Source organism: Enterobacter soli (genome assembly GCF_964208575.1).
Lineage (GTDB): Bacteria > Pseudomonadota > Gammaproteobacteria > Enterobacterales > Enterobacteriaceae > Enterobacter > Enterobacter soli_A.
On the sequence record NZ_CAXOFU010000010.1, the window covers coordinates 57672 to 114644 of the forward strand.

Annotated in this window: 55 protein-coding genes and 1 tRNA gene (1 of these 56 cut by a window edge); 19 read left to right on the forward strand and 37 right to left on the reverse strand. The window is 55.9% G+C overall.

Features of this window, described 5'->3' with window-relative positions:
• The first annotated feature begins 20 nt into the window (after positions 1 to 20).
• From AB6V08_RS12165 to AB6V08_RS12185, 5 genes are all read left to right on the forward strand, one after another.
• Entirely contained in the window at positions 21 to 1658 is a 1638-nt protein-coding gene (locus AB6V08_RS12165; protein ID WP_368542884.1) for an ATP-binding protein, read from the forward strand.
• Between the two features lie 3 nt (positions 1659 to 1661).
• Positions 1662 to 2363, forward strand: coding sequence for a response regulator (locus tag AB6V08_RS12170; RefSeq protein WP_368542885.1), 702 nt, complete (start codon positions 1662 to 1664; stop codon positions 2361 to 2363).
• Positions 2364 to 2530: 167 nt separating this feature from the next.
• Positions 2531 to 3619, forward strand: a complete 1089-nt coding sequence (locus AB6V08_RS12175) for an ABC transporter substrate-binding protein (RefSeq protein ID WP_368542886.1) — start codon at positions 2531 to 2533, stop codon at positions 3617 to 3619.
• Between the two features lie 86 nt (positions 3620 to 3705).
• Positions 3706 to 5475 (forward strand): ABC transporter permease, encoded by a 1770-nt coding sequence (locus AB6V08_RS12180; RefSeq protein ID WP_368542887.1) that lies wholly within the window; start codon positions 3706 to 3708, stop codon positions 5473 to 5475.
• A complete protein-coding gene (locus AB6V08_RS12185) occupies positions 5468 to 6541 on the forward strand; it encodes an ABC transporter ATP-binding protein (protein ID WP_368542888.1) in 1074 nt (357 codons plus the stop codon). Before AB6V08_RS12180 ends, AB6V08_RS12185 begins: the two co-directional genes overlap by 8 nt.
• Positions 6542 to 6620: 79 nt before the next feature.
• Here the strand turns inward: AB6V08_RS12185 and AB6V08_RS12190 are convergent, their stop codons facing one another.
• From AB6V08_RS12190 to AB6V08_RS12200, 3 genes are all read right to left on the reverse strand, one after another.
• Positions 6621 to 8591: an alkyl/aryl-sulfatase gene (locus AB6V08_RS12190; RefSeq protein ID WP_368542889.1), complete on the reverse strand. Its 1971-nt coding sequence runs from the start codon at positions 8589 to 8591 to the stop codon at positions 6621 to 6623.
• 187 nt (positions 8592 to 8778) lie between these two features.
• Entirely contained in the window at positions 8779 to 9393 is a 615-nt protein-coding gene (locus tag AB6V08_RS12195; RefSeq protein ID WP_368542890.1) for an outer membrane beta-barrel protein, read from the reverse strand.
• A 99-nt stretch (positions 9394 to 9492) separates the two neighbouring features.
• Positions 9493 to 10122 carry a helix-turn-helix domain-containing protein gene (locus AB6V08_RS12200; RefSeq protein WP_368542891.1) on the reverse strand — a complete coding sequence of 210 codons (630 nt, stop codon included), beginning with the start codon at positions 10120 to 10122 and terminating at the stop codon, positions 9493 to 9495.
• Between the two features lie 375 nt (positions 10123 to 10497).
• Between AB6V08_RS12200 and AB6V08_RS12205 the strand changes: the two genes are divergently transcribed.
• Positions 10498 to 12372 (forward strand): flagellin N-terminal helical domain-containing protein, encoded by a 1875-nt coding sequence (locus tag AB6V08_RS12205; RefSeq protein WP_368542892.1) that lies wholly within the window; start codon positions 10498 to 10500, stop codon positions 12370 to 12372.
• A gap of 51 nt (positions 12373 to 12423) precedes the next feature.
• On the opposite strand, the gene AB6V08_RS12210 is transcribed toward AB6V08_RS12205, so the two are convergent.
• The 4 genes from AB6V08_RS12210 to AB6V08_RS12225 all read right to left on the reverse strand — a co-directional run bounded on the left by AB6V08_RS12210 (position 12424) and on the right by AB6V08_RS12225 (position 15589).
• Complete coding sequence (locus AB6V08_RS12210; protein ID WP_368542893.1) at positions 12424 to 13050, reverse strand: LuxR C-terminal-related transcriptional regulator; 627 nt, start codon at positions 13048 to 13050, stop codon at positions 12424 to 12426.
• Positions 13051 to 13154: 104 nt separating this feature from the next.
• The gene (locus AB6V08_RS12215; RefSeq protein WP_368542894.1) at positions 13155 to 14405 is read right to left on the reverse strand and encodes an FKBP-type peptidyl-prolyl cis-trans isomerase; all 1251 of its coding nucleotides are present in this window, start codon (positions 14403 to 14405) and stop codon (positions 13155 to 13157) included.
• An 18-nt stretch (positions 14406 to 14423) separates the two neighbouring features.
• Positions 14424 to 15212 (reverse strand): hypothetical protein, encoded by a 789-nt coding sequence (locus AB6V08_RS12220; protein ID WP_368542895.1) that lies wholly within the window; start codon positions 15210 to 15212, stop codon positions 14424 to 14426.
• Positions 15209 to 15589 (reverse strand): hypothetical protein, encoded by a 381-nt coding sequence (locus AB6V08_RS12225; RefSeq protein ID WP_368542896.1) that lies wholly within the window; start codon positions 15587 to 15589, stop codon positions 15209 to 15211. Before AB6V08_RS12225 ends, AB6V08_RS12220 begins: the two co-directional genes overlap by 4 nt.
• Positions 15590 to 16029: 440 nt before the next feature.
• Between AB6V08_RS12225 and AB6V08_RS12230 the strand changes: the two genes are divergently transcribed.
• Positions 16030 to 16731 carry a response regulator gene (locus AB6V08_RS12230; protein ID WP_368542897.1) on the forward strand — a complete coding sequence of 234 codons (702 nt, stop codon included), beginning with the start codon at positions 16030 to 16032 and terminating at the stop codon, positions 16729 to 16731.
• On the opposite strand, the gene AB6V08_RS12235 is transcribed toward AB6V08_RS12230, so the two are convergent.
• The 6 genes from AB6V08_RS12235 to AB6V08_RS12260 form a co-directional block, all read right to left on the reverse strand.
• Positions 16700 to 19006: an ATP-binding protein gene (locus AB6V08_RS12235; protein WP_368542898.1), complete on the reverse strand. Its 2307-nt coding sequence runs from the start codon at positions 19004 to 19006 to the stop codon at positions 16700 to 16702. The genes AB6V08_RS12230 and AB6V08_RS12235 overlap by 32 nt on opposite strands.
• Positions 19007 to 19104: 98 nt before the next feature.
• Positions 19105 to 21399, reverse strand: a complete 2295-nt coding sequence (locus AB6V08_RS12240) for an ATP-binding protein (protein WP_368542899.1) — start codon at positions 21397 to 21399, stop codon at positions 19105 to 19107.
• Positions 21400 to 21568: 169 nt separating this feature from the next.
• Positions 21569 to 22279, reverse strand: coding sequence for a response regulator (locus AB6V08_RS12245; protein ID WP_368542900.1), 711 nt, complete (start codon positions 22277 to 22279; stop codon positions 21569 to 21571).
• Between the two features lie 67 nt (positions 22280 to 22346).
• Complete coding sequence (locus tag AB6V08_RS12250) at positions 22347 to 24647, reverse strand: CS1-pili formation C-terminal domain-containing protein (RefSeq protein WP_368542901.1); 2301 nt, start codon at positions 24645 to 24647, stop codon at positions 22347 to 22349.
• A 211-nt stretch (positions 24648 to 24858) separates the two neighbouring features.
• Positions 24859 to 25341 carry a CS1 type fimbrial major subunit gene (locus tag AB6V08_RS12255; RefSeq protein ID WP_368542902.1) on the reverse strand — a complete coding sequence of 161 codons (483 nt, stop codon included), beginning with the start codon at positions 25339 to 25341 and terminating at the stop codon, positions 24859 to 24861.
• Positions 25342 to 25367: 26 nt separating this feature from the next.
• A complete protein-coding gene (locus tag AB6V08_RS12260) occupies positions 25368 to 26096 on the reverse strand; it encodes a hypothetical protein (RefSeq protein ID WP_368542903.1) in 729 nt (242 codons plus the stop codon).
• A gap of 328 nt (positions 26097 to 26424) precedes the next feature.
• On the opposite strand from AB6V08_RS12260, the gene AB6V08_RS12265 reads away from it, so the two are divergent.
• Positions 26425 to 27657 (forward strand): hypothetical protein, encoded by a 1233-nt coding sequence (locus tag AB6V08_RS12265; RefSeq protein WP_368542904.1) that lies wholly within the window; start codon positions 26425 to 26427, stop codon positions 27655 to 27657.
• Between the two features lie 11 nt (positions 27658 to 27668).
• A complete protein-coding gene (locus tag AB6V08_RS12270; protein WP_368542905.1) occupies positions 27669 to 28688 on the forward strand; it encodes a hypothetical protein in 1020 nt (339 codons plus the stop codon).
• 108 nt (positions 28689 to 28796) lie between these two features.
• Here the strand turns inward: AB6V08_RS12270 and AB6V08_RS12275 are convergent, their stop codons facing one another.
• The 11 genes from AB6V08_RS12275 to AB6V08_RS12325 form a co-directional block, all read right to left on the reverse strand.
• Positions 28797 to 29303 carry a fimbrial protein gene (locus tag AB6V08_RS12275; RefSeq protein ID WP_368542906.1) on the reverse strand — a complete coding sequence of 169 codons (507 nt, stop codon included), beginning with the start codon at positions 29301 to 29303 and terminating at the stop codon, positions 28797 to 28799.
• A gap of 8 nt (positions 29304 to 29311) precedes the next feature.
• A complete protein-coding gene (locus AB6V08_RS12280; RefSeq protein WP_368542907.1) occupies positions 29312 to 29821 on the reverse strand; it encodes a fimbrial protein in 510 nt (169 codons plus the stop codon).
• Positions 29814 to 30317, reverse strand: a complete 504-nt coding sequence (locus AB6V08_RS12285; RefSeq protein WP_368542908.1) for a fimbrial protein — start codon at positions 30315 to 30317, stop codon at positions 29814 to 29816. The genes AB6V08_RS12280 and AB6V08_RS12285 overlap by 8 nt, the downstream gene beginning before the upstream one ends.
• A 92-nt stretch (positions 30318 to 30409) precedes the next feature.
• Positions 30410 to 30856: a fimbrial protein gene (locus AB6V08_RS12290; protein ID WP_368542909.1), complete on the reverse strand. Its 447-nt coding sequence runs from the start codon at positions 30854 to 30856 to the stop codon at positions 30410 to 30412.
• 69 nt (positions 30857 to 30925) lie between these two features.
• Entirely contained in the window at positions 30926 to 31456 is a 531-nt protein-coding gene (locus tag AB6V08_RS12295; RefSeq protein ID WP_368542910.1) for a fimbrial protein, read from the reverse strand.
• A gap of 16 nt (positions 31457 to 31472) precedes the next feature.
• Positions 31473 to 31973 carry a fimbrial protein gene (locus tag AB6V08_RS12300; RefSeq protein ID WP_368542911.1) on the reverse strand — a complete coding sequence of 167 codons (501 nt, stop codon included), beginning with the start codon at positions 31971 to 31973 and terminating at the stop codon, positions 31473 to 31475.
• A gap of 20 nt (positions 31974 to 31993) precedes the next feature.
• On the reverse strand, positions 31994 to 32506 hold the full coding sequence (locus AB6V08_RS12305; protein ID WP_368542912.1) for a fimbrial protein: 513 nt from the start codon (positions 32504 to 32506) through the stop codon (positions 31994 to 31996).
• Between the two features lie 26 nt (positions 32507 to 32532).
• On the reverse strand, positions 32533 to 33291 hold the full coding sequence (locus tag AB6V08_RS12310; protein WP_368542913.1) for a fimbria/pilus periplasmic chaperone: 759 nt from the start codon (positions 33289 to 33291) through the stop codon (positions 32533 to 32535).
• 41 nt (positions 33292 to 33332) lie between these two features.
• A complete protein-coding gene (locus AB6V08_RS12315) occupies positions 33333 to 35852 on the reverse strand; it encodes an outer membrane usher protein (protein WP_368542914.1) in 2520 nt (839 codons plus the stop codon).
• A gap of 8 nt (positions 35853 to 35860) precedes the next feature.
• On the reverse strand, positions 35861 to 36379 hold the full coding sequence (locus tag AB6V08_RS12320; RefSeq protein ID WP_368542915.1) for a hypothetical protein: 519 nt from the start codon (positions 36377 to 36379) through the stop codon (positions 35861 to 35863).
• A 67-nt stretch (positions 36380 to 36446) separates the two neighbouring features.
• Positions 36447 to 37001 carry a fimbrial protein gene (locus AB6V08_RS12325; protein ID WP_368542917.1) on the reverse strand — a complete coding sequence of 185 codons (555 nt, stop codon included), beginning with the start codon at positions 36999 to 37001 and terminating at the stop codon, positions 36447 to 36449.
• 213 nt (positions 37002 to 37214) lie between these two features.
• Here AB6V08_RS12325 and AB6V08_RS12330 point away from each other — a divergent pair, with 213 nt between their 5' ends.
• Positions 37215 to 38057, forward strand: a complete 843-nt coding sequence (locus AB6V08_RS12330) for a hypothetical protein (RefSeq protein ID WP_368542919.1) — start codon at positions 37215 to 37217, stop codon at positions 38055 to 38057.
• A gap of 95 nt (positions 38058 to 38152) precedes the next feature.
• Here AB6V08_RS12330 and AB6V08_RS12335 read toward each other — a convergent pair.
• Positions 38153 to 38226 (reverse strand) — tRNA-Gly (locus AB6V08_RS12335).
• An 80-nt stretch (positions 38227 to 38306) separates the two neighbouring features.
• Complete coding sequence (actS, locus tag AB6V08_RS12340) at positions 38307 to 39053, reverse strand: amidase activator ActS (protein ID WP_368542921.1); 747 nt, start codon at positions 39051 to 39053, stop codon at positions 38307 to 38309.
• Between the two features lie 243 nt (positions 39054 to 39296).
• On the opposite strand from actS, the gene idi reads away from it, so the two are divergent.
• Entirely contained in the window at positions 39297 to 39839 is a 543-nt protein-coding gene (gene idi / locus AB6V08_RS12345; protein ID WP_368542923.1) for an isopentenyl-diphosphate Delta-isomerase, read from the forward strand.
• Between the two features lie 48 nt (positions 39840 to 39887).
• Here idi and lysS read toward each other — a convergent pair whose 3' ends face one another.
• From lysS to xerD, 5 genes are all read right to left on the reverse strand, one after another.
• On the reverse strand, positions 39888 to 41405 hold the full coding sequence (gene lysS, locus AB6V08_RS12350) for a lysine--tRNA ligase (protein ID WP_126544965.1): 1518 nt from the start codon (positions 41403 to 41405) through the stop codon (positions 39888 to 39890).
• 9 nt (positions 41406 to 41414) lie between these two features.
• Positions 41415 to 42513 (reverse strand): peptide chain release factor 2 gene (gene prfB / locus AB6V08_RS12355; RefSeq protein WP_096151315.1). Its coding sequence is split into 2 segments (ribosomal slippage): positions 41415 to 42437 and positions 42439 to 42513, totalling 1098 coding nucleotides; the frame shifts between segments, so codons are not numbered across the junction.
• Positions 42514 to 42603: 90 nt separating this feature from the next.
• Positions 42604 to 44337, reverse strand: coding sequence for a single-stranded-DNA-specific exonuclease RecJ (gene recJ / locus AB6V08_RS12360; RefSeq protein ID WP_368542926.1), 1734 nt, complete (start codon positions 44335 to 44337; stop codon positions 42604 to 42606).
• Positions 44338 to 44342: 5 nt separating this feature from the next.
• Positions 44343 to 45056: a bifunctional protein-disulfide isomerase/oxidoreductase DsbC gene (gene dsbC / locus AB6V08_RS12365; RefSeq protein ID WP_368542928.1), complete on the reverse strand. Its 714-nt coding sequence runs from the start codon at positions 45054 to 45056 to the stop codon at positions 44343 to 44345.
• Between the two features lie 28 nt (positions 45057 to 45084).
• A complete protein-coding gene (gene xerD, locus AB6V08_RS12370) occupies positions 45085 to 45981 on the reverse strand; it encodes a site-specific tyrosine recombinase XerD (RefSeq protein WP_368542930.1) in 897 nt (298 codons plus the stop codon).
• 101 nt (positions 45982 to 46082) lie between these two features.
• Between xerD and fldB the strand changes: the two genes are divergently transcribed.
• On the forward strand, positions 46083 to 46604 hold the full coding sequence (gene fldB, locus AB6V08_RS12375) for a flavodoxin FldB (protein ID WP_368542932.1): 522 nt from the start codon (positions 46083 to 46085) through the stop codon (positions 46602 to 46604).
• A 6-nt stretch (positions 46605 to 46610) separates the two neighbouring features.
• On the opposite strand, the gene AB6V08_RS12380 is transcribed toward fldB, so the two are convergent.
• Together AB6V08_RS12380 and sdhE are read right to left on the reverse strand one after the other, a co-directional pair.
• Positions 46611 to 47021 carry a protein YgfX gene (locus AB6V08_RS12380; protein ID WP_368542934.1) on the reverse strand — a complete coding sequence of 137 codons (411 nt, stop codon included), beginning with the start codon at positions 47019 to 47021 and terminating at the stop codon, positions 46611 to 46613.
• Entirely contained in the window at positions 47002 to 47268 is a 267-nt protein-coding gene (gene sdhE, locus AB6V08_RS12385) for an FAD assembly factor SdhE (RefSeq protein ID WP_010435322.1), read from the reverse strand. The genes AB6V08_RS12380 and sdhE overlap by 20 nt, the downstream gene beginning before the upstream one ends.
• 292 nt (positions 47269 to 47560) lie before the next feature.
• On the opposite strand from sdhE, the gene ygfZ reads away from it, so the two are divergent.
• Entirely contained in the window at positions 47561 to 48541 is a 981-nt protein-coding gene (gene ygfZ, locus AB6V08_RS12390; RefSeq protein WP_368542937.1) for a tRNA-modifying protein YgfZ, read from the forward strand.
• Between the two features lie 80 nt (positions 48542 to 48621).
• Here the strand turns inward: ygfZ and trhA are convergent, their stop codons facing one another.
• Together trhA and yqfB are read right to left on the reverse strand one after the other, a co-directional pair.
• Positions 48622 to 49281 carry a PAQR family membrane homeostasis protein TrhA gene (gene trhA / locus AB6V08_RS12395; RefSeq protein WP_368542939.1) on the reverse strand — a complete coding sequence of 220 codons (660 nt, stop codon included), beginning with the start codon at positions 49279 to 49281 and terminating at the stop codon, positions 48622 to 48624.
• 165 nt (positions 49282 to 49446) lie between these two features.
• A complete protein-coding gene (gene yqfB / locus AB6V08_RS12400; RefSeq protein ID WP_368542940.1) occupies positions 49447 to 49758 on the reverse strand; it encodes a N(4)-acetylcytidine aminohydrolase in 312 nt (103 codons plus the stop codon).
• A gap of 50 nt (positions 49759 to 49808) precedes the next feature.
• Between yqfB and AB6V08_RS12405 the strand changes: the two genes are divergently transcribed.
• The 6 genes from AB6V08_RS12405 to AB6V08_RS12430 all read left to right on the forward strand — a co-directional run bounded on the left by AB6V08_RS12405 (position 49809) and on the right by AB6V08_RS12430 (position 55721).
• Positions 49809 to 50540, forward strand: coding sequence for a MurR/RpiR family transcriptional regulator (locus AB6V08_RS12405; protein WP_368543068.1), 732 nt, complete (start codon positions 49809 to 49811; stop codon positions 50538 to 50540).
• Between the two features lie 115 nt (positions 50541 to 50655).
• Positions 50656 to 52089 carry a 6-phospho-beta-glucosidase gene (locus AB6V08_RS12410; RefSeq protein WP_368542942.1) on the forward strand — a complete coding sequence of 478 codons (1434 nt, stop codon included), beginning with the start codon at positions 50656 to 50658 and terminating at the stop codon, positions 52087 to 52089.
• A 120-nt stretch (positions 52090 to 52209) separates the two neighbouring features.
• Entirely contained in the window at positions 52210 to 52569 is a 360-nt protein-coding gene (locus tag AB6V08_RS12415) for a copper resistance protein (RefSeq protein WP_368542944.1), read from the forward strand.
• Between the two features lie 48 nt (positions 52570 to 52617).
• Complete coding sequence (locus AB6V08_RS12420; RefSeq protein WP_368542946.1) at positions 52618 to 54627, forward strand: protein-disulfide reductase DsbD family protein; 2010 nt, start codon at positions 52618 to 52620, stop codon at positions 54625 to 54627.
• Position 54628: 1 nt separating this feature from the next.
• Positions 54629 to 55231, forward strand: a complete 603-nt coding sequence (locus tag AB6V08_RS12425) for a DsbA family protein (protein ID WP_368542948.1) — start codon at positions 54629 to 54631, stop codon at positions 55229 to 55231.
• Positions 55221 to 55721, forward strand: coding sequence for a protein disulfide oxidoreductase (locus AB6V08_RS12430; RefSeq protein WP_368542950.1), 501 nt, complete (start codon positions 55221 to 55223; stop codon positions 55719 to 55721). The genes AB6V08_RS12425 and AB6V08_RS12430 overlap by 11 nt, the downstream gene beginning before the upstream one ends.
• A gap of 3 nt (positions 55722 to 55724) precedes the next feature.
• Here AB6V08_RS12430 and AB6V08_RS12435 read toward each other — a convergent pair whose 3' ends face one another.
• Complete coding sequence (locus tag AB6V08_RS12435; RefSeq protein WP_368542952.1) at positions 55725 to 56468, reverse strand: SDR family oxidoreductase; 744 nt, start codon at positions 56466 to 56468, stop codon at positions 55725 to 55727.
• 70 nt (positions 56469 to 56538) lie between these two features.
• Positions 56539 to 56973: the 3' end of an aminomethyl-transferring glycine dehydrogenase gene (gene gcvP, locus AB6V08_RS12440; protein WP_368542954.1), read on the reverse strand. The gene runs 2439 nt beyond the window's last position; the window shows 435 of its 2874 coding nt (coding positions 2440-2874); the start codon falls outside the window, past its right edge; the stop codon is at positions 56539 to 56541.

The window sequence follows — 56973 nt, forward strand, 5'->3', positions numbered from 1 at the left end:
ATATTTCAGCCGCGGGCTATATGAAACAAAGACTTCCTTTTCAGGTGAAGCTTTTTTTATCGCTGGTTTTCTTCTCCTGCCTGCTATTAGCGCTGCTGGGGGCGATCCTGTTTCATTTTATTGACCGGCAGCTGCACCACGACCTCGGGCAGCGGGCGCGGGTGCAGGCCAGCCAGATAGCCCTAATGCCGGGGCTAGCGGATAAGGTCGCCGCCAGAGATATCCCCGGCATTGCCCGCTTAATTCAGCCGTTACGTAATGAAAGCGACGCCAGCTATATTGTGATCGGCGATATCCGCGAACAGCATCTTTATCACTCAGAGTCACCTGAACGCCTGAATTTACCCATGATTGGTGGGGATAATGCCGAGGTACTGAAAGGCAAAACCATTATTTCGGTGCGCCAGGGGGGAATTGGCGTGTCCCTGCGCAGTAAAGCGCCGATATTGAATGCTCACCATCAGGTTATCGGGATTGTCTCCGTGGGCTATCTCACCTCTTATATCGCCAATATTAACGCCCGTATTCTCTGGCAGGCCGGATTATATGGGCTGGGACTGTTGCTCTTACTGTTTCTTTTTTCATGGGTATTTACCCGCAATCTTAAAAAGCAGATGTTTCGCCTGGAGCCAAAAGATATTGCCCAGCTGGTTTTACAGCAAAAAGCCCTGCTGGAAGCTATGTATGAGGGAATATTTGCGGTGAACGATGAAAAGCGTCTGATCTTAATTAACCGGGCGGCGCGCGAGCTGCTGGATATTCGCCAGAGCGAGAAAGAGCTGATCGGTAAACCGCTTGAGGCGGTTTTGCACACCTCCCCCGGCTTTTTCTCACAGCGCTACGCCTCCATCAGCAGCGGCAGCCACGACCAGATTGCGGTGCTCAACCACCGGGAAGTGATCGTCAACCGCGTGGCCATCGAGGTGGAGCCGGGCGTGGAAAGCGGCTGGGTGTACAGCTTCCGCGATAAAAACGATATCAACACCCTGAGCAGCCAGCTCAGCCAGATCCGACGCTACGCTGATAACCTGCGCATCATGCGCCATGAGCAGCTGAACTGGACGGCAACCCTCGTCGGGCTGCTGCAGATGAAGCATTACGACGAAGCCATTCGCTACATTCAGGCGCAGTCCGACGGCGCGCAGCGGGTGCTGGACTTTGTTTCCGCCCGCTTTACCTCCCCGGCGCTGTGCGGGCTTCTGCTTGGGAAATACGTCAGCGCGCGGGAAAAAGGCGTTGAGCTGCTGTTCGACCCGGCCTGCCAGCTCAGCCATATGCCGCCCGGCCTTAACGAAACCGAGCTGATGTCGGTGATTGGCAACCTGCTGGACAACGCCGTGGACGCCACCCTGAAAGCCCCGGCCACCGCGCCCGTTGAACTCTACATTTCTGACCGAAATCAGGAGCTGCTGATCGAGATAGCCGACCGGGGCTGCGGGGTGGAAGACGCCGTGAAGCCGCAGCTGTTCCGCCAGGGGTTCACCAGCAAGCCGGACGCCGGGAATGAAATTATCGGCTCCGAGCACGGTATCGGCCTGTTTCTGGTGGCAGGCTATGTGGAAAAAGCCGGGGGCAATATCGAAATCACCGACAACACGCCGCAGGGCACTATTTTTACTGTAGTTATTCCGTTCAAACCTACCGTTCAACAGGGCTAAAACATGACTACCACCCGCGCCATTGATGTTGTCATCGTTGAGGATGAGCCGCACCTCGCCGAGCTGCATCGCGAGTATATTGAGCAGAATTTTCACCTGCGCGTGGTGGGCATTGCGCCGTCGCTGGAGCAGGCCCGGGCGCTGATTAGCCAGCACCGGCCGCGCCTGATCCTGCTGGATAACTACCTGCCGGACGGGAAAGGCGTGGATCTGATCGATCACCCGCTGCTTAAGAGCTTTGAGTGCTCGGTCATCTTCATCACCGCCGCCAGCGATATGCAGACCTGCAGCCACGCCATGCGCAGCGGCGCCTTTGACTACCTGATTAAGCCGGTGTTTTTTCAGCGCCTGCACGCCTCGCTGGAGCGCTTTATGCGCTTCATCCACACCGTGCAGCAGGTGAAAGTGGTCGATCAGCACGCCCTGGATCGCCTGTTCCACCTGCCTGCGGCGGAGTCCTCTCCCGCCCCGTCCACAAAGGGGATCGACCCCAACACGCTGGAACACATCAAGCGCTTCTTTAGCGAGAACCCTGAAAGCACCCTGTCCGTTGAAGACGTGGTGGAACACGTCGGGATCAGCAAAACCACCGGGCGGCGCTATCTGGAGTATTGCGTGGAGAGCGGATTTATCAGCGTCGAAATGCTGTACGGCAACATTGGTCACCCGCGGCGGTTGTACCGAAAGGTGCCGGAAAAAGCCTGAACTGAACCCTTCGTTGGCTAAGCTTCGCGGATTTAATGGTGTTAATTAGCCAAACAGCGCCGATTATCACACTTCGCGATCGGCGCTGTTCCCACCCTATTGTCTGTGGCGATCGTTACGCTATGTTGACCATTAGTTCCTCAAATGTAACTAAAAGGTTAATTATAATGGCGAACACATTCCGTATTTCTCTGATTACCGCTGCCGTACTGATCTCCTCTTCCGCAATGTCTGCGCTGCCGCAGGGCTACCCTGCGGAGTATCAAAAAATCGTCGATGCCGCCACCAAAGAGGGCAAGGTGGTGATTTACTCCACCACCGACATCAAGGCCGCCGGGCCGCTGGTGCAGGGCTTCGAAAAGACCTATCCTGGCATCAAAGTTGAATATAACGACATGAACAGTACCGAGCTGTACAACCGTTTTATCAGCGAACAGGCCTCCGGCAGCGGGAGCGGCGACGTGGTCTGGAGCTCCTCGATGGACACCGGACTGAAGCTCGCCACCGACTACGCGATGGAGTACAAATCGCCGGAGCAGGGCCAGCTGCCGAAATGGGCGGTGTGGAAAGATAAAGCCTACGGCACCACCTACGAGCCGGTGGTGTTTATCTACAACAAGCGCCTGATCCCGGCGGGCGACGTGCCGGATTCCCACGAGGCGCTGGCAAAGCTGATCGCCAGCCAGACCGATAAGTTCAAAAACAAAGTCACCACCTACGACATCGAAAAGTCCGGGCTGGGCTTTATGCTCTCCGTGGAAGATTTCAAGTCCGATAAAAACTACTTCAAAACCCTGGCCGACGTCGCCAAAGGCGGTTTATCCGTGCAGTCCTCCACCGGCACCATGATGGAAAGGGTGTCGTCCGGCGAAAACCTGATTGGCTTTAACATTCTCGGCTCCTACGCCGAAGCCCGCGCGAAGAACGATCCGTCGCTGGGGATTGCCTATCCGAAGGATTACACCCTCGTGTTGTCCCGCGTCTCCTTCATCAGCCAGCAGTCGCAGAACAGCAACGCCGCGAAGCTGTGGCTGGACTATGTGCTTTCCGAAAAAGGGCAAAGCATTCTGGCAAACCAGGCGGATATCCCCTCCATTCGTAACGATATCGAAGGCAAAAACGATATCGACGGCCTGACCAAAGTGCTGGGCAACGCGCTGAAGCCGATCCCGGTGGACGAGAGCCTGCTGGAATATCTGGAGCCGAAAAAGCGTCTGGGCTACATCAAACAGTGGCGTGAAGCCGCCGGTAAATAGGGCATTCATCAGGCGAGACGCGCGTCGTCGCGCGTCTTCTCCGCTATCTGATGTCATCTGATGGGTTCCAGTACCAGGGATTCTTTATGAACGCATTACACAGAAAATGGCAAAGCCTGCCTCGCGGCGTGGTGGTGTTGATAACCGCTCTGGTTATCTACGTTCCCCTGTCGTTCATCGTGATCCAGAGCTTCCTGTCTGCTCCGTTTTTCTCGCCGTCTAAAGAGTGGAGCCTTGAATCATTTGGGTTTATTTTCACCGACCCTGATTTCTATAAAGCGCTCAGAAGCGGCTTTATTCTTGCCTTCGGGCTGGTGGCGATCGCCATTCCGCTGGGGGGGATCCTGGCGTTCCTGATGGTGCGCACCGACCTGCCCGGCCGCCGCATTATCGAGCCGCTGATCCTCGTGCCGATCTTTGTCTCGCCGATGGTTCTGGGGTTTGGCTACGTGGTTGCCGCCGGCCCGGTCGGGTTTTTATCCCTGTGGGCGCAGGCGCTGATTGGCTTCGTGCCGTGGAACATCTACGACATGACCAGCATCGTGGTCATCGCCGGGCTGACGCACGTCCCGCACGCCTACCTCTATATCTCCTCGGCGCTGCGCAGCGTCGGCAGCGACGTTGAAGAGGCCGCGCGCACCGCGGGCGCCTCGCCATTGCAGGTGATGACATCCGTCAGCCTGCCGATGGTTCGCCCGTCGGTGCTGTATGCCCTGGTGCTGCTGTTCTTCCTCGGACTGGAGGTGTTTGGCCTGATGCTGGTGCTCGGCGATCCCGAGGGCAACATGGTGCTGGCGACCTATCTCTACAAGCTCACCAACAAGCTCGGCACGCCGTCTTATCACCTGATGGCCGCGGTGGCCGTGGTGCTGATCTGCATCACCATTCCGCTGGTGATGCTCCAGCGCCGCCTGATGCGCACCGCCAACCGCTTCGTCACCATGAAAGGCAAAGCTTCCCAGGCGCGCGCGTTGCCGCTGGGTAAATGGCGCTGGGTGGCGGGTGCGGTCGTGGCATTCTGGCTGACCATCACCATCGGCGTTCCGCTGCTGGGGGTCGTGCTGCGCGCCTTTATTTCCAACTGGGGCGTGGGAGTGTCCGTCTGGGACGAGCTGTCGCTGGCCACCTTCCGCACCATCTGGGAGCAGCCAAACCTGCTGCGCGCGATTGTGAACTCGATGGCCATCGGGGTATTCGGCGGCGCGCTGGCGGTGGTCTGCTATCTGTTCGTCGGCATTGCCATGCACCGCAAGCCGGACAACACCACGCGCTTCCTCGACTACAGCGTGCTGGTGCCGCGCGCCGTGCCGGGGCTGCTCGCCGGGCTGGCGTTTCTGTGGGTGTTCCTGTTCCTGCCGATGTGGTTCGACAACTCGCTGAAGTCCGGCTGGCTTTCCGGGTACGCCTGGTCCGACTGGATGCGCGAAAACGTCATTGTCTGGCTGCGCTCGTTGCGCAGCACCATCTTCAGCGTCTGGCTGGCCTACACCGTGGTGTGGATGGCCTACGGGCTACGGCTTATCTCCTCCACGCTGCTGCAGGTAGGGCCGGAGCTTGAAGAGGCCGCCCGCAGCACCGGGGCGACGCGCGGGCAGATCACCCGTCACGTGACCATCCCGCTGTCGCGCTACGGCCTTATCGGCTCGTGGCTGCTGATGTTCCTGATCTTTGAGCGCGAATACTCAACCGGCGTGTACCTGCTTTCGCCTGGCACAGAGACCATCGGCTCCATGCTGGTGTCGCTGTGGGCCGCGGGCGCCATTGATATCGTGGCCGCGCTCTCCTTTATTAACATCCTGCTGGTCGTGGTAGGTCTGGGAATTGCCCTTCGCTTTGGAGTCAAATTACATGATTGAATTAGCGGTCGAAAATCTGCACTTAACCTATGGCGACAACCCGGTGCTGAAGGGGGTTTCCATGAACCTGAAGCGCGGCGAAGTGGTGTCTTTGCTGGGGCCGTCCGGCAGCGGTAAAACCACCCTGCTGCGCGCGGTGGCGGGGCTGGAAAAGCCGACCCAGGGTTCGATTGTCATCGGCAATAACAAAGTCTACGACGGCACGCCGCGCAGCGAGATCCCGGCGGAGGAGCGCAATCTGGGGCTGGTGTTCCAGTCCTACGCCCTGTGGCCGCACAAAACGGTGTTTGAAAACGTGGCCTACCCGCTCAAGCTGCGAAAGGTTCCGGCGAAAGAGATCAACGAGCGCGTGCAGGGGGTGCTGGATCAGCTGGGTTTAGGCCATCTGGGCAAGCGTCACCCGCACCAGCTTTCCGGCGGACAGCAGCAGCGCGTGGCGATTGGCCGTGCGCTGGTCTATAACCCGCCGGTGATTTTGCTCGACGAGCCGCTCTCAAACCTCGACGCCAAGCTGCGCGAAGAGGCCCGCGTGTTCCTGCGCGAGCTGATCATCAAGCTCGGGCTGTCGGCGCTGATGGTGACGCACGATCAGAACGAGGCGATGTCCATTTCGGATCGCATCCTGCTGTTGAACAACGGCAAGATCGAGCAGCAGGGCACGCCGCAGGAGATGTACGGCTCGCCAAAAACGCTGTTTACGGCCGAATTTATGGGCAGCAACAACCGCCTGCACGGCAAAGTCACGGAGGTGCGCGACGGCAGAGCGCGTATCGAAGGGAAAGACTGGGTGCTGTGGGGCCAGGCGGCGGAAGGAGTGCAAAGCGGCCACGAGGCCACGGCGGTGATCCGCGTTGAGCGGGTAAGCGTGGTGGAAGGCCCTGGTGAGAACCAGCTTGAGCTGCCGCTGCTGACCAGCATGTACCTCGGCGACCGCTGGGAGTACCTGTTCCGCACGGCGGCAGAGGATTTCGTGGTTCGCGCCTACGGGCATGAGGTTCGCGATCCGCAGCATTGCCACCTGTCGCTTCCGGAAAAACACGTCTGGATCTTCCCGAAAGGTAACTGATCCGGCGCGCTGCGACTGCCGGGCTTCAGCATCCCGGGTCGGGTACGGCATCACCGCCGCCCGACCCGGGTGCCTCTTCCTACGGCGTCACAATATTGAACCAGAAGGCGAAGGTATCGAGGCTGTTGAGCATCTCATCAATCTTCGTTTCATCGCCGGTGATGGTCACGTCCCCCTTCTCCTGCGCCTGCTTCAGCGTGGTCTCTTTGAGGATGATTTGGTTCAGCGTGTCGCGGCTAAGCTTGATGGTCGCGTCCGCGTCTTTCGCCACCGCGTTCGCCGTGTGGTTAAGCACGCCGTTCTCCAGCTCAAGCTTGTACTGACCGCCCTCGCTGCCTAAATCCACGTTGAACACCGCTTTCAGGTTGGCGGCCTTCACCCCGTTGAGGTGAACCCCGAGGAAATCAAAGAACATCTCCGGCGACATGGCGCGCACCGTGTCCGGGCTGGCGGTGTTTGGCGTCGGCAGCTTCTGCACGCCGTTTCGCAGCTCCTGCGCGCCGGTCAGGTAGAAGTTGCGCCACGGGCCGGATTCCGCCTGATAGCCCAGCTGTTCGAGCGCGTCCGCTTCCAGACTGCGCGCCGGTTTGTTGCCCGGATCGGCAAACACCACCTGATTCATCACCTGCGCCACCCAGCGATAGTTACCCTGCGCGTAGTCGGCTTTGGCCTTCTCCATCACGGCGCTGGCGCCGCCCATGTAATCGACATATTTCTTCGCCGCATCCACCGGCGGCAGCTCGTTGAGCGTTGCCGGGTTGCCGTTGAACCAGCCGAGGTAGAAGACATAGGTCGCCTTCACGTCATGGCTCACCGAGCCGTAATAGCCCCGGCTCGCCCAGGATTTGGCTAACCCGTCCGGCAGGGCAAAGTTGTCCGCAATCTCGTCGCGGGTCAGGCCTTTGTTGGCCAGGCGCAGGGTCTGGTCGTTGATGTAGCGGTACATATCGCGCTGGTTTTTCATCAGCTTGACCACGTTCTCGTTGCCCCAGGTCGGCCAGTGGTGCTGGGCCATGATGATTTCGGCCTTATCGCCCCAGCGCTCGATGGCGCTGTTGATGTATTTCGACCACGCCAGCGGATCGCGGATCTTCGCCCCGCGCAGAGAGTAGGTGTTGTGCAGCGTATGGGTCACGTCTTCCGCCGCTTCAATCATCTTCTTCTCTTCCACGTACCAGAGCATTTCTGAAGGGGCCTCGGAGCCCGGCGCCATCATAAAGTCATAGGTCAGGCCGTCGATCACCTCTTTCTGACCATCCTGGGTGATGTAGTTGGTCGGCTCGATGAGCGTCACCGTACCGGCGGAGGTGGTGGTTCCCAGCCCCGCCCCGACCTGGCCTTTGGCATCCGGTTTGAGCAGGTTGCCGTACATATAACTGGCGCGGCGGCTCATGGCGTTCCCCGCCATGATGTTCTCCGACACCGCCTCTTTCATAAAGCCTGCCGGGGCGTACACTTTGACCTTGCCAGCCTTCACGTCGGCTTCGTCCACCACGCCGCGCACGCCGCCGTAGTGGTCAACGTGGCTATGGGTGTAAATCACGGCGACAACCGGGCGCTTGCCGCGGTTTTTGTAGTAGAGATCCATCCCCACCTTGGCGGTCTCTGCCGATACCAGCGGATCGATAACCGTGATCCCCTCTTTACCCTCCATAATGGTCATATTCGACAGGTCGAGGTTTCGGATCTGATATACGCCGTCGGTAATTTCAAACAGGCCGCCGATATTAATCAGCTGCGACTGACGCCACAGGCTAGGGTTAACCGTGTCCGGCGCTTTCTGCCCCTCTTTAATAAAGGCATACTGCTGCGGATTCCAGATAACGTTGCCCTTTTCACCCTTAATTAATGCCTGCGGCAGCGGGGCAATAAAGCCTTTATGGGCATTGCTGAAATCGGTTTTATCAAAAAACGGCAGCTGGCCGTATAAGGCCTCGTTGGCGGCCTTCGTGCTGGCCGTGGCCTCTTTGGTTATATCTTGCGCCATTGCGGGCGACGCTGATAACAGACCGGCTACGGTCATTGCGCTAACGAGTATATTAAGCTTCATAAATCCTCTTCGGGTAATATTTACCTTGTCTGAATTAATGCAATCAGGTTATCACCCGCTCTGGCATCGGCACACGCGAATAACGTTTAAAAATAAATTACCGCCGCGCGCCGCTTATTTAAAAATAAACAAAAAACCCGACTGCGAATGCGGTCGGGCCTTTTTTATCATCGAGAACGGGCGAATATTAATCGTGCTGGCCGAAGCGGTAGGTTAATCCGGCGTTGACGGAACTCACGTCGCTGCTGACGCCAATCTGGTTCGCGTTACCGACGTTGCTCACCCACTGGTACTCCAGGCGGCCCGCCCAGTTTTTGTTGAACGCGTACTCGGTTCCGACCGCCGCAAGCGGGCGTACGCCGGTATCAAAGCGATTGTGACCACTTACATCGGACTCGGCGCGATAGGCCATCGCCCCCGCGCGGCCGTACACGTCCCAGCTGTCCGTTACCGCGTAGCTGGCCTTCAGGGACATCTGCAAACCCTGGGCTTTCATCTGCGCGCCAACGCTGTGATTCCCCTTCATCTGCATATTGCCTAAATAATCGTAGCCCCCTTCCACCGCCAGCCACGGCGTAATTTGATAGCCGGTATAAATACCGCCACCGACGTTATCATGATCGACATTATATTGATTGGAGCCGCCGTTATTATCGTGGGCTTTAGCGCCGGTGTTCGCATCAAAATAATGCGACCAGCCAAACTTCGCGCCGCTGTACCAGGTGCCCGCGTCGGCGGCGGCAAAAGCCGTGGTGGCGGTAAAGGCGTTTGCAATAATTAATGCGGAAAGTGTCTTTTTCATAGAAATCCCGTTTGCTTGAATAATTTATTTACCGCTGCAAACGATATAGACAAACGGCGCGGAGGTTAACGCCAATTCTGTTTAATTTTAAATTTCCCGTCAGAATGATTCAGGTAAATGCCCCACGGAAATCAGATATCCCCCGCGCTTAAAGTCAATATAATTACCCTGCCTAAGCGCCGAGAGAACGTTGAGAATACTGCTGCGGGATAAGAGCGTCCGGTCCTGAATATAGTCCAGAATGGTGGTGCGCATTCGCGCCTCTTCCGACAGCAATATCATCTCCTGAAGGTGGTTACGAATCACGGAATAGGTGCGCTGCTGAACCACCTGGGCATCGCGATAAATCAGATACGCGGTGTGATAGGAGAGCAGCGCCGCCACGTCCTCCCAGACGCCCTGCTCGCGGAACAGCTCTGCCGCCCGGTCGGCTTCGGCCCGCAGGATGATCGATTCCGTTTCCGCCCGCAGAATATGCCCCTGGGTCGGCTGGATCATCTCCGCGATGCCGAACAGGTGCGGCTCATACACCGTGACCAGCAGCAGCCCGTCCGAGGCGCGCAGCATCGACAGCTCCCCCTCGACGAAGAGGTACATTTGCTGGCGGCCTTTGTAGGTCCAGGTGATGCGCTTTCGCGGGATAACCTTCACCTTTTCGGCGATGGGTTCGAGGATCGCCGTCAGTCGAGCGATGGATTGTTCGGGGCGAACGGGCGGTAAAATGTGCATGACGTAACCTGATAACATCGACTACCTGCCAGTATAGACCAGAAAAACAAGGCGTTAGTCTGCTCAGAACCGGTAGCTGTAGTTCACGCTGGCGAACCACAAATGCGGATTGTCGTAGCGCCCGGCGAAGGCCGCGGGCGCATGACGCCGCCAGCATGCCAACGCACAGTAATCGTCGCTTTTTCATTTCTGGCTCGTTTAATCGTGTCTTCGGCGACAGGTATATCAGCGCAGAAAGAGTCCGTAAAAAGAAAGGGGATTTAATTTTAAATTTCGCTTACGTCACCTCTCAATATTGGGGGTGAATTTAAGCTAAATATATCCTCCGTTTGGTCGATGATATCCCAAAGCATACTAATAAAAAGCAGGCGAAAGATGGCCAGTATCATCACAAACGTCAGTTCTCTGGTAGTTCAAAACACAGCATTGAAAAATAGCTCGGCGCTGCAGCAGTCGATTGAGCGCCTCTCGTCCGGGATGCGGATCAACAGCGCCAAAGACGATGCCGCAGGCCAGGCGATTGCCAACCGTATGGGAAGCCAGATTAAGGGTCTTCTCCAGGCGCAGCGGAACGCCAGCGACGGGCGCTCGATGGCAGAGACGGCGGAAGGTGCGCTCAGCGAAATTAACCAGCGCTTACAGCGCATTCGCGAGCTTTCCGTGCAGTCGCTGAGCGAAACCTACACCCTCGAAGACGCGGACAGCATTCAGGCGGAAATCAACGTTAACCTGAAAGAGATTGCCCGTCTGAACGCGCAGACCACCTTTAACGGCAAAAACGTGCTCGACGGCAGCGCGGGAAATGTGCCCATTCAGGTGGGCGTGAACGACCAGGAAACCCTGGGCCTGTATCTCGGCAAGCCGGGCTTTAGCGTGGATGAACTGGGGCTGACCGATTTAGTGATCCGCGGGATCAGCGGCAAAGTCACGCCGACCGATCAGCTGCTGGGCACCGCCAGCAATATCTCGCTGAGCAGCGGCAGTACCAGCGTGACCTTTAATACCGCAGGCGTCACGCTGACCTCGGCCAAACTGGTGCGCAGCAGCAGCGGCATCATGTTTATTCAGGGCACCGACGCGCAGGGGAAAAACACCTATCTGACCGCAGGCTACGGTGCGTCGTACAACACTGCCACCGGCTCGGCCAGCGTGAGCGTGTCCGCCGTGACGTCTTCCCCGCTCTACGCCGATATCTCCACGCTGGCGTCCCGCACGGTGTCCGGGCTTTCGTATGTGGACAACGGCAGCGCGCCGATGAGCGCAGACGCGCTGGTGAGCAGCGGCGGTAAATACTACATCCAGCAGGGAACGGACTATTTCGAAGCCGAACTCAGCTGGGGGCCGACCGGAACCATGCAGGCCAAAGTCACCAACCCTGCCGCCCAGACGGCGATCCCGTCCCCCACTAACGTCACCGCCACGCCTGACGTTGATCTCACCAGCGCGACCCCGACGTTCCTCGACAGCAGCGGGAATGCGGTGTCCGGCGCCGCGCGGCTGGTGAGAAACGGCAGCACCTACTTTATGGAAGTGGACAACGGCGGCGGCGATTTTCGCTACTACGCCGCCTCCGTTTCCGTCAGCAGCGACGGCGGAACCCCGGCCGTGACCGTGCAGGCAAACACCACCGCGAACAACGCCTTCACCGACGTCGCCACCGTCAGCGGCACTTCATACGTGACCATCGACCCGGATAAAATGCAGCTCAACTACACGGACAACGCGGGTCAGAGCTTCGCGAACGTGCTCGCGCGCGACGCCGACGGGAACTACGTGATGAACCTTGGGGCCGACGGTAAAACCGCCACGCTGGTGAAGCAGACGGATGGCTCAATGCTGATCAAAACCCTGAACGGCAGCGGCGACGTGCAGATTTACTATCCCAACAGCTACACCGCCTTCACCGACGCCGCCACCGGCTGGACGACCATCAACCTGCGCGAAACCGACGACGGGATCCGCCTTCGCAACCCGGATAACCCGCTGGCCGCGCTGGATGCCGCCATCGCCCGGGTGGACGCTCGCCGCAGCCAGCTTGGCGCGACGATGAACCGCCTCCAGTCCGCCCAGAACGTGCAGTCCGCGACGTCCACCGCGCTCAGCACCTCGCGCTCGCGCATTGAGGACGCCGATTACGCCGAGGAAGTGTCGAAAATGTCCCGCGCGCAGATTGTGCAGCAGGCGGGCAACTCGGTGCTGGCAAAATCAAACCACCAGCCGGATGCAGTGATGTCGTTATTGCAGGGGTAAGTCTGGATTGGGATACACGAGAGCCTCGGATCCTGTTCGGGGCATTAAGGTTTACAGCTCGTGTATCTTCAATTCGAAGAGGTCGCGATTATTTTTGATATCCAGTTTCATCATGGCCTGCCGTTTTTGAGTGCTGATCGTTTTGACGCTGCGGTTTAAATGCTCGGCAATTTGCGTCACGCTCAGCCCATTAAGCAGATGCTTAATCACGGTCTTCTCTTTGATCGTCAAACGCTGGCTAACGAATGGAACGTCAAATCTTATAACCCTGTTATTTATGCGGCTATGGCTAACTCCCCCGTCAAGCTTTCTTCGGACGCGGTGAAGTACGGTGAGAAAACTTTCTGCCGGCAGCGTTTTGCAAAGATATCCTTCAATCATGGGATAGCATTGCTCGGCGATATTTTGATGGGAAAGGCTGTCGCCCATCAGAATCAGCGCGGCATTCGGCTGCTGCTGGTGCAGCCGCTGGACCAGCGCCGGTATTTTGGTTTCGCCGCCGGGACATGAACAGTCTAATAACAGTATGTCAGCAGGCCCGATGCTCAGTGAGAAAAGTAATTCTTCGCCCGTTCGGCAAATATCGATCACCTTCAGCATAGGCTCCGGGTCTATCACCATTTTCAGACCAGCCTGAAAGATAGGATGATCGTCAAGAATAATGATGTTTTTAATCATCATAATTTCCTTTTTTTAGTGAATATGGACATTAAAAAAAGCGCCATTCATTAAGACATGGCGCAGGGAAATCCCTTTTGGTAATGGCAGCCCCCTGCCGAAAGTTAAAGCACAGATAGTATTTTTATTTTTAATACCAGCGTCGCGCCCGGCGGAATTAAGGGTTCCGAGCCCTGTTCGCCAAAGGCCAGCTCAGGCGGCAGAATAATTTCCAGTTCGCTGCCCACCGTATTCTGACTGAGGATTTTGCTCACGGTCGGAAGTAGCGTATCGATTTTGAGCTGCTGAACGTCATTCTGCTCCCCGCTTTTATCAAACACGGTGCCGTCGGCCAGCTTGCCCGTGATGAGCATCTCCACCGTGCTGTCTGCCTTCAGCTTTGCGCCTTCCCCTTTCTTAATGACGAAGTAATAAGCGCCATCCATCTCTTTCATGCCCTGCCGTTTTTGCGTTTCCTTAATCAGCTTCTCGCCCACCTTCTTCTGCTCGCTGACGGTCTGCATTTGCTGCTGCTGGCGATCGCCCACTTTTTCATTCAGCTGGCGGTCAAGATCGCTGACAAGTTCGGCGATTTCATCTTTAGGTAACGCAATACGCTGGCTAAACGCATCCTTCAGACCGGCGAGCACCATCGGGCGGTCGGGCTCAATCCCTACCTCCTGCTGCGTGCGTAAGATCCTTACGATATCGCTGGCAAACGCCACGCCGTTGGCATAAGACATTTTTTGCTCGGGGGTCTGAGGCTTAGGCGTCTGCTGTTTTTCGAGCAGAACGTTTTTATCCGCCTTGAGCGCCTCAATCTGCTGCGCCATCTCACGTGCGCTGGCCTCTTTTTCCTTTAGCTGCTCGGTCAGCGCCGACTGGGTCAGGGTGCGGGAATCCTCCAGCATCTGCTGGGCGGCAACCTTCGTGCGTAGCTCCGCCAGCTCTCTGTCTGAACTTTCGTGCTGCGCCTGTGCTTCCGTCAGCGCGCGCTGTAGCGCATCCAGCTTCTCGCGCTGGGCGGCCATTGCCGTCCTGTCAACCTCTGACGAACGCAGTTGAGTTTGCAACGCCTGGATTTCCCTGACGTGCTTATCCAGCGTCTCTTTGTTAAGACGCTGCTGTTCTGAAAGGGATTTTTCCAGCGCCTGCACGCGCTGATTCTCTTTCACCTGCCCGGTCGTCGCGGGCCGCAGCGCAGGCGCACGGGTCACCGAAGGCTTGATCCACGGCTGCTTTTTCTCCGTGTCATCAAACAGCGAATAGGGAATGGTATTCTCCGAGTTATAGCCTGTCAGAGGAGCTTCGGCCGCGGAGATCCGCGGGCTCAACGCCAGGATAGCGATGCAGAAGCTGAGTGTGGTTAATCTCATGTTTGTCATTTCTGCACCTTATGATGTGGAGTGGGTCTCAAGAAGCTGTTCTGCCAGCTGGCGGGCCTTTAGTGCTTTCCCCTTGCGCGACGCTTCGGCATACATTCGTAACTTCATTTTTTCCGCCGTGCGCTTCAGGCGCTCGTCGCGGCTGTTGTGGGCAGCGGCGTTGTACCAGGCAAAGGCGAGCTCCGGCTGTGCAGGCACCCCTTCACCGGCCTGGTACGCGCCCCCCAGATTAAACTGCGCAAGGGCGTTGCCCTGCATTGCCGACTTGCTGTACCAGTAGTACGCCTGCCGCGCGTCTTTTTTTACGCCTGCGCCCTGGGTATATGCCGCCCCAACATCGTTTTGCGCCTGCGCGTCTCCCTGCTGAGCGGCCATCAGCAGCCAGTGAAATGCCTGCTTTGGATCGGTAACCAGCGGGCCTGAGCGATGATAGCGGGCCAGCAGCTGCTGGGCGCTGACGTTGCCCTGGTCGGCGGACGCCTCCAGCCAGCGGCGCCCCTCAGCGGAGCGCTGTTCCAGAAGGAGCCTGCCAAGCTGAAACTGGGCTTCCGGCTGCTGTTTATCCGCCGCAGCGCGCAGCAGCGGCTCGGCTAAGGCCTCTTTTCCGGCAGAGAGCAGCCACGTACCGCTACGCTGCTGGGACTGCACGTCGCCGCGCTCGGCCTGCGCGTGTACCGCCGCCACCTGCTGATGAAATTCATTGAGCAGCGCAGGCGGAGAGGATTTAACGGGGTCAACATGGCTCGCGCTGCAGCCTGCCAGAAACACCATACCCAGCAACGGCGTTATTCTTTTCATTGCCCAGCGCCCTCGCCAGATTGCGACAGAATAGATTTATACAGGGTGATATGAATATCCTGACATTCCTGCGCGAGCCGTGACTGAAATACGCCATCAACCACGCTCGTGATGTCATTCGATACCTGATCCCGCGTGAGCAAATACCTGGCGCTGTTATTTAACAAAACGGTCAATCTGCCGTTATGCTGTTCATAGCGCGCAGCATCGTATTGTTTTATTACCGCCAGCTCGTCCTGGCAGACTTGCAGTGGCCTTGCGGCCCCGGCCTGGGTTGAGGCAGGCGATGGGGCACCCGTATACCCGGCGCAGCCAGCCAGCACCAGGACACCACAGGCGAACATAAGTCGTCTGAGATCGGCAGTTAAACGCGTCATATTCACTTCCGTATAGTGGGGGCTAATTTTACTCGCTGAATATTTCGACGTGCGGTGCCGACGCTGTCGGTAATATAAAAAATAACGCACGCAGAATTTCACTTAAATCGGTAAGCGTCAGCAAATACAAATAATTTAATTCCCGGATGTAATAAAAAAATATTTTTAATTGGAGTAAGCCTCGCTGAAAATGATATGAAAAAGCGCGCGACGGGCGAAACAAGAGCAGTCTCAAAACCGCCAAAAAGTAAACCGGAGGGAGGATTATTCATTCCCGAGCAGAACGGAATTTTGGCTGTGCGGCGCGTAATGATTTAACGCGCCGTAAGGCGGAAACCCTGCTAAATTTGGGCTTGTAAAAAAAGAAGCGCCAGCCGATCTTTGTTCAGAAAATACCTTATACTTGTAGCCATTTTAAAGATGAAACAGAGTGATTTGAGATGAAGGATTTCGCGAAAAAAAATATCTCCATTACCTTACTGGACGATCACTTTTTAGTCTTACGCGGATTACGCGACGTTCTAACCGAAAATCCGGCATTCAACGTCACCGGCACGTTCACCACCAGCGACGCGTTTTTCAATCATCTCCAGTCCACCCCTTGCCACGTGGCGATTGTGGACTACGAGCTTGCGCCCTCGGATATGGACGGGCTGAATCTCATTAAAACTATTCATCGCCGTCACCCCAACATCGCCATTTTGGTGGTGTCTGCCCACTACAATCCCGCCACCGTCGCGCTCTCCCTTCGCAGCGGCGCAAAAGGCTTCATTGGTAAAAACCGACCGTTTGAAGAGTTGAATAAAGCGATAAACGAGCTGACCGCCGGGCGAGTCTACCTTGAGCCTGAAATGACCCAGCGTCTTGCCGAACAGCAGCATCACGGGGAGGTGCTCATCAGCGGTAACCTCAGCACCGACAATATTAAGGTCGCGGTGTCGTTAAAAATGCTCTCGCCTAAGGAGCAAGAGGTCATTCGCTGCTTTCTGACCGGCATGACGGTCACCGACATTGCCGAAAAATTCTCCCGAAGCCTCAAGACGGTCAGCGGCCAGAAGCAAAGCGCGATGCGTAAGCTGGGCCTGAAGGCCGACCATGAGCTGTTCATCATTAAGGATGAGCTGCTGAAAGGTGGCGTTTAAGCTGCTCAATCCAGCCCTCCCCTTCAGCTACTGAGGGTATATTGTCCTCGCGCACGTGCTGCTCAAACGCGGCGGCGCACTCTGCCAGGGCGTGTTTGTCATAAACCAGAGCGGCGCCGTGCAGGCGATGAAGATGATGCAGCATCCAGCGCGTATCCTGCTGCTTTAGCGCCTCTGCGAAGCCCGCAATATCCTGCGAAAGCCAGCCCGCGATTTCCCCCTCCGGCACCACATTGATATCGTCTACCCGCACGCTGCCGTCCGGCTGACACCAGCGCATGAGCATTGAAGAGAGGCAGGTCAGCCGCAACGGCTTGGTTAGCAAGGCCTGCATACCGCTGTCGAGACATTGCTGCTGATGCGCAGAGCCGCTCAGGGCGGAAATGGCGACAATCGGCGTCCTCTCAATGTCCTGAGCGCGTTCGAAGGCGCGTATTCGCCGCGCGACGTCATAGCCATCGATGTCGGGAAGGTTGCAGTCCAGCAATATGACATCGTAATAGTTTTCCTCGGCGAGCAGCGCCAGCGCCTGCCTCCCATCGCCGGCGATATCGTAATGACAGTTAAGCGCCCCCAGCTGCGCCGCCATCATCACCTGGTTCGCGGGGTGATCCTCCACAATCAGAATGCTGGTTCCTTTCACGAATTTTTGCAGGGTAGAGGGTTCGCTGACGTCCTCCCCCGGCGTGTCGCAGAAGATAGCCGGCAGCTCAACGATAAACGTCGCCCCCTCTCCCGGCCGGCTTGTGAAGCGCAGCCGCCCGCCCGCTAATTTCACCAGCTCCCTGCAGATATATAATCCCAGACCGCTGCCGTTGTAGGAGCGCGTGGCGGCAGTATCAGCCTGCGTCCAGGCCTCAAACAGCGTGGGCTGCGCCTCGTACGGGATCCCAATGCCCGTGTCGCGGACGGTAAAGCGTAAACCTTCGGCTTTATCATAAGGTTCTGAGCAGACCCGAAGCGTGATGCCGCCCGTTTCGGTAAACTTGATGGCGTTCAGCAGCAGGTTGCTGATGACCTGACGCAGGCGGTTCGCGTCCCCCACGATCCACTGCCCCACCAGCATCGTATCGAACGTCACCTCCAGCGACAGGCGCTTTTCAGCCGCCAGCGGACGGTGCACCGCCACCAAATCATCCACCAGTTTTTTCAGTGAAAAGCACTGCCTGCCCAGGACAAGCTGGCTTTGCGACAGCTTGCTGTGATCGAGGATATCGTTCAGCAGATCCATCAGGTGCTTCGATGAGCTGTGCGCCAGGGCCAGATACTCGCTGCGCTGCGCCGGAGGCCCGGGCAGCCGGAGCAGCTCCAGCGCGGCAATCATTGCATTCATCGGGGTCCGGATTTCATGGCTCATCACGGCCAGAAACTGGCTCATCCGCGCCTCGCTGGCCACGGCCCGCTTGCGGTGCCAGAGCGCGCGCCACAGCGCCCATGCCAGCCCGAGAAGCAGTAGCGCGATGAGCGTCAGCTCCAGCGGGTAAAGGCCAAAAATCATGGCGGCGGTGAGCTGCCCGATCTTGAGATCGCCAATCCACTGGCTGAACATGGCGTCGGTGCGGCTGGCGGGCATCCCGGCCAGCGCCTTATCGACAATGACCTTCAGCATCGGCCAGTCGGGCGCAACGCCCATGTGCAGGCCCGCCACCAGCGAGGGAAGCTGCCCCGCCACCACCAACTTGCTGCCCAGGCTGCGGTAGAGCAGCGGACGCACGATCAGCTCCGGGCCAATGGCGACGTCCGCTTCCCCCTCTCTTACGCTGCGTAACAGGGCAGGCATATCCTCCTGAGGAAACAGATCTATCTCAGGATGAAAGCGGCGCAGCCAGCTCTCGTACTCGCTGTCCTTACGTACCGCAACGCGTTTACCGCGCAGATGCTCAAGCGTGCGTAAATTGCTGGCATCGTGGCGTGTCACCATCAGCGCGTTCATGGTGATCCAGCGCTGGCTTGAAAGCCACTTTGCGCGGTCTGCTTCCGCCATTAAAGAGGGGGCGAGATTGGTCACCAGCGCCGCGTTTTGCGGCTCGGCGGCGAGCCGGAAACGCAGTCCGGTCATTTTTTCTATCTGGTCGAGGTATGCGCGGCTCAGGCCGAAGTGCCTGCCCCGGTCGATATAATCAAGGGGCCAGTTCTGCTGCACGCTATAGCGAATGACGGGATTTGCCGCCATCCAGGCCTGCTCCTCCTCACTGAACAGGGACGTGGCCCGGGCGCTCATGCTCAGGAGGGACATCGCTATTACAATTAATAACGTTGCAACGCTGGACGGCATAACCATTTTCTCAATTCGCTACTACAGGTGTCGGTGTCAATGAGCAGCAATTGAACAAAAAATGGTCTTACCTTAACTACGAGAGCACTCTTAAATCATTAGTCTTTACCGGGATTAAGGGGCGAGCAAAGCGCCGTCAGCCGCTCACGCCACTCCTCGGGCCGCCACTGCTCGGGGGGCCATTCAGCCCGCAGGCGGCTTTCAATCGAGCCCGCGTACTCCGCCAGGGCGTCCAGCCGGTACATCAGCGCCACGCCCTTTATGCGGTGAATATGGTGGATCATGTGGCGAGTGTCCTGCCGCTCGCTGGCCGCGACAAAATCCTGCACGTCTTCATGCAGCGACTGCCAGACCTCTTCCGAGGGCTGGGCGGGCATGTCGTTATCCACCGCTTTTACGCCTGCCGGCGGGAACCACTTCTGCAGCTGAGCGGCGAGGTCGCCCAACCGAATCGGCTTGGTCATCACCGCATCCATGCCGCTTTCACGGCAGCGGGCGAGATGGCTGGCAGACTGCAGAGCCGAAATGGCGATGATGATTGACGGGTCGCGCTGCTGCTGTTGTTCTAACCGCCTGACCTGCTGCGCCACGGCGTATCCGTCCATTCCCGGCAGACCGCAGTCCAGAAGAATGACGTCGTAGTAATTCTCGTCCTCAAGCAGCTTCAGCGCGCTTTCACCGTCTTCCGCCAGCTCGTAATGGCAGGCTAACAGAGCAAGCTGCTCGGCCAGCAGCAGTCTGTTCGCCACGTGATCTTCCACCACCAGCACCGAAAGCTGCCCTGCGAAATCCGGCATTGTCTGCGAACCGGAGCCGCTGTCCCCCTCTACGGCTGGCGCTGGCTGCAGCGGCAGTGCTATCGTTACCGTCGTCCCTTTTCCAGGGTCGCTCTCAAGCTCAATCGTGCCCTGCATCTGTGTGACCAGAGAGCGGCTGATGTACAGGCCAAGACCGCTGCCCCCCGCGTGGTGATCGCCCTGCTGCCACGCCTGCATCAGCTTTCTTTTCAGCGCCGGCGATACCCCTATCCCGCTGTCCCGCACGCAAATACGCAGCGTCCGATCGTCATCACTGACTCGCAGCCTGACGCTGCCGGTGTGGGTAAATTTGATGGCATTTGAAATGATGTTATTGACCACCTGCCGCAGGCGATGGGCATCGGAAAGGATCCACTGCCGCGGTTCGCGACGGGCATCCTCCATCACGAGCGACAGCCCTTTACGCTGAGCCGCGGGGCGCTGGCTGTCGATAACCGATTCCAGCAGCGCGCCGGGCTCAACCGGTTCAAGGGTGAGTGCCAGACGATTCTGGTTAATTTTCTCGTGATCGAGCACGCTGTTCAGCAGTTCCATCAGATCCTGCGAAGACGCATAGGCGAGGTCGGCATACTTCTGACGCTTATCGCTGCTGCTTTGCTGAAGCAGCTCCAGCGCAGCGATAATGGCATTCATCGGCGTTCGCACCTCATGGCTCATGACCGCGAGGAACTGGCTTTTATACTGCTCGCTTCGGATAGCGCGGCGTCGCGAAACCCAGGCAAAGCGCATCGCCATAAGCAACAGCAGGATCAGCACACCAATGACGATCAGCGGGTAGCGATATTGCCATAAAACAAACAGCAGAGTCGGCGTGCCAATATCCACCACGCTGACCCAGTGCGCGAATAAACGCTCGGCGTCACGGGCGGTGATGTTCGCCATAACGCTGTTGAGAATGTCCCGCAGCTCAGGATAGGCGGGATCGACGCCCATATTTACGCCGCTGACCATTTCCGGGATCTGGGCCACGATGCCGAGCTGGTTGATGTAGTGGCGCTGCAAAATGGGCAACACCACCAGCCCAGACGCAATCGCCGCCACGTTCTCCCCCGTCTGAACGGATTTTAACGCGCTGGCCACGTCCGGCTTAACGCTGAGGCGAATGGCAGGATAGTGCTGGCGGATCCACTGGGCATATTCCCCGTCTGCCGCCACCGCGATGTTTTTGCCCTGCATCTGGCCGAGCGTACGCACCTGAACCTGATCTTTTGTGGACACGATAATGGGCATGGTATTGACCCACGGGAAGGTCAAAAGCCACTGCCGACGCTGATCGTCGTTCAGTAAATTGGCGGTAATGGCGCTGTTCATCATGGGCTTATGCGCCCCGGTCTGCTCAGGAGGAACATAGATAAAGGTAATGCCCGTGCGCCGGGTGACTTCATCCAGCACTTCCCGGCTCAGCCCGGTATGCTTACCGTCACGCACGGATTCCTGGGGCCAGAGGTTTTTTACGGTGTAAAACACGCGCGGATGGGCATCAATCCAGGCCTGCAACTGGGGTGTAAATTGCTGTTTCGCCATGCCCGGTAAGGACACGGCAATCAGCATAATCAGGAACCACCAACGTAGCATTAACGATCCTTTACCGGCTCAAACGTCATCTCGTAAGTTATGAAATTTTAGGCAGGTAAAGGAGAGCGAGTAAATGAATTGCTGAGATTATTTTCTGACAGAACAAGGCGATGACGCTGTTGAAACACGCATCATAAAACGTTTAAAACGATCGGTCGTCAATGGCCGCTCAGGACAACGGCGGCTCGGCGCCATGCAACGCTTCATAGTGTTGTAAAAAGTTCCGGTCAGAGCTGAAGCCCAGCTTGCGCAATGCCGCTTGTTTCTGGCCGCTGATGGTTTTAATGCTGCGTTTAAACTTATCGGCGATTTCTGAAACGCTCATCCCGTCGATGAAGCACTGTATGACCTCCTGCTCTCTGGGGGAGAGCAGTGAAAAATCGAGCGACGGCTGGGTAACGTTGTCCGCAGCAGGATGCGGATGTGGCGTCAGATCGGCATTAAACAGCTGGGTTAATTCCAGAGCCATTTCCGGCATCAGATGAATTTGGCCGTTAGCGACATTGCCCACTGCCCGGGCTAACTCTTCCGCATGCATGCTTTTGCTGATAAATCCTCTGGCGCCCGCATGCAGAGCCAGCAGTACCGTGGCGCTATTGTAAATCGCGGAAATCACCAGGATGGCCAGCGTTGGATGCTGCGTCTGGAGGAGACGTATCAGGCTAATACCGTCCATGTCGTCGACGGCCAATGCAAAATCCATCACCAGAACATCGGCGTCTAAGCCGGCCAGCTCTGCCAGTAATTCACGGCTATGAACATAGCGGCCAACGACCTGGAAGTCATTTAGCTTATTGAGCAGCGTATACATGCCATGAAGGGTGATAGCCTGGTCATCAATAATGGCGATCCGGGTCCGATTGAGCGAGTGATTACCCATTGTGAGAGATCCTTTTTAAGTAAATTTAATCTCCAGCCCCCTGTGAAGGCTGGAGATTAAGCGCTTGTCAGCCAGTTGTTTTACGTTTGCAGCTTAGATCGCCAATCATCAGCGTATCGTTTTCACGTTTATAGTCCTGGAGGTTGAATTTCACCGAGCACAGTTCTTTATCGCGAGAATGAATGACCAGCTCCGGGGTATGTTCATGCATATCCATGACGAAAAAGCCGTCATTCTCAGCGATCCCCTGCCCGGCATGATTAACCAGTTTTGCGCCGGAGAGCGGCGAGCCGTCGTTATTCAGCACACGGCCAATTAGCGTTAGCGTTTTCATCACGCGGACTTTGCCGTGCGCCACGCCGCCTTTATTAAGGTGATACGGCAGATCCGCAGGCCAGATTTTCAGCGGCGGTGCGTCGCTACCGTCGAAATCAATTTGCAGATTGCCTGCCTTATAGGCCGTGGTCGGGATAAAGTTACGTCCGGCTCTCAGCGTGCTGCTGCCTCCCTGACTGTCCCGGGTGCGCAGGCGCACATTCGGATCGTCGCTCTCTACATCCACGATAATGCCGGTTTTATCGCCATACGCATCCGGGCTATGGCTCACTGATACCTTCCCGCCCCCCACGGCTAACGTATTGTTCATGTTAAGGCCACCGCTGAGGGCTTTTCCCTGCGAGGAGTGGTTGGCATAAGCCGTGCCGCTGGCGTAGCGATCTTCAAAACGGGTGAAAAAATTGGTGCTGACGCCGTGCCTGTCACCCGTCACCCCTGCGCTAAGATCTTTGAACATCCCCTCTTCAAAGCTCTGGCTAACGCTGGCCGACGCGAACAGCTCGCGCTCGCCCTTGTTGTCGTTACGGCTCCCGAGACTGGCGCTGATGCTCCGGTTTTCCTTACCCAACGCGAATGAGAGGTTAAGGTTGGCGCCGCGATTACGCTTCTGCTCGCCCTGCTTATAGGGACGGTCGTAGGCGTTCAGGCTTAACGTTACCGGCGTATCTTTAATCTTCACCCGCGTGCGCCAGGTCGCATCCGCCCCCACGCCACTTTCGCGGCTGTAGTGCGTGCCGCGCAGCGACAGCGAATCGCCGTTACCGAGCCGGTGATTCAGTGTGGCGCTACTGTTTTGCAGGCGATTGGGTGAATGATGGCCGCTACTTTGCTGATACCAGCTCTGATTGTGGTTAAACATCAGGCTCGTTTGCTGGCTTAGCTTCCAGCTTAGCTGGGTGTCATATCGCGACCCCCACCGATCGCTGCTCCCCAGGCTGCCGTAGAACTGAACGTTGTCAGCGGCCTGAACATCGGCAGAAATACCGTACTGGTTGCCCTGCGCAGCATGCTGGGCAGCGGCACCCAGAATCACTTTCGGATGCGCCATATAGTTGACGCTGGCGCCCAGGGCCGGCTCGCCTTCGTTATTTTTATAGCGGCTGTTGCCTGGCTGCTGCTCAATGCCGGCATACGCTGAGTATTGCCAGCGCTGATTCGGATTGCTCCAGTTCGACGGTTTATAAATCGTTTCAGCGCTGCGGCCGATCTCTTTACCGGCCTCAACGATACGCACTTCAACGTCATAAATGCCGCCCGGCAGAACGGTTGTATCGAGCTGCTGTAACCCAGGCGCAACCGGCTGGCTGTTGATCAGTACGCCATCGCGATAAATTTCGGCTATCGCGTCCCGGTTCGCCGTAACCATGACGGGATAAAGACTGGGCTGGGCGGTCTGGAGCAACAGCGTGTCAGATGACGCCAGCATTCCCCCCGCCACGGTTTGCACGCTGCTGCCACCCGGCATGTTCGGCTGGCGCAAAATACCCTGGCTATCGGGCTGGAACAGACCCGCGCGGAAGGCCTGGCCGGGAAATTCACGCTGAACGAACAGCGAGCTGACGCGCGCTTCCGTTTGGCTGTTTTCGATGTCGCTGCGGCTCAGCTGGCTGGCGGCTACCCCCGTCCAGTTCCCAAGGCTGCTTTCCAGATTCAGGTTCTGCGCGCCCGACCACGGCTGTTGTTCACCGCCGATGATGTTGAGCTGATTGCGCAAAATCAGACCGCTGCTGCCACCTTCTGGCAGCACCACATGCCGCTGCTCTCCTTGCACTACCTGCGCCTCAGTGGTGGCAATTGAAAGCGTGGTATTAACAAGGTTGTAGAAAAGGCTGACCAACCCCGGCGGGCACTGCTTGTCGCAGCTTCCCAGCGGTAAGGGCTTATTTAGCGCCTGCGCCCAGCGGCTGCGAGTAGCAGGCGGGAATTGACTCTCGTTTGACTGAATGAAATTAACCAGCTGAACCGTTTTCTCTGGCGATAATAAAATCATGGCGTCACCCAGGTATTGACCATCGAGTTCAATACGAGTCATCAAAGGCGCATTAAAGAAATGAGAGCTAAAATCCTCAGGCAAATTTTCTGCCTGAGAAATTAAATCTTCCACAGGCAACGCCACGGCCTGCAGTGACATCAGCGTAAAAGCAATAAATGTCGCGAGGCGAGTTTTTGAAGATAACGTCATGAGTTTGTCCGCTAAAAAAAGGACGCCTGCGCGTCCTTTCATGTATCAGAAAGAGAACGGCTTACGGCAATTCAAAATCAAACATCATTTTGACTGCACCGGTGTAATCGCCCGGGACGTACGTCGGCGTGCCGGTTGGTGCGACCTTCATCTGCAGCGTCTGCGTGGTAATTGTTGCGGCATCGACGATCTCAACCGCCCCCGTTGCGCCTACCGGCAGAGCTTTGCTGTCAATGGAAACCGTCAGCGGGATCGTATCGGTGCCCTTTGATAAGGCCGCAGCGGAATCCAGGTGCGCGGTAATTTTGCCAACATTATTTTTGGCCAGCAGCGTAGTGCTCACCTCCTCCAGCTTTTCGTTTACTTTGTCCCAGGCCATAGTCTGTGTCGTGGTGCCAAAAGCGGGATCCTGAAACTCGACAAAATATTGTTGAGCAGGAACATTAGCTTCGAGCTGAAACTCCAGTTCCGTTTGCTCATCGGCCATCGCAACGGTGCTTGTCGCAAGCAGTGCAGCGAAAAGTGTTTTTTTATACATATTCATTTTAATATCTCATTTAAAATTAATGATTAGCCGAATGTTTTCGACGTTTTTTTACTGCCTTCCAGCAACGTAAATTGCCAGCTTTTTTTCATTTCTTTCCGGAGTTGATGTTGTTTCCCCGGCAAGAGAATAGTGGATACGCTTTCCGAGCAATTATTTCCCGTGCACTGTTTGATATTATCCAGGACAATAGTGCTGTTTCCGTTATTACGGATGGTGATACTCTTCTCCGCATCCTGAATAGCAGTATTAAACGTGGCGTTTTTAGGCCTCACTACCGCGATAGTGCCAAAGCCGGTAAGGACATTTACGCCCGCGTTTAGTTTTTTACTGTATTCATCAAAATCTTTTTTAGTCTGGCCAAATTCATATTGATCCTTAGGCATGACGGGAATAAAACGCACGCGGTAATAACGCTCTTTATCCCGGTTGCCCGTAGCGATTAAGCGCGCTGGCTGCATATTTTTCGCCGGCACAATCATCCTGGCGGGCGTCACAATCAGCCCATCAATGCTGGCATTCGATATAGCGTTAGCATCGACGCGTTTTTCGGCTTTCTGCCCGCTGGCGCTCCAGGTAATCTCACTGACTTCCGTTTTAATAAAGGCGGTATTATCGCCATTATTCATGACTCTCTTCAGAAGCGTGCTCTTATCGCCTTCAATAAACTCATACATCTGGCCAACAGAAATCTGTGGGATGGCAGCTGCCGTAAAGCTCACTGCCAATAATGCTGTCGCAAACAATGTTTTCAAAATGGGGGTCCTCTTTAACCTGCACCGCCAATAAACCGTTTTCCTTGTCTGGCAGCACTTATTTAACGAGGCGAAGTATCTGGTTTTACCACTTATGAGAAATATGAGAGCACTCTCGAATTTCTAAATCACGAAAAAACAAACAATACTTTCAATGACATAGAAAATATTTAATTAAAATCTATTTTTATTGTTACTGTTTTTTCTTAATTGTATTTTTGTTTTAGGCGGGTTTGAGAGTGCTCTTGTATCTACATTAAGACAGTTTGAGACATCATCTGAACATCATTTTTAACGATACCTATCGATGTTTTCAGTGCGAGGTTAAATGAAATACGTCTTTATATTTTTATCCTGCGTGTCTCTCACGCTTATGTCTGTGCCATCAGGTTATGCGGCGGATGTGACGGTAAATGCAGAATTTAAACCGTCGGCGACCAATCCTGATGTAGGTGACTTTACCAATATCACGCCGTCAACGGGTTTTTGCGTGGGCGATCGCGCCAAAACCTGCCCTGAAGGAACCTTCTCCGTAGAGACGGATCTTAAAGTCACTAATAAAATATTACGAGGTACGGGGAGTGTTCTGCGAGAACAAAGCTACCAGAAAGTAAAATCCAACTGGCAATATGTTGCTCTCACCGATGCTGAAACGGGCAATACGATCGTCTTACAGTTTCGTATTACGTTGTTGGGGCAACGATTTCTCCATAGCGGCAAAGGGCTTCATGGAAAAATGAATAATGCCGGGACACATCCCGGTGGCGGATGTACCGGCACGCAAGGATGGGCACTCAGTGACGGTTCGTCATACCGTTTCGCATGGCTACATCCCAATAGCGCCACATCAACGTGCAACCGCGTTCCGGCATCATCCCTTGATTTAAACAATGTGGATATTGATGAAATATCGATTGGCTATGAATTAAAAAGTGTTGCCAGCCCCTTAACGTTACCTAACGGCAATTACAGCGGCGGATTTCAGTATTCGGTAGGTAAGGACAAGGATATTGATCTTGGGGAAGGAACCTATAACGACTCTTCCTTACAGGTTTATATCAACGCTGAAATTAAGCATGATTTTAAGGCCACCATCCAGGGGTCGAACAGTATTGAATTAATTCCTCCCGGCGGCTGGCGTTCATGGAGTAACAGCAGTAGCCCGCAGTTTCGCCTGGAAGGTACGGGGCTGGTCACCATGACGGCCTCTTCACCGGTCAGCATTACGGCATATTGCACGCATGAGCAGTTAAAGAGCTGTGCCCTCAAGCGCGAAGGAGGAGATGAAACGGTTGCCGTTGATATTAACTTCTCCATCCCCGGGGTGCATGAGCGCGACACCGGCGAGTCGGTGACAAGACTGGCAATACCGATTACCACGCCAACGACGCCGGGGGTGATCATTGAACCGGACAGCTATCTTAATGCGGTCACAGGCCAGGTTCATTTCAGGGTCAATGAAGTTGAAAGTCTGAAAATGGCCTCGCATCCGGGTTCGAGCTGGAAGGGCGCAGCGACGCTGGTATTCGACGTGGATATCCCCTTTTTACCGGATCCATAAAGGAGATCGTGATGAATTTTGTGCGTACCTTCTCCGGGTGTAGTGACAAAAATACGCTGCTGCTGCTGCTGATCCGTCAATCGAAAATGAGCTATACCCCCTGCTGCGCCTGCTGCCAGTCAGCGCTCAAAGCATGGCATGAAAATAACGTGGCGGGGGGCGTGGCGTGCATCGATGATTTACCCGATGCCGCCAGCTACGAACTGCTGATGAAGACGCTGAAAAACCTGCGCTACGCTATGGCAGCCGCGCCAAGACAGCCGGGAGGCAGCGTTATTCTGGTATGTCAGCAGCTGTCCGACATCACGCATCAAAGTGCCATTTACCTTCAGCCGGCGATGCTGTCCGAGGTGCAGCGCAGCTGGATACTGCATGCTTTAAAACCGCACCTGAAACAGCAGCAGCAGTCAGCAGAGCTGCTGCGACGCTTGCTTAATCCGGCCCCGCTGATTGCACGAATACGCTACTGGCGCAGGGCTGATTCAAACCAGGTGCTGGCGTGTGAGCCTGAACTTCACGATAGCGCCGTGACGTTCCTGCGCCTCAACAAAAGTGGGCTGGAGATGTTCGCAAGCTTTCGCCTGCTGCAGGAGATGGTGCAGCAGCGGTTTCACACTATCGCGCCGCTGTCCCTAACCGTCAGTCTTGCCTGGCTCTCCCATGCCAGCTTACCCGCCCTGCTTTTCCGGACGCTCTCGCTCTCCCGGCACCCCGTGCGGCTGATGCTAAACATTGACAGCGGCAACAGCGATACGCTGACAGAACAGGTAATTACCAATATCCGCGATCTAAAACAGCAGGGCGTGTCTTTTGTTATCTGCGCGCAAGGACGCTGCGGCCACTACCTGCGTCTGAAAATGCTCAGTGACGGCGTGCGCTACAGTATTTCGGCGCTAACGGCGTCGGACGATGCGCAAGTCGAGCTGAAAATGCATCAGCGAGAAGGTAAGTTCATTCAGATTGACGGCATCACTTCACCGGAGCAGTTGCGGCGGGCCCGCGAACTGGGCGGTGAGCAATTGCTAAACTAAGAGCCCGTATCGCCCGAACGGTGAAATGCGTATGCTGGCGACCTTTATTAAGCCAGGTCACCGGCATCCGCATTCCTTGCCCATAGCTGGCAAGAGGCGTGGCGCCGCTTAATCATGCATAATTTGCACCGTGGCAGTGGTGCTAATGGTCAGCGGCTTCAGGTTAAGTTGGTTTATCCAGCGTACTGGCGTAACGGTCAGGTCAGGAATGCTGTTTTTATCAAATGAGTACCACTGGTTGACCGGCATGATGCTTTTTGCCGAAGCATCGTCGAAGCGAAACCAAAAGCCCTCCTGTGCCGACTTCAATACGTTACCGTCCTGTTCAGCGGCATCACCGCTGATCATAATTTTAAGCCGATCTTTTTTTGCGCCCTTACAGTCCAGGCCTAACTCTATTTTTTTGGTGTTTTTATCTGAACCCACCGTGGAAGGGCTGATCTCATCGGTAAAGAGCCGTCCGAGCGGCACTTCAATTGTCGTACTGGTGACAACGCATGGCGGAGGATAAAAAACACTTCCTGATAACGTTATCGCTACGCTGTTCGTATCGGTAGCAGCATGAGCGGGTAAAAACACGCTGGATAAAATAAGGGCGGGAAGACGAATTCGCATATGCAGCCTCAATCAACCGTCAGACGAAATGTGGCACTGGCAGTAAATTTGCCCGCCGTCAGCGTCACTGTCGGGTCTTTGAGCAATACCGCTTCGTATTTAGGCGCTTTATTGAGATCGACGACGTGCGCCTCGTTCATTTTTATCCGACTATTATCAAGATTCACTTTGATGGCGAGCCCTTCTATATTCGTGGCGATAGCATTGTCGTCAAAGGTAGAAATCGTACCCGGTACGACGGTTATTTTCCCCGTGTAATGATTGGCGGCACAGCTGAACGTCATGGCGATATCCTGTTTTTGTAAATCCCCCGCAATGGCCGTAGTCAGAATTTCATCGCCAAATCCCACTGAAATGGGTTTACCCGAATTGACCGTGCAGGGGGTTTCTAGCACGGTAAAATTAACCGTAACCCTGAGCTCATCAGCATAAGCCGGCTTGAGCGATAAAAAAGCAAACAGGCAGGCTGCGGCCGTTTTCTTTATCACCATGAAGTTGTTTTGAACTTTTTTATTCATGTTTAATTTCAAGCGTGATGGTAGCAGAGAAATTTCCGGGCTCTATCGTCGAGCTGGAAAAATGTCTTGTCCTGGCGTAAAAAGTGGGCACATCGTTTTTGTCGAACGAATACCACGAGCCAATTCTGTGCTCAATATTATCCTGGTTGTAAATTCCTATGCCCAGCGCGCTAATGCCGGTTTCAAACCACTGCCATACGTTGCCGCTCATGCCTCGCCCCGTGAAGCGATAAGCAAGCTGATCTTTTTTTGCGCCAGCGCAGTTTAACGTCAGCGGTATATCTTTTCGCTGGGTGTTGGCATTCGTCGTCAGCATGTCATCGAACTCAACATTAAGGTCTGACGAAACGGTGCATGGCGGTGGATAATGCAGCTTGCCCGTAATGCTGACCTCAATTTCATTCGCATCCGTTGCTTTCGCCATTGAACTAAAACTCAATAAGGCGAAGAAAATACAGAAGTGCTGAATCTTATTTTGACTAACTATGCTGTTCATCTTACCGCCTGAATATTATTAAAACGCAGTCTTTAGAAGGTCTGGGCAACGGGCTGATTAATATTTGTGTTGATTATTTTTAAACACGCACGCTATTGATAATCCACTTCCAGCGTGGCCGTTGCGGTAAACGGGCCGGGAGTTAATATCCGTCCCGGTCTCACGACAGGCACCGCAGTGATTTTAGGCGGCGGTGCGGTAAAATTAAGCCATTCACCGTTTGCCAGCCTGCTTCCGTCCTGACGAATTTCAATGGCTAAATCGGTATGGGTGGTGTTCAGCACCTCGCCATCGAATTCTGCCCCTTCGCCCACGTAGCGTAATTTTAAGGCGTTCACCGCTGCGGCGCTGCAGTCCAGGGCTTCCAGCGTCTGCTCATACCTGATGCCGTCTACCGCGTTGTGGTGCACATTGTCGCCAAAGTCGACCTCGACCGTATCGCTACTGAATTTGCACGGCACCGGATAGGCCAGTTCGCCGGTAATATTGAGCGTCAAATCGTTGCTTTTTGCCTGTGAAACGCCCGTGGCAATTATCAATAAGCAGATACTGGAAAATATTCTCATGAATCGCATTCACTCTTTGTTTTCAATCTCAGTTCCGCGCTATTACTGATAGCCAATCTCAAGCGTAGCCGCCGCGGTAAACGGGCCGGGAATCGGTTTTTTTTCAAATGGAATAGCGGTAAAGTGAAATGCGCCGACGCGTATTTTTGGCACGCTATTCTTATCAAAATTGTACGTTTTTCTGATATTTACCCGACCGCCGTCCTCTTCATCCGTATTACCGGCATCGCGAAAAGTGACGCCAAGATGTTCAATGGATGTTTTAATCACGTACTGCTGGTCTCCCCCCATTCCCTCTCCCCGGATGGCATAGGTAAGCTGGTTCTTTCTGGCCGCAGCGCAGTTGAATGAAATGGGTAAGTCTATAAATGAGGCATTCGTTAAATCAAAAATAACGTCCCCCAACTCAACATCAACCACGCTGCTTATTGTGCAAGGCGGCGGATAAACCATTTCACCCGTGACGTTAACGACCACCCGGTTCCGGTCAACGGCGTAAGCATTTAGCGTTAAGCCACTAAAAAGGGTCAGCATTAGCAATATCAACTTCAAAACGTGATAGCGAAATAACATATCTCTTCAGCTCAGCTTATTGGTGCATGATAATAATCGTAAATGAGCCTTCAATTTTACCCGGAACAAATGAGGATTGTGCCGCTGACCAACGCTTAAGTCTCACTTTCAGGTTGGGTTGAGTATCACTCGTAAAATTAATCCAGTAGTCCAGCCTGACCTCTGTATCTCCATTCACAATCCCAATACCCAGCCTGGGAACATTTGTCTTGAACCACCCGTTTGCATTATCCGGTTCCCTTTCCCCCTCAAAGCCGATTTTAAGCGCATTCTTCTGCGCATCGCTACAGTCCAGCTCCAGGTCAATATCACGAGTGGTATTGGCCACCGTATCAATATTCATTTTGCCAAACTCGATGTCCTTTATTGAGGCAACTTTACACGGAGGCGGATAGAGTAATGTCCCAGAAAAATTCACTTCCACTTCCGAAGAGTGCGCCGTGAATACGGGCAAGCTCAGGCCAATACAAAGATAAGCCAGTTGGCGCAAGGCAATTTTTGATTTTTTACGCAACATTACGCCTCCTGATTTCCGTTTTAGTTATGCTGAATTTTTAATGTTGCCGTCGCTGTAATATCGCGCGGCTCCATTTCTGCGGTACCAATTTTAATGGGGACGAGCCACAGCTTAGGAACGGTGGTCTTCGTAAAGCTAAAATCGGTATTGATATTTAAATCAACCCGCGTCGTTGCCCCCGTTTTAAAACGAATGCCCAGACGGTCATAGCTTGTTTTCAGTAAACCCGCCGGCACGCCGGTTCCCGTTGCGGCATCGCCCGCAAACGAAAGCTTAAGCGCATCCTTTTTGGCAGCGGTACAGGTAATGGTTACGCCAATCTCTTTGATATATTCAGCACCGTCTACCTTTGAGGTGATCATATCGCCAAGCGGAACCGTAATATTGTCAGTATTAACAACACAAGGAGGCGGATAATAAAGCTTTCCGGTAATGTTAATCGTGACTTCGTTTTTATCAATATCCGCAGCCTGTACCGATGCGCTACAGAAAAGCGTCATCAGCAATCCTGACGACCATATTTTCATCTTCATAAATAATCCTGATTTGCTGGCAGAACTTATTTGGTGGCGCTTTTATCCACTTTGCAACTGGCACCGGCACACTGATAAACCAGTTCCGGCTGAGCGCCATAGTCATTGATATACGTCAGCACAGGTTTCGCCCCTAAACTGGATGCCGAAACGCTGAGCTTTTCGCTACCGTTGGGGGCAATCATCACGGCCTGAAAACCTTTAACGCTTTCTCCTCCTTTTTTATTGCTGGCACCAATGATGGTGACGTAATACGGCGTTGGGTTATTCAGCAGATAGCTATCGCCGCTTTTCGTCATAGTGAGTTTTTCCTGCCACGGCGCGTTGCTTTGATTCGCGGCCGCGGCGGCTAACGGCGCCGGGCGATAGAAAAGCTTGATGCGCGTTTGCAACGCAATCTGCAGTACGTTGCCTTTATCTGCCTTTGGCGGAATTTCACGCAGGTTAAAATAATAAAGCGTTTCACGATCCTGCGGCAGCTGCGCTGCCCCCGGCATAGCCTGTACTTTCACCTGCCCTTTTCCATTGGGCTCAATGCGCTGCACCGGCGGCAGCACCATCAGCGGCGCGCTACCGGTGAGTTTGCTGCCCTCTTCCGTTTCGAGCCACGCCTGCGCCAGATAAGGCGACTTCGGGTTTTGATTGCTGATGCTGAGGCTGATCGACTTTTCATTGCCGGGATAAACCACGCGGGTACGGTCGAGCGCGACCGCAGCGTTCGCAACAGGGGCCAGTGAAGCCAGTAAAGCGCCAGTCAACACGCTGGCTAAAAAACGTTTATTCATGCTTGTTCATTCCACATCAGTGTCGGCGTCGCGCCAACAGACTATTCATTCGTTTCCCGCCTGCGTTCGCAAGGCAGGAACAGTTCAGAGTTCATCCCCTCGGCCAGCACGGCAGGAAGGGTAATATCGCACTGCACGGCACCGCCCCAGCGCACCGACATGACGCCGCCGGGCTGAATGCCGCTTAAATAGACGTGTCCATCGTCACTCACAATTCCCGTCTCCTGCTGCTTGCCGTTGAGAACCGTGGCGCCAAAGGGAGGCACGCTGCCGTCAGCAAGACGAATGAACGCCATTGCTTTATCCCCTGACACAACTTCAAAGCTGCGGTAGCCAATTGCGCCTTCGGTCAGGGTGGCCTGTGACACGCTGCGCAGGGCTTCTGCACTGTCGGGCAGCTTTGCCACATCAATACTCACGCTATTGCGCGAATAGTCATTCATGCTGCCCACCACGGCCTTACCAAAATAGTTGGTGTAGGTACTGCGGCCTGCATCAGCGATGGGAATGCCCGACACGCCGTGCGTATCGATCAGCATGCGCGTGCCTCCCGTCGAGCTAATGCGGTGCAGCGCGGCGCCCTGCGGCGTAAGGGTCGCACCGCCCTGCAACGACATCCCGTAAGACTCATACTGATTCTCAACCCAGCTGCCGGTCGCCGTCACATCTGCAATCGAGCCGTTATAGCCGTAGAAGCCGTTAACCTCTTTTTGCTGCTGCGTCTTGCCCACGCCTATCTGGTAGCTCTGGTTATCGCTCGGACGATCGTAAAAACTCACGTTGTTGCGCTGCTCGCGGCGGTTATAAGCGCCGCCGTAGCTAAGGCGCGAACGCTCTCCCAGCGGCATTGAGAGCGAGAGATACATCCCCTCATCGGTATCATTCCGGTATTTATTGCGAAATCCCGTTAATGAGAGATTCACGTTACGAAAGCGCCAAAAATCAAAACTGCGCGACATCGTCAGCGTGTAGCTATCGCTTTCCGGACGATCCCAATAGGTTTGGTGGTTGTAGTTGAGATACGCGGTCAATCCCAACGGCGCGATATGCTGGTTGAAACTGAGCGTATACATCTCCTTACTCCGACCATAGCGCGACCACTCGCCCTGCAGACGCGCCGCCAGATAATCATTCATGTTGGCGAAGTCTTTTTCCGAGAAGCGATAGCCCGCAAAGGTGATCTGGCTGTTCGTACTGTCAAAGCGCTTCGAGTAGCTCAGACGATACGAACGACCAGTCAGCAAATCCCGGTCGGCAATGCGCATTCGCGACTCGGTGATATCGGCGGAAAGGGCACCCAACATCAGCAGGTCGCGGCCCAACCCCAGGGACATCGCCTGATAATTACTGTCGCCGAGCAGGCCGCCGTACAGCGACCAGCCGTTGCTGACCCCCCAGGCAAACTCGCCGCTGGCAAACAGCGAACCGTTCAAACGGTGCTCCCAGTCTGAAGGTTGTCCGACCGTCACTTTGTAACGCACCAGTCCGGGGCGCGTCAGATAAGGGATGGTCGCCGTATCGACCTGCAGGCGCTGCTCGTTGCCATCCTGCTCTTCAATCAGCACGTCTAACGTCCCGTTTACCGCACTGCTCAGGTCCTGAATGCGAAATGGGCCGGCGGCAACCTGTACTTCCTTAATTAAACGCCCCTGCTGCGAAATCACGACGCGGGCGTTGGTTCGCGCCACGCCGGTGACCTCCGGCGCGTAGCCGCGCAGGTTGGGTGGCAGCATGGCGTCATCCGTTGCCACGTTGACGCCGGTGTAGCGGAAGCTGTCAAACATGGCGGAATTGAGATAGTTCTCGCCTAACGTCAGCCTGGCCCCCATCTCGCCCAGGGCGCGATAGGCATAAATGCGGCTCCACTGCCAGGGTTGCTCGGTCCCGGTCTGGTGTGGGGTTTTCTCATGGCGCGCCTGCCAGTCACCGCGCAAACGCCATGCGCCGGCATTGATACCTGCAGTACCGTTCGCTGACAGATAATGCGAGGTTCCCGCATCGGACTTTTTCTGTTTTTGCGTCTGCACATTGACGTTGTAATCAAACAGCGCGCCTGGAATACCGTTTTCCCACCGAACCGGCGGATCCCAGTCCGGGTGGCTATATTCCAGATAGGCCTGCGGCACGCTGACGTAGAGCGTCACGGTGGACAAATCGGTGCGGATCTCCATGCCGGGCAAGCTGGCCGTCGCCAAACATTGGCCGTCGTGCCACCAGGTTAAATCGCGTAATGCACTCTTCTTTAATCCTAACTGCGCGATAATATTCGTGGTTAAGCACGCTTCACTGCCGTCAGGGTCATTTTCTGGCGCAATAAAATCGATATTTTGCTCAGGCAAACGCTGTTCATTAAGCTGTATTGCCAGGCTATACATCCCCGGTAAAATATAGCCCTTGCGCGAAAACTGGCTTAAGTCGTAATTCTCGCGATCTTTCACGTCCAGAATATCGGTATTGAACTGAATATCCTCAGCATGGACCGAACTTATTGATCCAACCAGCACAGCAGCCAGCGCCTTACGGCAGTAAATATTCATCGCTGAACGACGAAAAATACGCATGGGATACCTCAGTTATAATCCACTCTAAACCTGACCGCCGGGCGATAAATGTCATCCCCCGCAAGCCTGCTGTCTCCCCTGAAATGGAAAGTATATTTTAATGCTCTGGTGTCAAATGAGTGCCGAACAGGTTGATACCCTTTTTCACTCACCATGTCATTTCCCGATGCGTCACGAATGCTCATCCCGGGAGAATTAAGTTGCCGATCCTGCGCGGCAATAACGTCACCCTGTAATATTTCGAATCCAATGTCCGCATGATGATGCGACAGCATCGGGGTATTACACCCGTTCAAATTAATGGCCAGCGATAAGGATTGCCTGGTGTTGTTCAGATCTTCGGATGCAACATCCTCGCTTTGCCATTCTTCCGTACTTTCCGCCAAATTAATCAGGCAGGGAGAACCTAATATTTCCCCCTGCATACTGACGTGGCCGTGCTTTAACAATTCAGCCTGGGCAGTACGCGATATAAATAATGATAAAGTCATCACTAAAAGAGCTGCGCTGAGTTTGTGATTTTTCATTCTGGTTTGGCGCAATAGTTAAAGCAGCGTGACAGTCCCCTTCTGCTTAACAGAAGGAGACGCATCATTAGTTGTAGCTCAGGGCAAATGTCACCGGCACGGTGAACGAACCAGGCACAATTGGAATCAGCGCTGGAGTATCGCCTGAAGTGCTACCGTCGCCCTTCAGCTTGGCAGCGAATTCCAGCGTCTTATCGCCAGTACCAAAGCGCTGCGCCGCGGACTCTTCGCCCAGCTCAATTTTGGTGCCGTCTTTTTCGGTCAACACCAGATGCGCACCCGTCGCCGTACCGGTTAACGCAAAGCTTTTCGGGTCAGCGGAAGAGGCTACGCCCGTAAACTTAGCGCTCACGGTATTCGCGCCGGTCCCCAAAGCACAGCCTTCAAGCTTAATGGTGAACGGCTTAGGCGCGGTTTCACCCGTGTTGCCGCCGGCTTCGAGGATCGCGTTACCCACCTGGCCCATATCGATATTGCTGGCGTCACCACCTTCGCCGGAAGCGATGGTACAAGAAGCCGTTACGATGGAACCCGAAAAGTTAACGGTACCGGTAGAGGCTTGTGCAGCCGGGAGGATTGATGCAGCAATTACTGCGGCCAGTGCTAAACGTTTTAATGTCATTTTATTTATCCCAAAGGTATTAATATTGATATCTGGCTAGGGCGTTATTGATGTCTAACGTCCTTGAGATAAACTTAAGCGTATTGAATACCGTTCACTACAAGAGCACTCTCAAATCGGGATAACGCTATCATTGCTCATTTTGAGAGTGCTCTTGTTTATATACTTCTCATGACTCACATAATGATCACCTATATAATTAATGGTGAAATCATGAAAAATAGCCCATTGAAAAAAAACAACCTTTACATAATGCTTTTTATTTTACTGAGCTTTGATGCGCAATCCGCAACAGTAAATAATATGCTTACATTGAGCCCCGGTATCGCCATGACTGACGACATAACTTTTAACTACGCGGATCCAGGCCAGGTTTCTGTTCCGGTGAGTGTTAGCATGGCTTATAAGTTTTATGCATACAATATTCCTACAGATGCAACCTGGGTTATTCATAAATTTGTTGAAGAGGAATCAGGAACCGAAAAAGTATTGGCAACATGTACCAAAATAGCATGGGATAGTATGAACTGCACAGGGCAGGTTAAGAATTACCCTGGATGGTATCGTGAATCATTAATTGACGGGCCTGTTATTCTTCCACTCAATAATACTGGGAGCAGAAGAACAAAATGGTGCCACTATTTCCGAAAAGCTGATGGAGGCTGGTTTTCAGGTTGTTTAGCCGAATTTCAGCGAGAACCCTGCAAATTTACCACAACAGCCTCTAACGTTTCGCTTACAACCTATGTTGCAGGCAGCAGAGAAGATCAGGCAACGGCTTCGGTGAGCTGGTCATGCCCGCAGAACGAGAGACCCAAAATAGAAATACTCGACCAAACTTATTCTGACGATTGCCAAACGTCCAATGAATATCAGGATGTGAAAAACGCCAGCGGAACGGATATTGCAAAATATCGAGTCAAGCTTGAGGGAGTGTGTAATGACCATACGCCCGCCTATGCCAGCAGCGGCAATATTACCACCAGAATCTATGGTAAAGGCGTAAGTGCCGGTACAGGAACCACCTCCTTTGTCATGCGGATATCGTTGCCGTGACGAGAAGACGTTGGCGTTCAACAGACGAACAGAATGGGGTAGCGACGTAATAACTTTTAGGAAAGTGAATCTGAGAGGCTTACGAAGAGTTGATTTGGAGCGGGTGAAGGGAATCGAACCCTCGTATAGAGCTTGGGAAGCTCTCGTTCTACCATTGAACTACACCCGCTTTGAAGTGCGTAAAGCATTATAGGCCTTACGCACGTTCACACAAGCCTCTTCGCAACTAAATGGCGATTAAATAACCACTTAGCACTTAGGCTTGCTGCCCTGCGCCGGAAGATAGCGCTGCGGATCGATGGCCGTCGCCTTGTAGCGAATCTGGAAATGCAGCTTCACCGAGTCGGTCCCCGTGCTGCCCATCGTCGCAATCTTCTGCCCCGCCTTCACGTTCTGCCCGTTGTTCACCAGCATGGTGTCGTTGTGCGCGTAGGCGGTGATGTAATCCTCACCGTGCTTAATCATGATCAGGTTACCGTACCCGCGAAGCTGGTTGCCGACGTAGACCACCTTCCCTGCTCCGGAGGCGTAAACCGGCGTTCCCCGCGCTGCCGCAATATCAATGCCCTTATTCCCGCCCTCGGAGGTGGAATACGGCATCACCACTTTGCCGCTGGCAGGCCAGATCCAGCAGCGCTGCCCGACCGGCGGCCAGGAGGATTGCGGTACGGCGTAAGACGGTGTGACTTTGGCGGTTTTGCCTTTAGAAGATGACGACTTTTTGCCCGCAGACCCGCCGCCGTTAACCTTCAGCTTTTGTCCCACCTCGATGGTATACGGCGGAGAGATGTTGTTTAGACGCGCCAGATCCTTCACGCTGGTTCCCGTTGCGCGGGAAATTCGATACAGCGTATCCCCGCGCTTAACGGTATACACCGCGCCGGAATAACTGCCCAGGTCGGAGGATTTGCTGCCCGAGCATCCCGCCAGCAGCAGCGTTAGCGCCAGAAGGAGTACGGCAGTGATGGGATTTCTCGTCAGGCTTCCTGCAAACAAAACAGATCCTCGGTCAGCGTGAATGGCGCACTATGATAGCAGCCTCAATCCTGATGCCCAACAGGTGACGTAAATGGATTTCATTACGCGCCTGCGCCCCGAGCGCGGGCGCTTTCCGCTCTGAGGGACAAACTGTTCGTATAAGAATGCTGTATAATAATACCGCCTGCTGGCGCTGCATCGGCTTGCTTCATTCATCACAGCAATGGATTCAGCGCTACCGGCATTCAGACAGGAGCATAAATGAGTATTCAAGAACACGTGATTTTAGTCAGCGATCGGGGAGAGGTGATTGGGACTGAGGAAAAATATGCCGCCCACACGTCCAACACCCCGCTGCATCTGGCCTTCTCGTCCTGGCTCTTTAACGCCAGCGGCGAATGCCTGGTGACCCGACGCGCGTTAAGCAAAAAAGCCTGGCCGGGCGTGTGGACCAACTCCGTGTGCGGTCATCCCCAGTCTGGCGAAGAGATGGAACAGGCGATTATTCGCCGCTGCCGCTTTGAAGTGGGCGCTGAAATCACCGACATCACGTCCATTGCCCCTGAGTTTCGCTACCGTAAAACCGACCCGTCCGGCATCGTTGAAAACGAGATTTGCCCGGTGTTTGCCGCGCGCGTGACCAGCGCGCTGTCCATTAACGACGATGAGGTGATGGAGTATCAGTGGGTTGCGCTGGAAGCGCTGTTTCAGGCGCTGGACGCCACGCCCTGGGCGTTTAGCCCGTGGATGGTCATGGAGGCCAGCGCCGCCCGCGACGCCCTCAGAGCCTTCGCGGCGCAATAAAAAAGCCCCGGCGAGCGTCGCACGGGGCTTTTTTTACGTCTTAACGGCTTATTTCACCGGACGCATCGCCGGGAAGAGGATCACGTCGCGGATGGTGTGGCTGTTGGTGAACAGCATAACCATACGGTCGATACCAATGCCCAGACCCGCCGTTGGCGGCAGACCGTGTTCCAGCGCGGTCACGTAGTCTTCGTCGAAGAACATCGCTTCGTCGTCGCCCGCGGCCTTCGCGTCAACCTGATCCTGGAAGCGCTGCGCCTGGTCTTCCGCATCGTTCAGCTCGCTAAAGCCGTTGCCGATTTCGCGGCCGCCGATGAAGAATTCGAAGCGGTCGGTGATTTCCGGGTTCACGTCATTACGACGCGCCAGCGGAGACACTTCTGCCGGGTATTCAGTGATGAAGGTCGGCTGAATCAGGTGCGCTTCGGCCACTTCTTCGAAGATCTCGGTCACGATACGGCCCAGACCCCAGCTCTTCTCCACTTTGATACCGATGCTTTCAGCAATCGCTTTCGCAGAGTCGAAGTTATCCAGGTCCGCCATCTCGGTTTCCGGACGGTATTTCTTGATCGCTTCACGCATGGTCAGCTTCACGAACGGCTTGCCGAAGTCGAAGACTTCTTCACCGTAAGGCACTTCGGTAGTGCCCAGAATGTCCTGCGCCAGGGTGCGGAACAGAGATTCGGTCAGCTCGATCAGGTCTTTGTAATCCGCGTAAGCCATGTAGAGTTCCATCATGGTGAACTCTGGGTTATGACGAACGGAGATACCTTCGTTACGGAAGTTACGGTTGATCTCGAATACGCGATCGAAACCACCGACCACCAGACGCTTCAGGTACAGTTCCGGCGCGATACGCAGGTACATGTCCAGGTCCAGGGCGTTGTGATGGGTGATGAACGGACGCGCAGACGCGCCGCCAGGGATCACCTGCATCATCGGGGTTTCCACTTCCATAAAGTCGCGGTTCACCATGAACTGACGGATACCCGCCATGATCTGGGAGCGAATTTTGAAGGTCTTGCGGGATTCATCGTTAGAGATGAGATCCAGATAGCGCTGACGGTAACGCGCTTCCTGATCCTGCAGGCCGTGGAATTTGTCCGGCAGCGGGCGCAGGGCTTTGGTCAGCAGACGCAGTTCGGTGCAGTGAATGGACAGCTCGCCGGTCTTGGTTTTGAACAGCTTGCCTTTCGCGCCCAGGATATCGCCCAGGTCCCATTTCTTGAACTGCTCGTTGTAGATGCCTTCCGGCAGGTCGTCACGGGAAACGTACAGCTGAATGCGGCCGCCCACGTCCTGCAGCGTCACGAAAGAGGCTTTACCCATAATGCGGCGGGTCATCATACGGCCAGCTACGGACACTTCTACGTTCAGCGCTTCCAGCTCTTCGTTTTCTTTGCCGTCGAAGTCAGCGTGCAGTTGGTCTGAGGTGTGGTCACGACGAAAATCGTTCGGGAACGGCACGCCCTGCTCACGCAGCGCTGCCAGCTTCTCGCGGCGGGTTTTCAGTTCGTTGTTAAGATCGACTACCGCGTCAGCGCCCTGTGCTTGTTGTTCAGACATGTTGGTTCCTCATAACCCTGCTTTCAAACTTGCTTCGATAAATTGGTCCAGGCTGCCGTCCAGCACCGCCTGCGTGTTGCGGGTTTCAACCCCGGTACGCAGGTCTTTAATGCGGGAGTCATCAAGGACGTAAGAACGAATCTGGCTGCCCCAACCGATGTCGGACTTGTTGTCTTCCATCGCCTGTTTCTCAGCATTTTTCTTTTGCATTTCCAGCTCATAAAGCTTCGCTTTCATCTGCTTCATGGCCTGGTCTTTGTTCTTATGCTGGGAACGGTCGTTCTGGCATTGCGTTACCAGCCCGGTTGGAATGTGGGTAATACGCACCGCAGATTCCGTACGGTTAACGTGCTGACCACCGGCACCCGATGCGCGATACACGTCGATACGCAGATCCGCCGGGTTGATTTCGATATCGATATCTTCGTCCACTTCCGGGTAAACAAACGCGGAACTGAAAGAGGTATGACGACGGCCGCCGGAGTCGAACGGGCTCTTACGTACCAGACGGTGAACGCCGGTTTCGGTACGCAGCCAGCCGTAGGCGTAATCGCCGATGATCTTGATGGTGACGGATTTCAGACCCGCCACTTCACCTTCAGACTCTTCGATGATTTCGGTTTTGAAACCGCGCGCTTCGGCCCAACGCAGGTACATACGCGTCAGCATACTGGCCCAGTCCTGCGCTTCCGTACCGCCAGAACCAGCCTGAATGTCGAGATAGCAGTCGGCGCTATCGTATTCGCCGGAGAACATGCGACGGAATTCAAGCTGCGCCAGCTTCTCTTCCAGAACGTCGAGTTCTGCCACGGCTTCGTTAAAGGTTTCTTCGTCGTCGGCTTCTACAGCCAGCTCGAGCAGACCGGAAACATCTTCCAGGCCCTGAGCCATTTGATCCAGCGTGTCTACGATGGCTTCGAGAGAGGAACGCTCTTTACCCAGCGCCTGTGCGCGTTCAGGTTCGTTCCAGACGTCCGGCTGTTCCAGCTCGGCGTTTACTTCTTCAAGACGCTCTTTCTTGGCATCGTAGTCAAAGATACCCCCTAAGAACGTCGGAGCGCTCCGTGAGGTCCTGAATACGGTTTTTTACCGGATTAATTTCAAACATGGTCTGTTTTCTTTTATGGACTTGTCAAAATGCGGTGATAAGAGCGGGATTGTACCGAATCCACGCCCTTTTTTATAGAGATTACTGACGCTAAATTGGCCAGATGTTATCGATGATGATCTGCAGGGAGCGGTTACCGCGAAACTCGTTAATATCCAGCTTGTAGGCAAGCTCGACTTCGCGCACGCCGTTGTCTGGCCAGATGGTGGTGTCAACGTTGAAGGCAATCCCGTCGAGCAGCGGGCCGCCGTTCAGCGGCTCAACCATCACTTTCAGGTGGCGTTCGCCAACGATGCGCTGCTGCAGCAGACGGAAACGCCCGTCGAACAGCGGCTCGGGGAACATCTGCCCCCACGGGCCGGCATCGCGCAGCATTTGCGCCACTTCCATGGTCATTTCCGCCGCCGACAATGGCCCGTCGGACACCACTTCGCCCTGCAGGAGCGACGGATCGATCCAGTCCGTGACCAGCTCGCCAAACAGGCGCTGGAACTCGTCGAACTTCGCCTCTTCCAGCGACAGCCCCGCCGCCATCGCGTGGCCACCGAACTTGATCATCAGCCCAGGATAAAGGGTATCCAGACGCTCCAGCGCATCGCGCATGTGCAGCCCCTGAATCGAGCGCCCGGAGCCTTTCAGCGTGCCGTCACCCGCCGGGGCAAACGCAATCACCGGGCGGTGGAAGCGCTCTTTAATGCGCGACGCCAGAATCCCCACCACGCCCTGATGCCACTCGGGGTGATACATCGCCAGACCGCCCGGCAGCTGCTCGCCGCTGCGCTCCAGCTTGTCGCACAGGGTCAGCGCCTCGGCCTGCATCCCCTGCTCAATCTCTTTGCGGGTCTGGTTCAGGGCATCAAGCTCGTTCGCCAGCACGCGCGCTTCGCCGATGTTGTCGCACAGCAGCAGCGCCACGCCGACGGACATATCGTCCAGCCGCCCCGCCGCGTTCAGGCGCGGGCCGAGCGCAAATCCTAAATCGCTGGCGGCAAGCTTAAGCGGATCGCGGTTGGCAATTTCCAGCAGGGCCTTAATGCCCGGTCGGCATTTTCCGGCGCGAATACGCCCCAGCCCTTGCCAGGTCAGAATGCGGTTATTGGTATCGAGCGGCACCACGTCCGCCACGGTGCCCAGCGCCACCAGATCGAGGTATTCCGCCAGGTTCGGTATCGCGATCCCGCGCGCCTCGAACCAGCCTTTTTCGCGCAGCAGCGTGCGCAGGGCCAGCATCAGGTAAAACGCCACGCCCACGCCCGCCAGCGATTTCGACGGGAAGTCGCAGTCGCGCAGGTTCGGGTTAATGATGGCTTCGGCTGCGGGCAGGGTTTCGCCGGGCAGGTGGTGATCGGTCACTAAGACCGGGATCCCCAGCGCATGCGCGCGATCGACGCCCGCGTGGGACGAGATCCCGTTATCCACGGTCATGATCATCTGCGCGCCGAGCGCGTGGGCCTGATCGACCACTTCCGGGCTTAAACCGTAGCCGTCCTCAAAGCGGTTCGGCACCAGATAGGCGACGTTATCGCAACCGAGCGCGCGCAGGCTCAGGACGCTCAGCGCAGTGCTGGTAGCGCCATCGGCATCGAAATCACCGACTACCACAATGCGCGTGCCTTCACGGAACGCGTTGTAGAGCATCTCGGTCGCTTTCTCGACGCCGCTCAGCTGTTGCCAGGGCAACATGCCTTTTACGCTGCGCTCAAGATCGGCAGAACTTAACACGCCCCGGCTGGCATAAAGCCGACGCAGCAGGGGCGACATGTCCGCAGGAAGATCTGCGTTTTCATTGACTTCACGACGGCGGAGTTGGACTGGGGCTTTCACGCGTATTATTTACCACCAAGCTGTTTCTGGTGGGCGTCGAGGAACTCTTTCATCTCTTTCGGCCCCTGATAGCCCGGCACAACGTAGCCGTTGCTCAGCACAATGGCAGGCGTACCGTTCACGCCAAACTGCACGCCCAGCGCGTAATGGTTTGCGATATTGATGTCGCAGGAGGCAGGCTTAACGCCTTTGCCGTTCATGGCATCATCAAAGGCTTTGTTACGATCTTTCGCGCACCAGATAGCCTTCATGTCCTGCTCCGGCTGGCTATTCACGCCCGCACGCGGGAAGGCCAGGTAGCGCACGGTAATGCCGAGCGCGTTGTAGTCTTTCATCTCTTCATGCAGCTTGTGGCAGTAGCCGCAGGTGATGTCGGTGAAGACGGTAATCACGTGTTTTTCCTGCGCCGCTTTATAAACGATCATCTCTTTGTCGAGAGCGTTCAGGTTTTTCATCAGCAGCTGGTTGGTCACGTTCACCGGCTGCGCGCCGCTCACGTCGTACAGCGGGCCCTGGAGGAAGTGCTTACCGTCTTCCGTCACGTACAGCACGCCGCTGTTGGTCATGACGGTTTTCATGCCCGCAACCGGTGACGGCTGGATGTCGCTGCTGGTGACGCCGAGTTTTGCCAGCGACTGTTTAATGGCTGCGTCGTCCGCATGGGCAAAACCGGTAAACGAGGCTGCCAGCAGAGTGAACAGCGCTAAAGACTTTTTCATATTTGATCCTGTTACAATTCGTCGGCACTCACGCGCGTGGGTGGTGCTGTTGGTGTAGCTGCCGCAGGCGTTCCGTCGCGACATGGGTATAGATTTGCGTCGTTGATAAATCACTGTGGCCAAGCAGCATCTGCACCACGCGTAAATCGGCACCGTGGTTTAGCAGATGCGTCGCGAAGGCGTGACGCAAAACGTGCGGCGAAAGTTTTTCACTGTCGATACCCGCTAGTGTGGCGTAATGCTTGATGCGATGCCAGAACGTTTGCCGCGTCATCTGCTGCGCGCGCTGGCTCGGGAACAGAACATCGATGGAAACGCCGTTCAACAGCCACGGACGCCCGTGCTCCAGATACGTTTCCAGCCAGTAAACCGCTTCTTCGCCCAGCGGCACCAACCGTTCTTTGTTCCCTTTACCTATCACCCGCACCACGCCCTGACGCAGGCTGATATCACTCATCGTCAGCCCGACTAATTCAGAAACGCGCAAACCGGTAGCATACAATAGCTCAAGCATGGCTTTATCGCGTAACTCCAGCGGCAGGTCAACCGCGGGCGACTGTAATAATCTCTCAACTTGCGCTTCGCTCAGATCTTTCGGCAGACGCTGGGGCAGCTTCGGAGAGGCCAGCAGCGCGCTGGGATCGTCGGTGCGGATCTTCTCACGGTACAGATGCTGAAACAGACGACGCATCGCGCTTAACAGACGCGCGGAGCTGGTCGCTTTGTAACCGCCCTCCACGCGCTCCGCCAACAGCCCTTGCAGGTCATCGCTTTGCGCCTGCTCCAGCGTCAGCCCTCTGTGCGCCAGCCACTCCACCAGCAGGGTGAGGTCGCGTCGATAGGCGCTGATGGTGTTATCGGCCAGATTTTTCTCCAGCCAGAGCGCATCGAGAAACTGTTCAATGAGTGCGAGATCCTTTTCCACATCAGCCCCTTTGAGTCTGCAATCCGCGCATTATGCCTGATTGCCACGCGTTTCTGGTACACTACGCGCCAAGTCAAAGCAAGATTTGAGATATACACGCGATGAATATTGGTCTGTTCTATGGTTCCAGCACCTGCTACACCGAAATGGCGGCAGAGAAAATTCGCGACATCATTGGCCCGGAACTGGTGACGTTGCACAACCTGAAAGATGACGCGGTCGCGCTGATGGAGCAGTACGATGTGCTGATCCTCGGTATTCCTACCTGGGATTTCGGTGAAATCCAGGAAGACTGGGAAGCGATTTGGGATCGGCTTGATTCCGTTAACCTCGACGGCAAAATCATTGCGATGTACGGAATGGGCGACCAGCTGGGCTACGGCGAGTGGTTCCTGGACGCGCTCGGCATGCTGCACGACAAGCTGGCACCGAAAGGGGCGACCTTTATCGGCTACTGGCCGACCGAAGGGTACGAGTTCACCAGTCAAAAACCGATCATTGCCGATGGTCAGCTGTTTGTCGGGCTGGCGCTGGACGAAACCAACCAATACGACCTCAGCGACGAGCGCCTGCAAAACTGGTGCGAGCAAATCCTCGGCGAGATGGCGGAGAAGTTCAGCTAACCGCGCTTACTGCTGCGTCGGTTGTTGCAACACCAGCCGACGCAAATCCCGCCACTCTGCGGCATCCATACTGTCTGCCGCCAGCCACAGATGCTGACGACGCCCGCCGCCCGGTTCGCGTAACCGAAGCATCATGCCGGATGTGAGCATCCAGGGCGTGCCAACAATCTCCCACTCTTTCCCCTGCCAGCGCAGGCGAGAATCCATCAGCAGTTTGATTTCACCCTGACGGGCGTTAATTCGGCGCTGGCTGCGCACGCTGTCAAACACCACGAATGACAGTAACAGCAGCCACAGCGGGGTATAGCTAAGCGGCCACGGCATCAGTAAAACAAAGGCCGCGACCAGCCCGTGGAGCAATAAAGACATCCACTGCGAGCGCCATGAAACGCGAAGATCAGATTGCCACAGGACCACGTTCCCGATTCCGTGTTTGAATTAATTGCACCATCCGTTGCAACTCGGTGTCGGCGGGTTTGCCGTGATTCATCAGCCAGTTAAATAAATCAGGATCGTCAGACTCCAGCAGACGCACAAACAGACGCTTATCGTCGTCGCTTAAGCTGTCGTACTCATACTCAAAGAAAGGCATGATGGAGATATCAAGTTCACGCATACCGCGACGGCATGCCCAGTGAATACGGGCCTTGTTGTTAATATCCATGTTCTGTTTCCTGCATGACGTTTGGCACATTGGCGTCCCGTTCGGTGTTCTTTATTTCTTTCGGGAACTCTGGCTAGTGTAACGTGTTTTTGGCTGTTTCATTACTGGAATATTGCAATCCACGAGCACTCTTCAAGAATAATCCTTAATAAGACAGTGGATTACACTATTCTGCGTAGCGCCACGCAGAACGGCGTTATGGCACGAATGGTGTGCTGAAAGCGCTTGCAATGGCACCAGTCTCTTTTACCATTAGGCATTATCAAAGCGTTAAGCAATTCAGGATATCACTATGGCTTTTACTCCATTTTCTCCTCGCCAGCCCGTCGCCACCGCGCGACTGCCGCTGACGCTGATTACTCTTGATGACTGGGCGCTGGCGACACTCACCGGCGCGGACGGCGAAAAGTATCTCCAGGGCCAGGTTACGGCTGACGTTAGCCAGATGAACGAGCACCAGCATCTGCTGGCGGCGCACTGCGATCCCAAAGGTAAAATGTGGAGCAACCTGCGCCTGTTCCGCCGCAACGGCGGCTTTGCCTTTATTGAACGCCGCAGCCTGCGCGACGCACAGCTCACCGAGCTGAAAAAGTACGCCGTGTTTTCCAAAGTGACCATTGCCGCAGACGATGAGCATGTCCTGCTGGGCGTGGCGGGCTTCCAGGCGCGTGCGGCGCTGAAAAACCTGTTCGCCGAGCTGCCGGATGCCGATAAGCAGGTGGTGAGCGAAGGTGAAACCTCGATTTTGTGGTTCGAACACCCGGCGGAACGTTTCCTGCTGGTGACCGATGTCACCACCGCCGAGCGCGTGACCGAAGCCCTGCGCGGCGAAGCGCAGCTCAACAACAGCCAGCAGTGGCTGGCGCTGAACATTGAAGCCGGGCTTCCGGTGATTGATGCGGCGAATAGCGCGCAGTTTATTCCGCAGGCCACCAATATTCAGGCGCTGGGCGGTATCAGCTTTAAGAAAGGCTGCTACACCGGGCAGGAGATGGTAGCGCGTGCGAAATTCCGCGGTGCCAACAAGCGCGCGCTGTGGACGCTGGCAGGCCACGCGAGCCGCGTGCCGGAAGCCGGAGAAGATTTAGAGCTGAAAATGGGTGAAAACTGGCGCCGCACGGGCACCGTGCTCGCCGCCGTGCAGCTTGATGATGGCCGCCTGCTGGTGCAGGTAGTGATGAACAACGATATGGAAGCCGACAGCGTGTTCCGCGTGCGCGACGATGCCAACACGTTGAGCATCGAACCGCTGCCGTATTCGCTGGAAGAGTAAGCCTTTATAAGGTTTTGATGTTCCCCCTCTCCCTGTGGGAGAGGGGCGGGGTGAGGGCATCAGGCCGCACGGAGCAAAAACTACACCTGCCCCACATACAAATAAATCGCCAGGAAGTGGCACACGCTGCCGCCGAGCACAAAGCCGTGCCAGATCGCGTGGTTATACGGAATACGCTTACAGACGTAGAAAATCACGCCCAGCGAGTAGACTACCCCGCCCACCGCCAGAAGCGTTACGCCGCCCACCGCCAGCTTGATCGCCAGCTGATACACCACAATCAGGGACAGCCAGCCCATCGTCAGATAGGTCACCAGCGACAATATCTTGAACCGATGCGCGATGGTGAGCTTAAACAGGATCCCCAGCAGCGCCAGGCTCCAGATAACGATCATCAGGCCACGCGACAGCGGCGAGTTTAACCCCACCAGCAGGAACGGCGTGTAGGTGCCCGCGATAAGAAGATAGATAGCGCAGTGGTCAAATTTTTTGAGCCAGATCTTAGCCCGCTGATGGGGAATGGCGTGATACAGCGTCGAGGCCAGGAACAGCAGGATCATGCTCCCGCCGTACAGGCTGTAGCTAGTAATCGCCATGGCGCTGGCGTTGGTATCCGCCGCCTGCACCAGCAGTAGAACCAGCCCGACAATCCCAAATACCAGGCCAATGCCGTGGCTAATGCTGTTGGCTACTTCCTCAGCCAGCGAGTATCCCTGCGCGATTAATGGCTTGCTAACCATAAGAAACTCCGGGAAAACGAAAGATGATTATTCATCGCACGACTATGCTAACTGAGAATGATTCCAGTGAACACCTGTTAGCTAAAATAAAGTTAATTCACCATTTTCCAATTTACAATCAAATAGTTACGCTTTTATTTCAGCTAACACATGTCTTTTATCTTTCTAAAGACATTTAAAATCAATCACATAAAACTGGGTTTGGTTCGGGTAGATTTCAGCAATCACGCTTTTTAGTGTCTCCAGGGTCATGTTCTCCTGCCTGGCGTGATTTTCAGTCAGCGTATCCAGCGTGACGGTCGATGTTCCGACGACTTCGATGGTGCAAAAATAGCCCTCATCCTCATAGCGACCGACGCGCAGCACGTCGCCCTTTTTGAAGTGGGACTCGCTTTCGTCCCGAATGGTGATCGTTTTACGCCCGGCCAGAATGTCGTCCTGAAAGCGCTGAAAAAAAGTGATGTCGTTAGGCTGCATGTTATTATTCCCTGAAGAAAATCTGATGAGTGAGTTTAGCCATTGTGAGCATGTTCTCCCATTCCGCCGTTGCCAGTCTCAACAATCTTGAGATGTTGGTCTACAACTATGTCATTAAGAACCGTGACAAAGTGATGTACATGACCATTCGCGAGCTGGCGGACGCGGCGGGCGTGTCGACCACTACGGTGCTGCGGTTTTGCCGCAAGCTCAGCTGCGACGGCTACTCCGAATTTCGCGTGCGCTTCAAATTATATTTGGAGCAAAACGAACCCCAGCAGGCGAATTTCGGTACCAGCGAAATTATCAGCTTTTTTAAAAGCGTCAACAATGAAGAATTTGATGCGTTATTAGATAACGCCGTCGATATTATATTATCGTCAGAGCGTATTATATTCGTCGGTGCGGGTACCTCCGGCTCGCTGGCGAAATATGGCGCGCGCTTCTTCTCGAATATCGGAAAATTCAGCAACCACATCGACGATCCCTATTTCCCGGTCACCAACGATATGGCCAAAAACGCGCTGGCGATTGTGCTGTCTGTCTCCGGCGAGACCGAAGAGATCCTGCGCTTTGCCAGCCAGTTCAGCCTGCACCACTGCAAGGTGCTTTCCATTACCAGCCACGAGCACTCCCGCCTGGCGAAACTCGCGGACTTTAATCTCTCCTGGCACGTGCCGCAAACCCGCATCGCGGGCGTTTACGATATTACCACCCAAATTCCGGTTATCTATATTCTGGAATCCCTCGGCAGAAAGCTGGCGAAGAAATTAGCAGAATAAAACACCCTGTTTTTTTGATGTGACAAATCACATTTAGGGCAAATTGTTATATCGTGACATTTTAATTCGCTTTGCTAGACTCGGGTCCATCAGGAATAAAGAGAGAATAGCAACGATGAAAAAACTCACCTTACCGAAAGATTTTTTATGGGGCGGCGCAGTCGCCGCTCACCAGGTAGAAGGCGGCTGGAACAAAGGCGGTAAAGGGCCGAGCATTTGCGATGTGCTGACCGGCGGCGCGCACGGCGTTCCGCGTGAAATCACTCAGGAAGTGATTGAAGGGAAATACTACCCGAACCACGAGGCCATCGACTTCCACGGCCACTACAAAGAGGACATCAGGCTCTTTGCCGAGATGGGCTTTAAGTGCTTCCGCACCTCCATTGCCTGGACGCGCATCTTTCCAAAAGGTGACGAAACCCAGCCGAATGAAGAGGGCCTGAAGTTCTACGACGACATGTTCGATGAGCTGCTGAAGTACAACATCGAGCCGGTTATCACCCTCTCCCACTTCGAAATGCCGCTGCATCTGGTGCAGGAATACGGCGGCTGGACCAACCGTAAAGTGGTGGATTTCTTCGTGCGCTTCGCCGAGGTGGTGTTCGAGCGCTACAAAAACAAGGTCAAATATTGGATGACCTTCAACGAAATCAACAACCAGCGCAACTGGCGCGCGCCGCTGTTTGGCTACTGCTGCTCCGGCGTGGTCTACACCGAACACGCTAACCCTGAGGAAACCATGTATCAGGTGCTGCACCACCAGTTCGTCGCCAGCGCCCTGGCGGTGAAGGCGGCTCGCCGCATCAACCCGGAGATGAAAGTCGGCTGTATGCTGGCGATGGTGGCGCTCTATCCATTCTCCTGCAAACCCGAAGACGTAATGTTTGCTCAGGAATCCATGCGTGAGCGCTATGTGTTTACCGACGTCCAGCTGCGCGGCTACTACCCGTCCTACGTGCTGAACGAGTGGGAGCGCCGCGGCTTCTCCATCAACATGGAAGCGGGCGACGAGCAGATCCTGCGCGACGGCACCTGCGACTATTTAGGCTTCAGCTACTACATGACCAACGCCGTGAAGGCGGAAGGCGGCACCGGGGATGCGATTTCCGGCTTCGAAGGCAGCGTGCCGAACCCGCACGTGAAGGCGTCCGACTGGGGCTGGCAGATTGACCCGGTGGGCCTGCGCTACTCGCTGTGCGAACTGTACGAGCGCTACCAGAAGCCGCTGTTCATCGTGGAAAACGGTTTTGGCGCCTACGACAAGGTGGAAGAAGACGGCAGCATCAACGACGACTACCGCATCGACTACCTGCGCGCGCACGTGGAAGAGATGATGAAAGCGGTCACTTACGACGGCGTTGACCTGATGGGCTATACCCCGTGGGGCTGCATCGACTGCGTGTCGTTCACCACCGGTCAGTACAGCAAACGCTACGGCTTTATCTACGTGAACAAGCACGACGACGGCACGGGCGATATGTCTCGTTCGCGTAAGAAAAGCTTCGAATGGTACAAGGCCGTCATCGCCAGCAACGGCGAAACCCTCTGATACCCCGCCCTCTCCCGCTCGGGAGAGGGCGCTCTTCCTTCCAGACACTTCTTTACAGCTTAAGCGTTGCCAAAAAGCCTGCGCCCTATAAGATAAGCCTCGTGAATATTTGAGGCGAAGATGATCAAACGACAACGCAACGCAACCCTGCTTGTTGCCCTGGCCTGTCTGGTGGTGCTGATATGCACCGCCCAGCGGATGGCCGGGATGCACGCGCTTGTCATGAACGTCACCGCCGCCAGCCAGTCTGTCCAGCAGGGACAGGAGAGCGTCGACGCACCGGTTACGCCCTGTGAACTCAGCGCGAAATCGCTGATGGCCGTTCCGCCGGTGCTGTTCGAAGGCGCGCTCTTTGCCGTCACCCTGCTTCTGGCGCTGCTGGCCGCCACTCCGCCCCGCCGCGAGCGGCTGTGGCCTCCCCGCGTTATCTCCCCGCCCCGGCTACGGGTGCATCTGCGACTTTGCGTCTTCCGTGAGTGAGCATTCGCCTGACACATCAGGTTAATTCATCATTTACGGAGAAAATTTATGTTTACTGTATTCAGGCGACTGCTGGTCTGCCTGCTTTGGCTATGGCTGCCCCTCAGCCAGGCCGCCGACAGCGGCTGGCTGCGCGCCGCGGATAATCAGCACGCCAGCGTCAGGCTGCGCGCGCAGCCTGACAATCATGGCGATACCCGCCTGCTGCTCGACGTTGCGCTTGAAAAGGGCTGGAAAACCTACTGGCGCTCGCCGGGAGAAGGCGGCGTAGCCCCCGAGATCCGCTGGCATCAACCGACCGACGCGGTCTGGCGCTGGCCCACGCCCGAGCGTTTCGACGTCGCGGGCATCACCACCCAGGGCTATCGCGGCGACGTGACCTTCCCGATGACGGTGCGCGGCGAGGTGCCCAAAACCCTGAGCGGCGTGCTGACGCTGTCCACCTGCAGCAACGTCTGTATTCTGACCGACTACCCGTTCTCGCTGGACTTAACGGCCAGCACGGGGGGCGACTTTGATTACGATTACGGTCGGGCGATGGGCACGCTGCCGCTCGGCAGCGGGTTAACGTCGGCGCTCAGCGCCAGCTACGCCTCCGGAAAGCTGACCGTAACGGCGCAGCGCGACGCAGGCTGGGCGCAGCCGTCGCTGTTTATCGACAGCATGGACGACGTCGACTTCGGCAAGCCGACCTTTTCCGTGCGCGGCGGCTCGCTTGTGGCGACCGTTCCGGTGACCGACAGCTGGGGCGAAGCCGCGCCGAACCTCAGCGGCAAAAGCCTGTCGCTGGTGCTGGCCGATAGCGGTCAGGCGCAGGAGTCCAGGCTGGTCATCGGGCAGGGCACGTCCGCGCCCGCCTTCTCGTTAGGCTGGGTGCTGCTGATGGCGCTGGCCGGCGGGTTGATCCTCAACGTGATGCCCTGCGTGCTGCCCGTGCTGGCCATGAAGCTCGGCACGCTGGTGCAAACCGAACGGCAGGCGCGCGGCCAGATACGCAGGCAGTTTATTGCCTCGGTCGCCGGGATCGTCACCTCGTTCCTCGCGCTGGCGCTGATGATGACGGTGCTGCGCCTGGGCAATCAGGCGCTCGGCTGGGGGATCCAGTTCCAGAACCCGTGGTTTATCGCGGCGATGGCGCTGGTCATGGTGCTGTTCAGCGCCAGCCTGCTGGGTCTGTTTGAGATCCGCCTTCCCTCCTCTGCCAGCACCTTCCTCGCCACGCGCGGCGGCAGCGGGCTCGCGGGCCATTTCTGGCAGGGCGCATTTGCCACCCTGCTGGCGACGCCCTGCACCGCCCCCTTCCTCGGAACGGCGGTGTCGGTCGCGCTGGCGGCACCGCTTCCGCTGCTGTGGGGCATCTTCTTTGCAATGGGCGTGGGCATGAGCCTTCCCTGGCTGCTGGTGGCGGCCTGGCCGGGGCTGGCGCAGAAGCTGCCGCGTCCGGGACGCTGGATGAACGCGGTGCGCGTGGCGCTGGGGCTGATGATGCTCGGCTCGTCCCTGTGGCTGCTGAGCCTGCTGGCGGTGCATATCGGCACGCTGCCCGTCATCACGCTGGGCGCAATACTGATCCTCATCCTGCTGCTGGTAACCGCCTGGCGCTACCGCTGGCAAACGGCGCTGCGTGCCGGCGCGTTAGCCATTGTCGTGGCTGGCGCGGTCGCCTTTGTTACCGCCCCCGGCGGGGAGAACGGCCGTCGCGACCGGGTGAACTGGCAGCCGCTCAGCGAAGAGGCGATTGCCCGCGCGCTGGCGGACAATAAGCGGGTGTTTATCGACGTAACCGCCGACTGGTGCGTGACCTGTAAAGCCAATAAATACAACGTGCTGCTGCGCGACGACGTGCAGGACGCACTTTCCGCCCCGGATATCGTCGCCCTGCGCGGAGACTGGAGCCGCCCGTCCGCCAGCATCAGCCAGTTCCTGACCTCGCGCGGCAGCGCCGCCGTACCCTTTAACCAGATTTACGGACCGGGCTACCCGCAGGGCCACAGGCTGCCTGCGTTGTTAAGCCGCGAAGCGGTGCTCACCGCCCTGTCAGATGCAAAAGGAAACTAACATGAGAGCCTTTATTGCCCTGCTTCTGCTGTCTTTATCCACGTTCAGCTTCGCCGCACCGTCCGATGACGCCACCGACGACCAGCTGGCTAAGCTGCTGTTTAACGATCCCGACAGCCCGCGAACCGGCGCGAAAGCGCCGACGCTGACGATTGTCTCGTTCACCGACTACAACTGCCCTTACTGCAAGCAGTTCGACCCCATGCTGGAGAAAATCGTGAAGGACAACCCGGACGTGCAGCTCATCGTTAAGCTGCTGCCGTTCAAGGGACAAAGCTCGGTCAACGCCGCAAAAGCGGCGCTGTCGGTATGGCGGCAGCAGCCCGATAAGTTCTGGCCGCTGCACGAGCGGCTGATGATGAAAAAGGGCTATCACGATGACGCCAGCATCGCCGCTGCGCGGGTTAAAACCGGCACGGACGGCCTTAAAACGGATGAGACAACCATGGACAGCCTGAAGATGAACCTGATCCTGTCGCAGGTGCTGAACATTCAGGGCACCCCGGCCACCATCGTCGGCGACCAGATGGTCGCGGGCGCTATACCCTATGACGATCTGGAGGCGCTGGTGAAGGAACAGCTGGCGAACGCCCGTGGCCGGTAAGCTCCTGCGCCTGCTGCGCGAGCTGGCAGTGTGGCTGCTGATTGGCGCTGCCGTCAGCCTGGCGGTGGATTATTTTCGCCAGCCCGCGCTGCCGCAAAATTTCGCCTCTTCCACGCTGCACACCCTCGACGGCCAGCCCGTCGACCTTATCGCCATGAGCGAGGAACGCCCGCTGCTGGTTTACGTCTGGGCCACCTGGTGCGGCGTGTGCCGCTACACCACGCCATCCGTCGCGGCGCTGGCGGCGGACGGCGGCAACGTGATGTCGGTTGCGCTGCGCTCGGGGGATAACGCGACGCTTGAGAGATGGCTGGCGAAGAAGGCGATGGCGCTCCCCACCGTCAACGACCCTAGCGGAAGCCTGACGCGTCAATGGGACGTGCAGGTCACGCCCACGCTGGTGGTGATCTCTCGCGGAGAGGTGAAGTCGATCACCACCGGCTGGACGAGCGGCTGGGGAATGCGCCTGCGGCTCTGGCTGGCGGAGTAGCCCTCACTTGCCGCCCGCCAGCTCCAGGAAGCTGCCGGTCACGTAGGACGCTTTGTCGCTCAGCAGCCAGGCAATGGCCTGAGCGACTTCCTCCGGCTGGCCGCCGCGCTGCATGGGCAGCATAGACTTCACCCGATCCACGCGCCCCGGCTCGCCGCCGGAGGCGTGGATATCGGTGTAGATAAGACCCGGACGGACGCAGTTAACGCGAATGCCCTGCGCCGCCACCTCCAGCGAAAGCCCGGTGGTCAGCGAATCCACCGCCCCTTTCGACGCGGCGTAATCCACGTACTCCCCCGGCGCGCCCAGCCGCGACGCTGCCGACGAAACGTTGACGATAGCCCCGCCACTGCCGCCGTGTCTGTGCGACATGCGTTTTACCGCCTCGCGGCAGCAGAGAAAGTAGCCCGTTACGTTGGTGGCGAGCACCCGGTTGATGCGCTCGGCGGACAGATTTTCGATGGTGGATTGTTCAAACAAAATGCCGGCGTTATTTACCAGCGCGGTTAAGGGCTCGCCTTCGCGATCGAGGCTCTCAAACATCGCCATGACCTGCGCTTCATCGCTGATGTCCGCGCGCACGGCAAAGGCTTTACCGCCCGCCTCAACGATCTGCGCAACCGCGTCCGTTGCGGCCTTAATGTTGTGGTGAAAGTTCACCGCAACGGTGTAGCCCTCTGCCGCCAGCAGCAGCGCGGTCGCTTTACCAATGCCCCGGCTGGCGCCGGTCACAAGTGCAATGCCCATTCTTTTCTCCCAATAAAAAAGCCGGGTGGCGGCTTCGCCTTACCCGGCCTACGTTACTGCATCAGCGCGATTACTGGTATTCGCTCATCGGCACGCAGGAGCAGAACAGGTTACGGTCGCCGTAGACGTCATCAAGACGCTTCACGGTCGGCCAGTATTTGTTCGCCACGCCTGCCGGGAAGACCGCCAGCTCGCGGGAGTAGGCGTGCGTCCACTTGGCCACCAGCTCGTTTTGCGTGTGCGGCGCGTTAACCAGCGGGTTATCTTCCAGCGGCCATTCGCCGTCCTGCACGCGGTCGATCTCCATGCGGATCGCCAGCATCGCGTCGATAAAGCGGTCCAGCTCGGCTTTGCTTTCAGACTCGGTAGGTTCCACCATCAGCGTACCCGCGACCGGGAAGGACATGGTTGGCGCGTGGAACCCGTAGTCGATCAGGCGCTTGGCGATATCCAGTTCGCCGATGCCGGTCTGCTCTTTCAGCGGACGAATATCCAGAATGCACTC

Excerpts from the sequence above, each read along its gene's own strand:
- AB6V08_RS12165 (WP_368542884.1), top strand. The coding sequence starts at position 21 with ATGAAACAAAGACTTCCTTTTCAGGTGAAGCTTTTTTTATCGCTGGTT.
- AB6V08_RS12170 (WP_368542885.1), top strand. The coding sequence starts at position 1,662 with ATGACTACCACCCGCGCCATTGATGTTGTCATCGTTGAGGATGAGCCG.
- AB6V08_RS12175 (WP_368542886.1), top strand. The coding sequence starts at position 2,531 with ATGGCGAACACATTCCGTATTTCTCTGATTACCGCTGCCGTACTGATC.
- AB6V08_RS12180 (WP_368542887.1), top strand. The coding sequence starts at position 3,706 with ATGAACGCATTACACAGAAAATGGCAAAGCCTGCCTCGCGGCGTGGTG.
- AB6V08_RS12185 (WP_368542888.1), top strand. The coding sequence starts at position 5,468 with ATGATTGAATTAGCGGTCGAAAATCTGCACTTAACCTATGGCGACAAC.
- AB6V08_RS12190 (WP_368542889.1), bottom strand. The coding sequence starts at position 8,591 with ATGAAGCTTAATATACTCGTTAGCGCAATGACCGTAGCCGGTCTGTTA.
- AB6V08_RS12195 (WP_368542890.1), bottom strand. The coding sequence starts at position 9,393 with ATGAAAAAGACACTTTCCGCATTAATTATTGCAAACGCCTTTACCGCC.
- AB6V08_RS12200 (WP_368542891.1), bottom strand. The coding sequence starts at position 10,122 with ATGCACATTTTACCGCCCGTTCGCCCCGAACAATCCATCGCTCGACTG.
- AB6V08_RS12205 (WP_368542892.1), top strand. The coding sequence starts at position 10,498 with ATGGCCAGTATCATCACAAACGTCAGTTCTCTGGTAGTTCAAAACACA.
- AB6V08_RS12210 (WP_368542893.1), bottom strand. The coding sequence starts at position 13,050 with ATGATTAAAAACATCATTATTCTTGACGATCATCCTATCTTTCAGGCT.
- AB6V08_RS12215 (WP_368542894.1), bottom strand. The coding sequence starts at position 14,405 with ATGAGATTAACCACACTCAGCTTCTGCATCGCTATCCTGGCGTTGAGC.
- AB6V08_RS12220 (WP_368542895.1), bottom strand. The coding sequence starts at position 15,212 with ATGAAAAGAATAACGCCGTTGCTGGGTATGGTGTTTCTGGCAGGCTGC.
- AB6V08_RS12225 (WP_368542896.1), bottom strand. The coding sequence starts at position 15,589 with ATGACGCGTTTAACTGCCGATCTCAGACGACTTATGTTCGCCTGTGGT.
- AB6V08_RS12230 (WP_368542897.1), top strand. The coding sequence starts at position 16,030 with ATGAAGGATTTCGCGAAAAAAAATATCTCCATTACCTTACTGGACGAT.
- AB6V08_RS12235 (WP_368542898.1), bottom strand. The coding sequence starts at position 19,006 with ATGCCGTCCAGCGTTGCAACGTTATTAATTGTAATAGCGATGTCCCTC.
- AB6V08_RS12240 (WP_368542899.1), bottom strand. The coding sequence starts at position 21,399 with ATGCTACGTTGGTGGTTCCTGATTATGCTGATTGCCGTGTCCTTACCG.
- AB6V08_RS12245 (WP_368542900.1), bottom strand. The coding sequence starts at position 22,279 with ATGGGTAATCACTCGCTCAATCGGACCCGGATCGCCATTATTGATGAC.
- AB6V08_RS12250 (WP_368542901.1), bottom strand. The coding sequence starts at position 24,647 with ATGACTCGTATTGAACTCGATGGTCAATACCTGGGTGACGCCATGATT.
- AB6V08_RS12255 (WP_368542902.1), bottom strand. The coding sequence starts at position 25,341 with ATGAATATGTATAAAAAAACACTTTTCGCTGCACTGCTTGCGACAAGC.
- AB6V08_RS12265 (WP_368542904.1), top strand. The coding sequence starts at position 26,425 with ATGAAATACGTCTTTATATTTTTATCCTGCGTGTCTCTCACGCTTATG.
- AB6V08_RS12270 (WP_368542905.1), top strand. The coding sequence starts at position 27,669 with ATGAATTTTGTGCGTACCTTCTCCGGGTGTAGTGACAAAAATACGCTG.
- AB6V08_RS12275 (WP_368542906.1), bottom strand. The coding sequence starts at position 29,303 with ATGCGAATTCGTCTTCCCGCCCTTATTTTATCCAGCGTGTTTTTACCC.
- AB6V08_RS12280 (WP_368542907.1), bottom strand. The coding sequence starts at position 29,821 with ATGAATAAAAAAGTTCAAAACAACTTCATGGTGATAAAGAAAACGGCC.
- AB6V08_RS12285 (WP_368542908.1), bottom strand. The coding sequence starts at position 30,317 with ATGAACAGCATAGTTAGTCAAAATAAGATTCAGCACTTCTGTATTTTC.
- AB6V08_RS12295 (WP_368542910.1), bottom strand. The coding sequence starts at position 31,456 with ATGTTATTTCGCTATCACGTTTTGAAGTTGATATTGCTAATGCTGACC.
- AB6V08_RS12300 (WP_368542911.1), bottom strand. The coding sequence starts at position 31,973 with ATGTTGCGTAAAAAATCAAAAATTGCCTTGCGCCAACTGGCTTATCTT.
- AB6V08_RS12305 (WP_368542912.1), bottom strand. The coding sequence starts at position 32,506 with ATGAAGATGAAAATATGGTCGTCAGGATTGCTGATGACGCTTTTCTGT.
- AB6V08_RS12310 (WP_368542913.1), bottom strand. The coding sequence starts at position 33,291 with ATGAATAAACGTTTTTTAGCCAGCGTGTTGACTGGCGCTTTACTGGCT.
- AB6V08_RS12315 (WP_368542914.1), bottom strand. The coding sequence starts at position 35,852 with ATGCGTATTTTTCGTCGTTCAGCGATGAATATTTACTGCCGTAAGGCG.
- AB6V08_RS12320 (WP_368542915.1), bottom strand. The coding sequence starts at position 36,379 with ATGAAAAATCACAAACTCAGCGCAGCTCTTTTAGTGATGACTTTATCA.
- AB6V08_RS12325 (WP_368542917.1), bottom strand. The coding sequence starts at position 37,001 with ATGACATTAAAACGTTTAGCACTGGCCGCAGTAATTGCTGCATCAATC.
- AB6V08_RS12330 (WP_368542919.1), top strand. The coding sequence starts at position 37,215 with ATGAAAAATAGCCCATTGAAAAAAAACAACCTTTACATAATGCTTTTT.
- idi (WP_368542923.1), top strand. The coding sequence starts at position 39,297 with ATGAGTATTCAAGAACACGTGATTTTAGTCAGCGATCGGGGAGAGGTG.
- lysS (WP_126544965.1), bottom strand. The coding sequence starts at position 41,405 with ATGTCTGAACAACAAGCACAGGGCGCTGACGCGGTAGTCGATCTTAAC.
- dsbC (WP_368542928.1), bottom strand. The coding sequence starts at position 45,056 with ATGAAAAAGTCTTTAGCGCTGTTCACTCTGCTGGCAGCCTCGTTTACC.
- fldB (WP_368542932.1), top strand. The coding sequence starts at position 46,083 with ATGAATATTGGTCTGTTCTATGGTTCCAGCACCTGCTACACCGAAATG.
- sdhE (WP_010435322.1), bottom strand. The coding sequence starts at position 47,268 with ATGGATATTAACAACAAGGCCCGTATTCACTGGGCATGCCGTCGCGGT.
- ygfZ (WP_368542937.1), top strand. The coding sequence starts at position 47,561 with ATGGCTTTTACTCCATTTTCTCCTCGCCAGCCCGTCGCCACCGCGCGA.
- trhA (WP_368542939.1), bottom strand. The coding sequence starts at position 49,281 with ATGGTTAGCAAGCCATTAATCGCGCAGGGATACTCGCTGGCTGAGGAA.
- yqfB (WP_368542940.1), bottom strand. The coding sequence starts at position 49,758 with ATGCAGCCTAACGACATCACTTTTTTTCAGCGCTTTCAGGACGACATT.
- AB6V08_RS12405 (WP_368543068.1), top strand. The coding sequence starts at position 49,809 with ATGTTCTCCCATTCCGCCGTTGCCAGTCTCAACAATCTTGAGATGTTG.
- AB6V08_RS12410 (WP_368542942.1), top strand. The coding sequence starts at position 50,656 with ATGAAAAAACTCACCTTACCGAAAGATTTTTTATGGGGCGGCGCAGTC.
- AB6V08_RS12415 (WP_368542944.1), top strand. The coding sequence starts at position 52,210 with ATGATCAAACGACAACGCAACGCAACCCTGCTTGTTGCCCTGGCCTGT.
- AB6V08_RS12420 (WP_368542946.1), top strand. The coding sequence starts at position 52,618 with ATGTTTACTGTATTCAGGCGACTGCTGGTCTGCCTGCTTTGGCTATGG.
- AB6V08_RS12425 (WP_368542948.1), top strand. The coding sequence starts at position 54,629 with ATGAGAGCCTTTATTGCCCTGCTTCTGCTGTCTTTATCCACGTTCAGC.
- AB6V08_RS12435 (WP_368542952.1), bottom strand. The coding sequence starts at position 56,468 with ATGGGCATTGCACTTGTGACCGGCGCCAGCCGGGGCATTGGTAAAGCG.